Origin of the sequence: Limnohabitans sp. (assembly GCF_040401135.1) — a bacterium.
In the GTDB taxonomy this organism is placed as follows: domain Bacteria; phylum Pseudomonadota; class Gammaproteobacteria; order Burkholderiales; family Burkholderiaceae_C; genus Limnohabitans.
Genome location: NZ_JBBAOV010000002.1, coordinates 28,940 through 86,610 on the forward strand (window position 1 = coordinate 28,940; position 57,671 = coordinate 86,610).

At 53.7% G+C, this 57,671-nt stretch carries 49 protein-coding genes, 2 tRNA genes and 1 pseudogene (1 of these 52 cut by a window edge); 23 read left to right on the forward strand and 29 right to left on the reverse strand.

Annotation, left to right across the window (positions count from 1 at the left end; all coding sequences use genetic code 11):
• The first annotated feature begins 556 nt into the window (after positions 1–556).
• Complete coding sequence (gene aceA, locus ABWP81_RS01085) at positions 557–1,888, forward strand: isocitrate lyase (protein WP_353131841.1); 1,332 nt, start codon at positions 557–559, stop codon at positions 1,886–1,888.
• A gap of 89 nt (positions 1,889–1,977) precedes the next feature.
• Here the strand turns inward: aceA and ABWP81_RS01090 are convergent, their stop codons facing one another.
• Both ABWP81_RS01090 and ABWP81_RS01095 read right to left on the reverse strand, forming a co-directional pair.
• Complete coding sequence (locus ABWP81_RS01090) at positions 1,978–4,161, reverse strand: OsmC domain/YcaO domain-containing protein (RefSeq protein WP_353138394.1); 2,184 nt, start codon at positions 4,159–4,161, stop codon at positions 1,978–1,980.
• Positions 4,161–4,412, reverse strand: a complete 252-nt coding sequence (locus tag ABWP81_RS01095) for a DUF3297 family protein (RefSeq protein WP_353138397.1) — start codon at positions 4,410–4,412, stop codon at positions 4,161–4,163. Before ABWP81_RS01095 ends, ABWP81_RS01090 begins: the two co-directional genes overlap by 1 nt.
• Before the next feature lie 79 nt (positions 4,413–4,491).
• Between ABWP81_RS01095 and ABWP81_RS01100 the strand changes: the two genes are divergently transcribed.
• The 3 genes from ABWP81_RS01100 to ABWP81_RS01110 all read left to right on the forward strand — a co-directional run bounded on the left by ABWP81_RS01100 (position 4,492) and on the right by ABWP81_RS01110 (position 7,230).
• Complete coding sequence (locus ABWP81_RS01100; protein WP_353131835.1) at positions 4,492–4,917, forward strand: hypothetical protein; 426 nt, start codon at positions 4,492–4,494, stop codon at positions 4,915–4,917.
• A 231-nt stretch (positions 4,918–5,148) separates the two neighbouring features.
• A complete protein-coding gene (locus ABWP81_RS01105) occupies positions 5,149–7,077 on the forward strand; it encodes a B12-binding domain-containing radical SAM protein (RefSeq protein WP_353138400.1) in 1,929 nt (642 codons plus the stop codon).
• A gap of 77 nt (positions 7,078–7,154) precedes the next feature.
• Positions 7,155–7,230 (forward strand) — tRNA-Gly (locus ABWP81_RS01110).
• Between the two features lie 48 nt (positions 7,231–7,278).
• Here ABWP81_RS01110 and ABWP81_RS01115 read toward each other — a convergent pair.
• A complete protein-coding gene (locus ABWP81_RS01115; RefSeq protein WP_353131831.1) occupies positions 7,279–7,662 on the reverse strand; it encodes a hypothetical protein in 384 nt (127 codons plus the stop codon).
• Positions 7,663–7,815: 153 nt separating this feature from the next.
• On the opposite strand from ABWP81_RS01115, the gene ABWP81_RS01120 reads away from it, so the two are divergent.
• Together ABWP81_RS01120 and ABWP81_RS01125 are read left to right on the forward strand one after the other, a co-directional pair.
• Positions 7,816–7,905: transfer RNA gene (locus tag ABWP81_RS01120), tRNA-Leu, on the forward strand.
• 29 nt (positions 7,906–7,934) lie between these two features.
• A complete protein-coding gene (locus ABWP81_RS01125) occupies positions 7,935–8,564 on the forward strand; it encodes a DUF6806 family protein (protein ID WP_353138403.1) in 630 nt (209 codons plus the stop codon).
• A gap of 61 nt (positions 8,565–8,625) precedes the next feature.
• Here ABWP81_RS01125 and ABWP81_RS01130 read toward each other — a convergent pair whose 3' ends face one another.
• From ABWP81_RS01130 to ilvD, 3 genes are all read right to left on the reverse strand, one after another.
• Positions 8,626–10,176, reverse strand: a complete 1,551-nt coding sequence (locus tag ABWP81_RS01130) for a fumarate hydratase (RefSeq protein WP_353131827.1) — start codon at positions 10,174–10,176, stop codon at positions 8,626–8,628.
• Positions 10,177–10,266: 90 nt separating this feature from the next.
• A complete protein-coding gene (locus ABWP81_RS01135; protein WP_353131825.1) occupies positions 10,267–10,542 on the reverse strand; it encodes a c-type cytochrome in 276 nt (91 codons plus the stop codon).
• A 55-nt stretch (positions 10,543–10,597) separates the two neighbouring features.
• Positions 10,598–12,292 (reverse strand): dihydroxy-acid dehydratase, encoded by a 1,695-nt coding sequence (gene ilvD, locus ABWP81_RS01140; RefSeq protein WP_353131823.1) that lies wholly within the window; start codon positions 12,290–12,292, stop codon positions 10,598–10,600.
• Between the two features lie 83 nt (positions 12,293–12,375).
• On the opposite strand from ilvD, the gene lgt reads away from it, so the two are divergent.
• The 5 genes from lgt (at position 12,376) to ABWP81_RS01165 (ending at position 18,012) form a co-directional block, all read left to right on the forward strand.
• Positions 12,376–13,191 carry a prolipoprotein diacylglyceryl transferase gene (gene lgt / locus ABWP81_RS01145; RefSeq protein WP_353138406.1) on the forward strand — a complete coding sequence of 272 codons (816 nt, stop codon included), beginning with the start codon at positions 12,376–12,378 and terminating at the stop codon, positions 13,189–13,191.
• A gap of 108 nt (positions 13,192–13,299) precedes the next feature.
• Entirely contained in the window at positions 13,300–13,968 is a 669-nt protein-coding gene (locus ABWP81_RS01150; RefSeq protein ID WP_353131939.1) for a GntR family transcriptional regulator, read from the forward strand.
• Positions 13,969–13,998: 30 nt separating this feature from the next.
• Positions 13,999–15,432, forward strand: a complete 1,434-nt coding sequence (locus tag ABWP81_RS01155) for a malonyl-CoA decarboxylase (protein ID WP_353138409.1) — start codon at positions 13,999–14,001, stop codon at positions 15,430–15,432.
• Positions 15,433–15,467: 35 nt separating this feature from the next.
• A complete protein-coding gene (locus ABWP81_RS01160) occupies positions 15,468–16,463 on the forward strand; it encodes a Bug family tripartite tricarboxylate transporter substrate binding protein (protein ID WP_353138412.1) in 996 nt (331 codons plus the stop codon).
• Positions 16,464–16,476: 13 nt separating this feature from the next.
• On the forward strand, positions 16,477–18,012 hold the full coding sequence (locus ABWP81_RS01165; protein ID WP_353138415.1) for a malonate--CoA ligase: 1,536 nt from the start codon (positions 16,477–16,479) through the stop codon (positions 18,010–18,012).
• 9 nt (positions 18,013–18,021) lie between these two features.
• On the opposite strand, the gene cphA is transcribed toward ABWP81_RS01165, so the two are convergent.
• Positions 18,022–20,604, reverse strand: a complete 2,583-nt coding sequence (cphA, locus tag ABWP81_RS01170) for a cyanophycin synthetase (protein ID WP_353131648.1) — start codon at positions 20,602–20,604, stop codon at positions 18,022–18,024.
• Complete coding sequence (locus tag ABWP81_RS01175; protein ID WP_353131647.1) at positions 20,604–22,817, reverse strand: cyanophycin synthetase; 2,214 nt, start codon at positions 22,815–22,817, stop codon at positions 20,604–20,606. The genes cphA and ABWP81_RS01175 overlap by 1 nt, the downstream gene beginning before the upstream one ends.
• Before the next feature lie 198 nt (positions 22,818–23,015).
• Between ABWP81_RS01175 and ABWP81_RS01180 the strand changes: the two genes are divergently transcribed.
• Together ABWP81_RS01180 and ABWP81_RS01185 are read left to right on the forward strand one after the other, a co-directional pair.
• Positions 23,016–25,301, forward strand: a complete 2,286-nt coding sequence (locus tag ABWP81_RS01180) for a cyanophycin metabolism-associated ABC transporter (RefSeq protein WP_353138418.1) — start codon at positions 23,016–23,018, stop codon at positions 25,299–25,301.
• A complete protein-coding gene (locus ABWP81_RS01185) occupies positions 25,298–25,765 on the forward strand; it encodes a cyanophycin metabolism-associated DUF1854 family protein (RefSeq protein WP_353138421.1) in 468 nt (155 codons plus the stop codon). Before ABWP81_RS01180 ends, ABWP81_RS01185 begins: the two co-directional genes overlap by 4 nt.
• A gap of 21 nt (positions 25,766–25,786) precedes the next feature.
• Here the strand turns inward: ABWP81_RS01185 and dnaJ are convergent, their stop codons facing one another.
• From dnaJ to ABWP81_RS01205, 4 genes are all read right to left on the reverse strand, one after another.
• Positions 25,787–26,929: a molecular chaperone DnaJ gene (gene dnaJ, locus ABWP81_RS01190; protein WP_353131644.1), complete on the reverse strand. Its 1,143-nt coding sequence runs from the start codon at positions 26,927–26,929 to the stop codon at positions 25,787–25,789.
• A 105-nt stretch (positions 26,930–27,034) separates the two neighbouring features.
• The gene (dnaK, locus tag ABWP81_RS01195; protein ID WP_353131643.1) at positions 27,035–28,957 is read right to left on the reverse strand and encodes a molecular chaperone DnaK; all 1,923 of its coding nucleotides are present in this window, start codon (positions 28,955–28,957) and stop codon (positions 27,035–27,037) included.
• 71 nt (positions 28,958–29,028) lie between these two features.
• Positions 29,029–29,577, reverse strand: coding sequence for a nucleotide exchange factor GrpE (gene grpE / locus ABWP81_RS01200; RefSeq protein WP_502905497.1), 549 nt, complete (start codon positions 29,575–29,577; stop codon positions 29,029–29,031).
• A gap of 209 nt (positions 29,578–29,786) precedes the next feature.
• Positions 29,787–30,137 carry an FKBP-type peptidyl-prolyl cis-trans isomerase gene (locus tag ABWP81_RS01205; RefSeq protein ID WP_353131642.1) on the reverse strand — a complete coding sequence of 117 codons (351 nt, stop codon included), beginning with the start codon at positions 30,135–30,137 and terminating at the stop codon, positions 29,787–29,789.
• A gap of 135 nt (positions 30,138–30,272) precedes the next feature.
• On the opposite strand from ABWP81_RS01205, the gene ABWP81_RS01210 reads away from it, so the two are divergent.
• Genes ABWP81_RS01210 through arfB form a run of 3 tightly spaced genes read left to right on the forward strand, consistent with a single transcriptional unit; the run spans position 30,273 to position 32,862 of the window.
• Positions 30,273–31,460, forward strand: a complete 1,188-nt coding sequence (locus tag ABWP81_RS01210; protein ID WP_353138424.1) for an acyl-CoA dehydrogenase — start codon at positions 30,273–30,275, stop codon at positions 31,458–31,460.
• A 17-nt stretch (positions 31,461–31,477) separates the two neighbouring features.
• A complete protein-coding gene (locus ABWP81_RS01215) occupies positions 31,478–32,458 on the forward strand; it encodes a Bug family tripartite tricarboxylate transporter substrate binding protein (RefSeq protein WP_353138427.1) in 981 nt (326 codons plus the stop codon).
• A 14-nt stretch (positions 32,459–32,472) separates the two neighbouring features.
• Positions 32,473–32,862: an alternative ribosome rescue aminoacyl-tRNA hydrolase ArfB gene (gene arfB / locus ABWP81_RS01220; protein ID WP_353138430.1), complete on the forward strand. Its 390-nt coding sequence runs from the start codon at positions 32,473–32,475 to the stop codon at positions 32,860–32,862.
• Between the two features lie 13 nt (positions 32,863–32,875).
• Here the strand turns inward: arfB and ABWP81_RS01225 are convergent, their stop codons facing one another.
• The 17 genes and pseudogenes from ABWP81_RS01225 to ABWP81_RS01300 all read right to left on the reverse strand — a co-directional run bounded on the left by ABWP81_RS01225 (position 32,876) and on the right by ABWP81_RS01300 (position 50,730).
• Complete coding sequence (locus tag ABWP81_RS01225) at positions 32,876–33,217, reverse strand: zinc ribbon domain-containing protein YjdM (RefSeq protein WP_353138518.1); 342 nt, start codon at positions 33,215–33,217, stop codon at positions 32,876–32,878.
• 91 nt (positions 33,218–33,308) lie between these two features.
• Entirely contained in the window at positions 33,309–34,010 is a 702-nt protein-coding gene (locus ABWP81_RS01230; protein ID WP_353138521.1) for a class I SAM-dependent methyltransferase, read from the reverse strand.
• Positions 34,011–34,271: 261 nt separating this feature from the next.
• Complete coding sequence (locus tag ABWP81_RS01235; RefSeq protein ID WP_353138433.1) at positions 34,272–34,865, reverse strand: DedA family protein; 594 nt, start codon at positions 34,863–34,865, stop codon at positions 34,272–34,274.
• Positions 34,866–34,917: 52 nt separating this feature from the next.
• A complete protein-coding gene (locus ABWP81_RS01240; protein ID WP_353138436.1) occupies positions 34,918–35,976 on the reverse strand; it encodes an alpha/beta fold hydrolase in 1,059 nt (352 codons plus the stop codon).
• 1 nt (position 35,977) lies between these two features.
• On the reverse strand, positions 35,978–37,312 hold the full coding sequence (locus ABWP81_RS01245) for an aminotransferase (RefSeq protein WP_353131636.1): 1,335 nt from the start codon (positions 37,310–37,312) through the stop codon (positions 35,978–35,980).
• 15 nt (positions 37,313–37,327) lie between these two features.
• Complete coding sequence (locus ABWP81_RS11615; protein WP_502905498.1) at positions 37,328–37,786, reverse strand: NAD-binding protein; 459 nt, start codon at positions 37,784–37,786, stop codon at positions 37,328–37,330.
• Positions 37,769–38,227 (reverse strand): annotated as a pseudogene (locus ABWP81_RS11620) (NAD(P)-binding domain-containing protein); the annotation flags it as partial. The gene ABWP81_RS11615 and the pseudogene ABWP81_RS11620, both read right to left, overlap by 18 nt.
• A 50-nt stretch (positions 38,228–38,277) precedes the next feature.
• Positions 38,278–40,590: a hydantoinase B/oxoprolinase family protein gene (locus ABWP81_RS01255; RefSeq protein ID WP_353138442.1), complete on the reverse strand. Its 2,313-nt coding sequence runs from the start codon at positions 40,588–40,590 to the stop codon at positions 38,278–38,280.
• 3 nt (positions 40,591–40,593) lie between these two features.
• On the reverse strand, positions 40,594–42,828 hold the full coding sequence (locus ABWP81_RS01260) for a hydantoinase/oxoprolinase family protein (protein ID WP_353138445.1): 2,235 nt from the start codon (positions 42,826–42,828) through the stop codon (positions 40,594–40,596).
• A gap of 36 nt (positions 42,829–42,864) precedes the next feature.
• Positions 42,865–43,788, reverse strand: a complete 924-nt coding sequence (locus tag ABWP81_RS01265) for a LysR family transcriptional regulator (RefSeq protein WP_353138448.1) — start codon at positions 43,786–43,788, stop codon at positions 42,865–42,867.
• 115 nt (positions 43,789–43,903) lie between these two features.
• The gene (locus ABWP81_RS01270) at positions 43,904–44,638 is read right to left on the reverse strand and encodes an ABC transporter ATP-binding protein (protein WP_353131632.1); all 735 of its coding nucleotides are present in this window, start codon (positions 44,636–44,638) and stop codon (positions 43,904–43,906) included.
• Positions 44,628–45,344 (reverse strand): ABC transporter ATP-binding protein, encoded by a 717-nt coding sequence (locus tag ABWP81_RS01275; RefSeq protein ID WP_353138451.1) that lies wholly within the window; start codon positions 45,342–45,344, stop codon positions 44,628–44,630. Before ABWP81_RS01275 ends, ABWP81_RS01270 begins: the two co-directional genes overlap by 11 nt.
• Positions 45,323–46,255, reverse strand: a complete 933-nt coding sequence (locus tag ABWP81_RS01280; protein WP_353138454.1) for a branched-chain amino acid ABC transporter permease — start codon at positions 46,253–46,255, stop codon at positions 45,323–45,325. Before ABWP81_RS01280 ends, ABWP81_RS01275 begins: the two co-directional genes overlap by 22 nt.
• 5 nt (positions 46,256–46,260) lie before the next feature.
• Complete coding sequence (locus ABWP81_RS01285) at positions 46,261–47,133, reverse strand: branched-chain amino acid ABC transporter permease (protein ID WP_353131629.1); 873 nt, start codon at positions 47,131–47,133, stop codon at positions 46,261–46,263.
• Between the two features lie 75 nt (positions 47,134–47,208).
• Positions 47,209–48,465: an amino acid ABC transporter substrate-binding protein gene (locus ABWP81_RS01290; protein WP_353138457.1), complete on the reverse strand. Its 1,257-nt coding sequence runs from the start codon at positions 48,463–48,465 to the stop codon at positions 47,209–47,211.
• Positions 48,466–48,656: 191 nt separating this feature from the next.
• Positions 48,657–49,565: a DMT family transporter gene (locus tag ABWP81_RS01295; RefSeq protein ID WP_353138460.1), complete on the reverse strand. Its 909-nt coding sequence runs from the start codon at positions 49,563–49,565 to the stop codon at positions 48,657–48,659.
• A 145-nt stretch (positions 49,566–49,710) separates the two neighbouring features.
• On the reverse strand, positions 49,711–50,730 hold the full coding sequence (locus tag ABWP81_RS01300; RefSeq protein ID WP_353138463.1) for a LacI family DNA-binding transcriptional regulator: 1,020 nt from the start codon (positions 50,728–50,730) through the stop codon (positions 49,711–49,713).
• A 182-nt stretch (positions 50,731–50,912) separates the two neighbouring features.
• Here ABWP81_RS01300 and ABWP81_RS01305 point away from each other — a divergent pair, with 182 nt between their 5' ends.
• The 7 genes from ABWP81_RS01305 to serC form a co-directional block, all read left to right on the forward strand.
• Entirely contained in the window at positions 50,913–51,713 is an 801-nt protein-coding gene (locus tag ABWP81_RS01305) for an ABC transporter permease (RefSeq protein ID WP_353138465.1), read from the forward strand.
• Entirely contained in the window at positions 51,710–52,489 is a 780-nt protein-coding gene (locus ABWP81_RS01310) for an ABC transporter permease (protein WP_353138468.1), read from the forward strand. Before ABWP81_RS01305 ends, ABWP81_RS01310 begins: the two co-directional genes overlap by 4 nt.
• A 27-nt stretch (positions 52,490–52,516) precedes the next feature.
• Complete coding sequence (locus ABWP81_RS01315; RefSeq protein WP_353138471.1) at positions 52,517–53,314, forward strand: ABC transporter ATP-binding protein; 798 nt, start codon at positions 52,517–52,519, stop codon at positions 53,312–53,314.
• A gap of 26 nt (positions 53,315–53,340) precedes the next feature.
• Positions 53,341–54,399, forward strand: a complete 1,059-nt coding sequence (locus ABWP81_RS01320) for an ABC transporter substrate-binding protein (protein WP_353131622.1) — start codon at positions 53,341–53,343, stop codon at positions 54,397–54,399.
• 136 nt (positions 54,400–54,535) lie between these two features.
• Entirely contained in the window at positions 54,536–55,849 is a 1,314-nt protein-coding gene (hpsN, locus tag ABWP81_RS01325; protein ID WP_353138474.1) for a sulfopropanediol 3-dehydrogenase, read from the forward strand.
• Positions 55,846–56,610 carry an SDR family NAD(P)-dependent oxidoreductase gene (locus ABWP81_RS01330; RefSeq protein WP_353138477.1) on the forward strand — a complete coding sequence of 255 codons (765 nt, stop codon included), beginning with the start codon at positions 55,846–55,848 and terminating at the stop codon, positions 56,608–56,610. Before hpsN ends, ABWP81_RS01330 begins: the two co-directional genes overlap by 4 nt.
• A 107-nt stretch (positions 56,611–56,717) precedes the next feature.
• A protein-coding gene (serC, locus tag ABWP81_RS01335; protein WP_353138524.1) for a 3-phosphoserine/phosphohydroxythreonine transaminase crosses the window boundary here: on the forward strand, positions 56,718–57,671 show its 5' portion. It continues 195 nt past the right edge of the window; 954 of the gene's 1,149 nt are visible here — the first part of the coding sequence; it begins with the start codon at positions 56,718–56,720; its stop codon lies off the right edge, out of view.

Genomic DNA, 57,671 nt, shown 5'->3' on the forward strand with positions numbered 1-57,671 from the left:
CTGCTTTCTTTGCTGGGGCTGCTTTTTTTGCAACGGGTTTTTTAGCCGCTACTTTTTTAGCTGCTACTTTCTTTGCGGGCGCAGCTTTTTTTGCTGCTACTTTTTTAGCTGGAGCTTTTTTTGCAGTTGCCATGGTTGATTTCCTTCTAGAAGTGTTTGTTATCAAGCTCTTAGAGATATCGCTCTAGAGCCTTTTTGATGCTAATAGAGAAACCACTTCTTTCCAAGAAAAAAACAACTTTTTCATTGGAGGATGTTGTTTTTTAAATGTGTCTTTTGTTGTATTAAAAGCGCTATAGCAACCGGCGATTGCACCGTCTTTCAGCATGTTCAATGAATTGGAATTAAATTTCACATGGCAATAAATGAGGTTGCTGCGCCGCAATATTTTTTCTTAATATGAGAAATCGTATTTCTTAATATGGAATATATAAGTTAAGCCGTTGTTTTCATTGATGAAAAATAAATTCTTATATAAGACATAAGAGGCAATCAAGCTCTTATAGAAGACCTATAGTAGAGCCATCGATAACACCTTACCCAACTGGAGTGAACCATGCCTCAATCCCTGAACGAACAACTCAGCCGCGAACAACAAATTGCCGCACTTGAAAAAGACTGGGCAACCAACCCGCGCTGGAAGGGTGTGAAGCGCGGTTACTCAGCTGCTGATGTCGTGCGTTTGCGCGGCAGCATGCCCATTGAGCACACACTCGCCAAGCGCGGTGCAGAAAAGCTCTGGGAAAAAGTCAACGGCGGCGCCAAGAAAGGCTACGTCAACGCATTCGGCGCCATCAGCGCTGGTCAAGCCATGCAACAAGCCAAAGCTGGCTTGGAAGCGGTGTACTTGTCAGGCTGGCAAGTCGCTGCGGACGGCAACACTTCAGAAACCATGTACCCAGACCAATCGCTCTACGCGTATGACTCGGTGCCCACCATGGTTCGTCGCATCAACAACACCTTCAAGCGTGCTGACGAGATCCAATGGGGTCGTGGCATCAACCCAGGCGACAAAGAATTCATCGATTACTTCTTGCCCATCGTGGCTGACGCTGAAGCTGGTTTTGGCGGCGTGTTGAACGCGTTTGAATTGATGAAAAGCATGATTGCCTCTGGCGCTGCTGGCGTTCACTTCGAAGACCAATTGGCTGCGGTGAAGAAGTGCGGTCACATGGGCGGCAAAGTGTTGGTCCCAACACAAGAAGCTTGCGAGAAATTGATCTCTGCTCGTTTCGCTGCTGACGTCATGGGTACATCCACCATCGTCTTGGCCCGTACCGATGCTGAAGCGGCTAACCTGATCACTTCCGACCACGATGCCAACGACAAGCCATTCTTGACTGGCGAGCGCACACCTGAAGGCTTCTACCGCGTCAAAAACGGTTTGGAACAAGCCATCAGCCGCGGCGTTGCATACGCCCCTTACGCTGACTTGGTGTGGTGCGAAACAGGCGTGCCAGACATTGGCTTCGCACGCGAATTCGCACAAGCTGTGCACGCTGCTTGCCCAGGCAAGTTGTTGTCGTACAACTGCTCACCATCTTTCAACTGGAAGAAAAACCTCAACGACACACAGATCGCTTCGTTCCAAGAAGACCTGTCGGCTTTGGGCTACAAATACCAGTTCATCACCTTGGCTGGCATTCATATCAACTGGTACAACACATTCCAGTTTGCACACGCCTACGCCAACGGCGAAGGCATGAAGCACTACGTCAACATGGTGCAAGAGCCTGAATTTGCAGCTCGCGACAAGGGTTACACCTTCGTGTCACACCAACAAGAAGTGGGCGCAGGCTACTTTGATGACGTGACCACCGTGATCCAAGGCGGTTCGTCTTCTGTGAAAGCCCTCACAGGTTCTACTGAAGAAGAGCAGTTCCATTAAGCATTTCAATTGGGAGATGGCCTGAAAGGGCTGTTTCTTAGTTTGAATGGGTTTGAGGCCACTCAGCGTGAAAGCGTTGGGTGGTTTTTTTACGTGCGCGCCGCGTGTAATTTTTTATAGCTGTTGATCAGGCGATGGTGTCTGTCCAGGCCTTCGAGGTTCATGCTGGTTGGCGTGAGTCCGTAAAACCGCACGGTACCTTCGACTGAGCCCATGACCGCGTCCATCCGGTTATTGCCAAACATTCGACGGAAGTTGTGTGCGTAGTCTTCTAGTTCTAGCTCTGGATCAAGTCGTACCTCCAGCACCACGTTCAGAGCTTGGTAAAACAATTTGCGATCGACTGTGTTGTCGTTGTATTGCAAGAAGGCACCCACCAGCTCTTGCGCTTCTTCAAACTGTTGCAAGGCTAAGTGAACCAAGAGCTTCAGCTCAAGCACGGTGAGTTGACCCCAAGCCGTGTTCTCATCAAATTCGACACCGATTAAGGTGGCAATGTCTAAGTATTCATCCAGCTCATTGTTTTCTAATCGAGCAAGCAGTGCAGACAAACTGGCGTCGTCTAAGCGGTGCAAGTTAAGGATGTCTTTTCGAAACAACAGAGCTTTGTTGGTGTTGTCCCAAATCAAATCTTCGACGGGGTAGACCTCTGAATAGCCCGGCACCAAAATGCGACAGGCTACAGCGCCCAGTTGGTCATACACCGCGGTGTAAGCCTCTTTGCCGATGTCTTGAAGGATGTCAAACAAGGTGGCGGCTTCTTGAGCATTGGCGTTTTCTCCTTGGGCAGAAAAATCCCACTCTACAAACTCGAAGTCAGCTTTAGCGCTGAAAAAACGCCACGACACGATACCGCTGGAGTCGATAAAGTGCTCCACAAAGTTGTTGGGCTCTGTGACGGCGTTGCTCTCGAAGGTCGGGGGGGGTAAATCGTTCAGGCCTTCAAAACTTCGACCTTGCAGCAACTCGGTCAGGCTGCGCTCCAGCGCAACTTCTAAACTGGGGTGCGCACCGAATGATGCAAACACACCACCTGTGCGCGGGTTCATCAAGGTCACGCACATCACGGGGTAGGTGCCGCCCAGTGACGCATCTTTGACCAGCACCGGAAAGCCTTGTTCTTCTAGACTTTGAATGCCCGCCAAGATTCCTGGGTACTTGGTCAGGATGTTTGACGGTACATCGGGCAAACAGATCTCACCTTCTAAGATTTCTCGTTTGACGGCGCGCTCGAAAATTTCGGATAAGCATTGCACCTGCGCTTCGGCCAGTGTGTTGCCCGCGCTCATGCCATTGCTGACAAACAAGTTTTCAACCAAGTTCGAAGGGAAGTACACCAACTCGCCATCAGAATGGCGCACATAGGGCAGCGAGCAAATGCCGCGTTGCGTGTTGCCAGAGTTGGTGTCGATCAGGTGCGAACCTCGCAGCTCGCCTTCGGAGTTGTAGATGTTCAGGCAGTACGCATCCAAAATTTCGGAGGGCAGCGTATCTTTTTTTCCTGGCTTGAACCAACGTTCATTTGGGTAATGCACAAACGCCGCGTTGGCGATGTCTTCGCCCCAAAAAGCGCCCGCATAAAAGTGGTTGTTGCTCAGCCGTTCGATGTATTCGCCCAGCGCAGATGCCAAGGCGCTTTCTTTGGTTGAGCCCTTGCCATTGGTAAAGCACATGGGCGAGTGCGCATCGCGGATGTGTAGCGACCACACGTTGGGAATGATGTTTCGCCACGAGGCAATTTCAATCTTGATGCCCAAGCCCGCCAAGAGGCCAGACATATTGGCGATGGTTTGCTCTAGCGGCAGGTCCTTGCCCAAGATGAAGGTGCTTTTGTCGTTGTTTGGTTTCAGAGTAAGTAAGGCCTGAGCGTCTGCATCCAAGCTCTCAACCACTTCAATGACAAACTCTGGACCAGCTTGCACCACTTTTTTGACCGTGCAGCGCTCAATCGAATTCAAAATACCTCGTCGATCCACCTCTTGGATATCGGCTGGCAGCTCCACTTGAATTTTGAAAATCTGCTGATAGCGGTTCTCTGGATCAACAATGTTGTTTTGTGAAAGGCGGATGTTCTCAGTCGAAATATTGCGTGTGTCGCAATAGAGCTTTACGAAGTAGGCCGCACACAAGGCCGATGAGGCCAAAAAATAATCAAAGGGCCCCGGGGCCGAGCCATCGCCTTTGTAGCGGATGGGTTGGTCGGCAATCACCGTGAAATCATCGAACTTGGCTTCCAGACGAAGCTTGTCGAGAAAGTTGACCTTGATCTCCATTATTTGTAAAAGGCTTCGACCTTGCCTTTGATTTTGATCAGCAAAGGTTTGCCTTTGCGATCCAGTGTTTTCTTGGCGGGTACTTTGACCCAGCCTTCGGACAAGCAATACTCTTCGACATCAAAGCGTTCTTTGTCGTTGAAGTGAATGCCGATCTCAAATTCAAACACAGCAGGCGCGTAATGTGGGCTGCGTGGGTCGATCGACAAATGGTCGGGTAGGGCGGGGCGTTGGTTTGTGGCATCAGTCATGGAGTAGATTTTCCATGATTTAGGTTTGCAAATAAAATCAGAAGATCTTATGCATAAATATTTACTCATACTTCTCGCGATGGCTGTGCACTCAACTACGTGGGCTGGCTGGGTGTTCTTAACGAACAACAGCCACGGGGCGAGTGACTATTACTATTCGCCTGTGGAGAACAAAGGCAAGCTCAAAGGCTTGCGTACGTTCACGCAGATGCCTGTGGACGGTAAAGTGCCGTTTCATTCACCCAAGGCTGTGGTCAAGGTGACTTTGTACAACTACAGCTCTGAGCAATCCATGTATGAAATCAATTGCCAAGAGCAGTCCATTCAATTGATGGAGCGAATTTTTTACCGTGACATGGCGGGTAAGTCGCCGTTGATCACCCACAAGGTGAAAGACACCTTCATTCAGGAAAGTAACTCAGAGTTTGCAAGGCAGTTCATCAAGACACCGTTGCACTTTGACGACATCAGACATTTCCGGATGTACGAGGCGGCTTGTCGATAAAAAAGGGGACCGCTCTCGGCGGTGAATTGAAGCCCACACGCGCCCTCAAAATTCGGGCTGGTGGCGAGAGCGGTCGTAAACCTAAACAACCTTGAACCTCTTGTATCGGCGCAAGATACCAAGGCTTGAGCGGTTTTGTGCACCCAATTGAGCCTGACCTCCAAATACATCATGCGCGTTGGAAGGTCATGCGCGCTTGGCTTTGCTGGGCGTCGATAATGACGCCACATCATGCCTGCAAGCTCTTTACTCGCCCCATCTCTTCGTGTTTTAAGCCTCATCCCGCCGATGACTCAGCTCAACACGCCATACCCGTCAACCGCCTATCTGACGGGCTTCTTGCGCTCGCAGGGCATGGATGCCGTGCAAGAAGATTTGGCCTTGGCCCTCGTGTTGGCCTTGTTCACGCCTGAAGGCCTGAGCCAAGTCCAAGACTGCGCCTTGGTGCAGCCTGAGTCAGAGCGCACCGCCTGCGTGAACTATTTCCTTGACTACTTTGAACGCTATCAATCCACCATCGCGCCCACGATTGCGTTTTTGCAGGGCCGCGACTCGACTCTCAGTCACCGCATTGCAGGCCGCGGTTTTTTGCCCGAAGGCCCTCGCTTTGCCTCGCTAGAAGCTTATGACGACGACGGCAGCGGTGATCCTCTGGCCTGGGCCTTTGGTGCATTGGGCCAACAAGACCGAGCCCGCCATTTGGCCACCTTGTATTTGAACGACTTGGCTGATGTGCTGCGCGATGCCGTAGACAGCCGTTTTGAGTTTGTGCGCTACGCAGAGCAGCTGGCAGGTAGCCAAGCCACCTTTGAGCCCTTGGCCCAAGCGCTTGCTGCAGCGCCTACTTTGGTGGACGAGACTTTACAGACGCTAACGCTTGAAGTGATTGCTAAGCACCAACCACAACTCGTGTTGCTGTCTGTCCCATTTCCTGGCGCGGTGTACGCAGCGTTTCGCATGGCTCAGACCATCAAGGCGCATCACCCGCACATTCGCATTGGCTTGGGCGGCGGCTTTGTGAATACCGAGTTGCGAGAGCTGACCGAGCCTCGCGTATTTGACTACGTGGACTTCATCAGCCTAGATTCTGGCGAGCGGCCCTTGTTGGCTTTGCTCGAGCACTTGCAAGGCAAGCGTAGCGTTCAACGCTTGGTGCGCACCTTTGTGCGCAACGTCTCAGGGGGAGTCCAGTACATGAACTGGGCCGAGCCAGACGTGCCGTTTGAAGAGGTGGGCACGCCCACGTGGGATGGCCTGCCACTAGACCGTTATTTGTCGCTGCTTGACATGCTCAACCCTATGCACCGCTTGTGGAGCGATGGTCGCTGGAACAAGCTGACTGTGGCGCATGGCTGCTATTGGAAAAAATGCAGCTTTTGTGATGTGAGCCTTGACTACATCTCCCGCTACGAAACCGCATCGGCCACCACGCTGGTGGACCGCATTGAGCAAATCGTGGCCGAGACGGGGCAAACTGGCTTTCACTTTGTCGATGAGGCGGCACCACCCAAAGCTTTGAAAGCATTGGCACAAGAGTTGTTGCGCCGTAAGGTGCACATTTCTTGGTGGGGCAATATTCGCTTTGAGAAAACCTTTACGCCCGAGCTGGCCGAGTTATTGGCCGAGAGCGGCTGCATTGCAATGTCGGGCGGCTTAGAGGTGGCCTCAGACCGGCTGCTGAATTTGATGAAAAAAGGCGTGTCAGTGGAGCAGGTGGCGCAAGTCACCAAAGCCTTTTCAGAGTCTGGCATCTTGGTACATGCTTACCTGATGTACGGCTTTCCCACGCAGACCTTGCAAGACACGGTGGATGCACTGGAGTATGTGCGTCAACTGTTTGAGAACGGATGTATTCAGAGCGGTTTCTTCCATCGTTTTGCTTGCACCGTGCATTCGCCAGTGGGCAAGAATCCGGCCGATTACGGCGTGCAAGTGGTGCCGCTGCCCAGGGTGAGCTTTGCCAAAAACGACATCGCATTCATTGACCCCACGGGGACAGACCACGACGCGCTAGGGAACGGTTTGAAGAAGGCCATTTACAACTACATGCATGGCGTGGGCGTGGAGGAGGATGTGCGTCAGTGGTTTGAGCTGCCCAAGGGTAAGTGCCCCAAGACCACGGTGCCGCGTCACAAAATAGCCAAGGCACTCGGCGGTTAATGAAAAATTCTTGGTGCTTCGTTCGAAAACTTGCGAATTCACGATTAGAATAACGGCTTCGGAATTAAACACTCCATGCGGGAATAGCTCAGTTGGTAGAGCGCAACCTTGCCAAGGTTGAGGTCGCGAGTTCGAATCTCGTTTCCCGCTCCAAATCTAAAAGCCCTCAGATGTAAATCTGAGGGCTTTTGCATTATTTCTTTACTTCTTTGGCAAAGTGCCGCCGCTCTTTACGCATTCGTCCACTGTTTTAAATTCAGTGAACTTTTTGGTTTGCCCATAGCTGGTGCTGTTTTTGTCGTGACAGATGCCAGAGTCTGACTTCTTCACAATGGGTTCTGCCGCTGCTGCAGTTTGAACTACTGCGGGGCGGCCGCCACTTTTCACACATTCATCCATCGACCCAAAGCCGGTGAACTTTTTGGTGTTGCCAAAGGAGGGGCTAGATTTGTCGTGGCAAATGCCAGTGTCTGACTTTTTCACCACGGGTTCGGCGGCATCCTTTTTGTCTGTAGCGTAAGCCAAGCTTAGGCTTGAGGCCAGTAGGGCTGCCAACAATAAATGGTGGGTGGCACGTTGTGTCATGAGTTGTCTCCTATAGGTGGTGCAAGGGTTTTTGAATTTAAGCAGTACTCAAATAAATCCAATCCCAATATAGACTAAAAATATTGCAATTCCGTCATGACTTTTCTGAGTCTCAGAAGAGGCTGACGTAAAATATGTCTATTCAACGACACTGCCCGAGTGGTGAAATTGGTAGACACAAGAGACTTAAAATCTCTCGCTTCCGTAAGGGGCGTACCGGTTCGATTCCGGTCTCGGGCACCATCACACAAGCACAAGGAAGGAGTTTCGTCATGGCACGCTACAACGCCGCGTATGAAATTCATGTCCACGGACTGGTCCCACTCCACCCCGAAGTGGGCTTAGACCAATTGCAAGATGCCCTGCGCCCTTTGTGGCAATACGCAGGCGCAGCATCCCTTGAAGACGGTGCATCTAGCTCATACCCTGAGGAGCCTGGCATTCGCTTTAACCCCGAAGAACGTACCCTGCAAATGTGCTGGACTGTGTCTGGTGATGACGATTTTCGCCAAAGCTTGGACGAGATGTGCATGAGCTTGAACGAGCTCACAGCAGCTGGTGCCCCCATCGAAGTTACGTTTTATGACAACGACTTTGATGAGGAAGAAGACGCCCGCGGTCAAGATTCACGTGATGACTTTGTGATGTTGTTTGTGGGCCCCACGCCCGCCGACATCATGCAAGCGCAACGCGACATGTTGGTCAACGACGTGATTCAGTTGATGGAGCGTCATTTTGACGGTGCTGAATTGGGTGGTGTGGTCAATGAAATCGACAAACTGTTTTCAGAGCGTTTTGACAACCTCGTCAACTCACTTGATTTAGGTCGTCCTCCTCGCGGCCCTAACGGCGGTCACAGTGGTGGCGGTCATGGTGGCCGCAAGCCGCGGCACTTACACTGACATCACGATTAAAAAACCGGCCTCTGCAAAGAGAGCCGGTTTTTTGTTGGGTACTTAAAACTCAGTTTGAAGTAATGCCAATACCTTTGAACTCACCCGTTGCGATGCGCTTTTCCCACTCAGCAGGGCCGGTGATGTGGGCGCTGGTGCCGCCCGAATCCACCGCCACCGTGACCGGCATGTCGACCACGTCGAACTCGTAAATGGCTTCCATGCCGAGGTCAGCAAAGCCCACCACTTGGGCGTGCTTGATGGCCTTAGAGACGAGGTAAGCCGCACCGCCCACAGCCATGAGGTAAGCCGATTTGTGTTTCTTGATGGCTTCAATGGCTGTAGGGCCGCGTTCGGCTTTGCCCACCATTGAAATGAGGCCGGTTTGCGACAGCATCATTTCGGTGAATTTGTCCATGCGTGTTGCGGTCGTTGGGCCTGCTGGGCCTACCGCTTCATCTCCCACGGGGTCGACAGGGCCCACGTAGTAAATCACGCGGTTGGTGAAGTCGACGGGCAGCTTTTCGCCCTTGGCCAGCATGTCTTGAATGCGCTTATGCGCGGCATCGCGGCCGGTAAGCATCTTGCCGTTGAGCAACAACGTTTGGCCAGGTTTCCAGCTTGCCACTTCCTGACGGGTGAGGGTGTTGAGGTCCACGCGTTTGCTTTTCTCTGTGTCGGGTGTCCAGTTGACGTTGGGCCACAGGTCTAGCGAAGGCGCCTCCAAAAACACGGGGCCAGAGCCGTCCATCACAAAGTGGGCGTGTCGAGTGGCCGCGCAGTTTGGAATCATGGCCACGGGCTTGCTGGCCGCGTGCGTTGGGTACATCTTGATCTTTACGTCAAGCACGGTGGTCAAGCCGCCCAAGCCTTGCGCACCGATGCCGAGAGCATTGACCTTGTGATACAACTCCAAACGCAGTTCTTCGACTTGGGTGAGCTTGTCGCCCTTGCTAGATTTCTCAAGCAACTGGTACATGTCGAGATCGTCCATCAGGCTTTCTTTGGCCATGAGCACGGCTTTTTCAGCGGTGCCGCCAATGCCAATGCCCAGCATGCCTGGTGGGCACCAGCCGGCGCCCATGGTGGGCACGGTTTTAAGCACCCAGTCCACCACGCTGTCGCTGGGGTTGAGCATGACCATCTTGGACTTGTTCTCACTGCCGCCACCTTTGGCGGCCACGGTCACGTCCAATTTGTTGCCAGGCACAATTTGCGTGAAGATCACGGCGGGTGTGTTGTCTTTGGTGTTTTTGCGGGCGAACTGAGGATCGTCCACCACTGAGGCACGCAGCATGTTGTCGGCAAAGTTATAGCCACGGCGCACGCCTTCGTTGATGGCGTCTTCCAAGCCACCGGTAAAACCTTCCCAGCGCACGTCCATGCCGATTTTCAAGAACACGTTGATGATGCCGGTGTCTTGACACATGGGGCGGTGGCCCAAGGCGCTCATCTTGCTATTGGTCAAAATTTGCGCAATCGCATCTTTGGCCGCAGGGCTTTGTTCGCGATCGTAGGCGCTGGCCAAGTGGCTGATGAAATCGGCAGGGTGGTAGTAGCTGATGTATTGAAGAGCAGCGGCGACCGATTCAATCAAGTCGTTTTGGCGGATCGTGGTCATGGAAGAAGTCCTGAAAAAGGCCAGAGGTAAGAGCAGCGGCAGAGTTTAATCAAGGCCGCTGTCGCAATGCTTGCAGCGCGAGGCTGGGGTTTATTTGATGGTCAACACCCAAGTGGCCAGTTTTTTGGCGTCGGCGTCACTGACTTGCGTATTTGAAGGCATGGGTACGGGCCCCCAAACGCCTGAGCCACCTTTTTGAATTTTGGTGGCTAGTTTGTCGGCCGCTGTTTTGTCGTTCGCATATTTGCTTGCCACGTCTTTCAAGGCGGGGCCAACCAATTTTCTATCTACAGCATGGCAGGCCATGCAATTTTTGGCGTTGGCCAAGGCTAGGTCTGCCCAAGCGGGTGAAAGTGAGGCGGACATCACCAAAAGTGTCAAAAAGATGTGTTTCACAAAGCCTCCTAGCGGCGAGAGAGGGTCAATAGTCGTCTAGCACGGCACCTTTGCTGGCGCTCGATGCATTGAAGGCAAACTTGGCTTGAACACCGCGCATGTAACGTGGCAAAGGTGCTTTCCAGCCCACTTTGCGTTTGGCTAGCTCGGCGTCATCGACATTGAGCTGCAGCAACAACTCGCGGGCATCGATGGTGATGGAGTCACCTTCATGCACAAAGGCAATGTTGCCGCCCGCTGCGGCTTCGGGCGCCACGTGGCCAACCACCATGCCCCAAGTGCCACCAGAAAAACGGCCATCGGTGATCAGGCCTACGCTCTCACCCAAACCCGCACCAATCAAAGCACCTGTCGGGGCTAACATTTCAGGCATACCTGGGCCGCCCTTGGGGCCGAGATAGCGCAAAACCATCACGTCGCCTGCGACGATCTTGCCATCCAAGATGGCTTGCAGCGCTGATTGTTCGTCGTCAAATACGCGAGCTGGGCCGGTGATGACTGGATTTTTCAAGCCTGTAATTTTGGCCACTGCGCCTTCGGGTGACAGGTTGCCTTTGAGAATGGCCAAGTGGCCTTCGGCGTACATGGGTTTGTCGATGGGACGAATCACGTCTTGGTCAGCGCGTGGCGAGTCGGGAATGTCTTTCAAGTTTTCTGCCACGGTCTTGCCGGTGATGGTCAAGCAATCGCCGTGCAACAAACCAGCCTTGAGCAAGATCTTCATCACTTGTGGAATACCGCCTGCTTTGTGCAGGTCGACAGCCAAGTATTTACCGCTTGGCTTTAAGTCGCACAACACAGGCACTTTGCGGCGCACACGCTCAAAGTCGTCAATGGTCCATTCCACGCCCGCTGCATGGGCGATGGCCAAAAAGTGCAGCACCGCATTGGTCGAGCCGCCCGTAGCCATGATGACGGCCACGGCGTTTTCTAAGGCTTCTTTGGTCACAATGTCACGCGGTTTGATGTCTTTTTTGACCGCTTCAATCAACACGCGGGCTGACTCTTGTGCCGAGTTCAATTTTTCGTCATGCGGATTCGCCATGGTGGACGAGTAGGGCAATGACAAGCCCAAAGCTTCAAAGGCTGAAGACATGGTGTTGGCGGTGTACATGCCACCGCAAGAGCCTGTGCCAGGAATGGCGCGTTGCTCAATTTGCTTGAGGTCTTCGTCGCTCATATTGCCGGCAGCGTTTTGGCCCACGGCCTCAAACACGCTCACGATGTTGAGTTCTTGGCCTTTGTAATAGCCGGGCAGGATCGTGCCACCATAAACGTAAATGGCAGGCACATTGGCGCGAAGCATGCCCATCATGCCGCCCGGCATGTTTTTGTCGCAGCCACCCACCACCACCACGCCGTCCATCCACTGGCCTTGAACGCATGTTTCGATGCAGTCAGAGATGACTTCGCGGCTGATCAAAGAATATTTCATGCCTTCCGTGCCCATGGCCATGCCATCTGAAATGGTTGGCGTGCCAAAAATTTGCGCATTGCCGCCTGCCGCTTCGATGGCCGCCACGGCTGCGTCGGAGAGCTTTTGTAAACCGCTGTTGCATGGGGTGATGGTGCTATGGCCATTGGCAACACCAATCATCGGTTTTTCAAAGTCGCTTTCTTCGTAACCCATGCCGTAATACATGGAACGGTTGGGTGCGCGCGATTTGCCCTCGGTGATGTTGGCGGAACGGCGATTGATCTTGATGGTTTTGGTGTCCATGATGTCTCAGAATTTTGGTTGAGGCTTAAGTTTACCCGTGGTGTAGTCATGAAAATACCAAAGGGCCAAGGCACAATCAACCCATGATGATGCACCCCACAATCGATCCTGTTGCCCTTCAATTGGGCCCTTTGGCCATTCATTGGTACGGGCTGACTTACCTTGCGGCCTTTGCGCTTTTTGTTGGCTTGGCACGTTGGCGACTTCACCATGAGCCTTACGCTAGCCAAGTGGCACTGGGGTCGTGGTCAAAGCAAGACATTGAAGACATTTTGTTTTACGGCGTACTGGGCGTTGTCTTGGGCGGGCGCATTGGCTATTGTGTGTTTTACAGCCCTGGCTATTACTTGATGCATCCGCTCGAAGTGTTTGCCGTGTGGCAAGGCGGCATGAGTTTTCATGGCGGGATGTTGGGTGTGTTTGTGGCGACGGCTTGGTATGCCAAGAAGCGTGAACGTCCTTGGTTATGGGTGACCGACTTCATTGCACCTTGCGTGCCCACGGGCTTGGCTGCAGGACGCATCGGCAACTTCATCAACGGAGAGTTGTGGGGCAGGGCGGCAGACCCTTCGCTGCCTTGGGCCATGGTGTTTCCGCAAAGTGGAACCTTGATTGCCCGCCACCCTTCACAGATTTACCAGTTTTTAGGTGAAGGTATTTTGTTGTTCATCATCATGTGGGTTTACGCAAGAAAGCCTCGCCCCATCGGTGCCGTGTCAGGTGTTTTTATGATGGGTTATGGCAGCTTGCGCTTCATGGCCGAATACTTTCGCGAGCCTGATGCGCATCTGGGGCTGCTGGCGCTTGGCATGACCATGGGACAGTGGCTGTGCGTGCCGATGGTGGGCATCGGTGCATGGCTTTTTGTATACGCTAACCGCCACGAAAAAACCGTATAAATTTATATTGAATATCAGGGTAAGTCCCTGAGTGTTGAGGCTGTGCCATAAGCTCTGTGGCTTCATAATTACGCGTAATTACAGTGAAACTAAATGAGCCAACACCTGATGCGCGCGCTACCTAGCTCTTTGCACGATGACGTGGCTTCACAGCTGCGCAAGTACATCTTTGATGGGGAACTCAGGCCTGGCAGCTTCATCGATGAAGTGACTTTGTGCGAGCTGTGGTCCATCTCACGCACACCCTTGCGTGAAGCTCTTAAGGTGTTGACTGCCGAAGGCTTGGTGCGCCACGAGCCACGTCGCGGTTGCTTTGTGAACGAGGTGACCCAGCAAGACTTGGACGATATATTTCCCGTTATTGCACTGCTAGAAGGCCGCTGTGCTTTTGATGCTACCCAACGCGCCACCCCTGCCGATGTTCAGGCACTGGAAGTATGGCACCAGCGTTTGCAGCAGCATGCAGAGGCCGGCCGTATCAACGATTACTACGAAGTCAATTTTGCTATTCACGAAGCCATCATTCAACTGGCCAATAACAAGTGGCTAGCCCAAACCATTGACGGCTTACGCAAAATTTTGAAGCTTGCACGCTTGCAACAGTTACATGCGCCTGGGCGTTTGAAGCAAAGTTTGGCAGAACATCTGGCTATCTTTGCTGCACTTAAAGCGGGCGATGCTGCAGGTGCAGACACTGCCATGCGAAACCATTTATTGCAGCAGCGTGAGGCCTTGCTTGATTTGGCCTTGGCCAAGCGCCGTGTTTTAGCTGCTTAAATACAGCATCAGGCCAGAAAGAGACATCGGATGAACGCGACAAATTGGCTTAGCAGCAAACTCAACCTGCTTCTTAATTCGGCTTCCGCTGCACACTCTCCTCAGCTAGAAGACCGGTCCTCGCGCGAGCGCCTAGGCGCTACTTTGCGCCAACAAAAAGAGGCCTTATCACCACGATCGTTGCGACGTACGCTTACCCTGTTGCAAGCTGTGGTGGACCCGCGTGTGAGCGAAGTTGAGGGCGGTCGTCGCGCCAAAGCCTTGGCCGATTGGTATGACAAAGCCGAGGCTGCAGAGCGTCAAGACTTGTGGTTACTCATCAGCGAGCAGTTTGGCCCAGACGCAGCGAAGGTGCGCGCCGCGCGTGATGACTACGATGCCGCCTTAGGTAGCGTGGACGAGGGCCCCGCCGAGATTCGCTTGCGCCGTGCTTTGGTGTCGCCCCGCACACGGTTGTTGCAACGCTTTGCGGCTTCCGCTGGCGGTATGCGTTTCTTGTTGGATTTGCGTGCCGAGCTGTTGCCTCATCTCAAAGGCAACAAACGACTGCAAGCCTTGGATGCCGAGTTAGAAAACTTATTTTCTACGTGGTTTGATGTGGCTTTTTTAGAGCTACGTAGCATCAGCTGGGATTCGCCTGCCTCGTTGATTGAAAAGCTTATTAAGTACGAAGCCGTGCACGACATTCGCAGCTGGGCCGATTTGAAAAACCGATTGGACAGCGACCGCCGGTGCTATGGTTTCTTCCACCCTAGCTTGCCCAATGAGCCTTTGATTTTTGTGGAGGTGGCGTTGCTGCACGAGATGTCTGACAGCATCATGCCCTTGTTGGATGAGTCAGCCGCGCCTGCCGATTTACAAAAGTCTACCGTCGCAATTTTTTACTCCATCAGCAGCACGCAAGGTGGCTTGAAAGGTGTGAGCTTTGGCGACTCGCTTATTAAGCGCGTGGTGGAAACTTTGCGCGGCGAATTTCCTAAACTTAAAACCTTTGCCACCTTGTCGCCGATCCCAAGTTTTCGCCCTTGGTTGGTCAAGCATGCGCAAGATTTGTTGGCTCAACTCAATGAAAAAGAGCTATTGGCGTTGGGCCGAGAAATCAGTTTTGAGCCACCCGCGGCCAGTCATGTATTGGCGGCCATTGATCAGCCTCAGTTGTTAGAGGTGTTGCCAACCAAGTCAGCGTTACGCCAATTTCTCACTCGAGCAGGTGCCCATTACTTGGGACAAGCCAAGTCGGGTGACCAAGTGTTGGACCCTGTGGCACGCTTCCATTTGGGCAACGGTGCGCGCATTGAGCGCATCAATTGGTTTGCGGATCCATCGGCCAAAGGCATCAAGCAATCACACGGCCTGATGGTCAATTACCTTTATGACCTCAAGCGCTTAGACAAACACCGCCAAATGCTAGAAAAGGGCGTGGCCCCAGCCTCTGGCGATGTAGAAGACATGTATTTCAAGTGAATCGCGTTCGTTTTTAAACCAAGAAGGAGACAGACATGAAGCAACTTAACCTTAAAACAAGCCGCCGACAGTGGATGGTTCTTAGTGCAGCCGCCTGCGCTGCTTTTAGCTTTGGCGCACACGCGCAAAGCTCATGGCCCACAAAGCCTGTCACGCTCATCGTGCCGTTTCCAGCGGGTGGTGGTACCGACACCTTTGCACGTCCTCTTTCTGCACAGTTTTCTAAGCAAACTGGCAAGTCCATGGTCATTGATAACCGCGGTGGTGCCGGGGGCAACTTGGGCGCAGGTGTGGCTGCCAAAGCCCCGGCAGATGGTTACACCTTGTTTATGGGTGCTGTGCATCACTCGATTGCACCGTCGATGTACCCCAAACTCGACTACGACTTAGAGCGTGACTTTGTGCCACTGGCCATCGTCGCCAGCGTGCCGCACGTGTTGGTGGTGAACCCTAAAAACATGGCGGTTGCCGACTTTAAAGCGTTTATGGACATGGTCAAGAGCAGTCCAGGTAAGTTCAACTACGGTTCAGCAGGTGGCGGCACTTCGCACCATTTGGCCGGTGAGTTGTTCAAGATGCAAAGCAAAACTTTCATCACGCATATTCCTTACCGTGGTGCAGGCCCCGCGTTGCAAGACTTGATCGCGGGCAATGTGGACATGATGTTTGATGGGCTGGGCTCTTCGGCGCAACACATCAAAGGTGGTCGTATTAAGGCCTTGATGGTCTCGGGTAACAAACGCAACCCTGCATTTCCAGATGTTCCTTGCGCTGCTGAACTTGGAATGTCCGACTACAACGTGAACACCTGGTATGGCCTGTGGGGCCCCAAAGGAATGCCTGCCGATGTTCAAGCTCGCGCCATCGACGAGGTACGGAAAGCTGCGGCATCCGATGAGATTAAAACCAGTTGGGGCAACAGCGGCGCTGAGTTCCCCAACCTGACGGGCGTTCAGTTTGGCAGCTTTGTGTCGGGTGAAATCAAAAAATGGGCAGTTGTGGCGAAAGCCTCGGGTGCCAAACTCGACTAACTCAGCACAGACAATGAATCACAACCTGTATGCGGCCTTGCGGTCAGCGTTTCCCAAAGACTTGAACGCAACGGCCATCGAGACAGACGACGGCTTGTATTACAGCTGGTCTGACCTCGAGCGTGCCAGCGCGATGATGGCCAACCTGCTGGACTCGTTGCACATTCCCAAAGGCTCACGCGTGGCGGTGCAGGTGGAGAAGTCGGTGGAAGCCGCCATGCTCTACCTTGCCACCTTGCGTGCAGGTTATGTTTTCTTGCCGCTCAATACGGCTTACCAAAGTGCTGAGATTGAGTATTTCATTGGCAACGCCGAACCTGCCGTGGTGGTGTGTAGCAGCAAAAATTTTGGTTGGGTAAGCAAAATTGCTTTCCAGGCTGGCACCCAAAACGTGTTTACTTTGGATGACAACCGCACGGGCAGCTTGCTAGCGCGAGCCGCCCATTGCTCAGATCAGCACCACGTGCTGCAAAACAAAGCCGACGATTTGGCTGCCATTTTGTACACCAGCGGTACTACGGGTCGCAGCAAAGGGGCTATGCTCTCGCACGGCAACATGCTTAGCAACGCACAAACCTTGAAAGACTATTGGGGCTGGAAAAGTGGCGATGTGTTGATTCACGCGCTGCCCATTTTCCATGTGCACGGCCTGTTTGTGGCCATCCATGGTGCTTTGCTCAACGGCAGCAAGATGATTTGGATGTCCAAGTTTGACCCCAAACTCGTCATCGCCAAAATGCCAGAAGCCACCGTGTTCATGGGTGTCCCCACGCTTTACGTGCGGATGCTAGCTGAGCCTAGTTTGACGCAAGCACAAGCCGCCAACATGCGCTTGTTCGTCGCTGGCTCTGCGCCCTTGCTGTTGGAAACCTTTAACGAGTGGCAAGACCGCGTAGGCCAGCCCATTCTCGAACGCTACGGCATGAGCGAAACCGTCATGCTCACCTCCAACCCCTATGCAGCCGATGCCCGTTATCCCGGCCAAACCGAACGTCGTGGTGGCACTGTGGGTTTCCCCTTGCCTGGTGTGTCATTGCGGGTACAAGACGACGAAGGACAAGCTTTGCCTGTGGGTGAGATCGGTGGCATCCAAGTCAAAGGCCCCAACGTGTTTGGCGGCTACTGGCGCATGCCCGAGAAAACCAAAGAAGAGTTCACCACCGACGGCTTTTTCAAAACCGGAGACGTGGGCAAGATCGACGAGCGCGGCTACGTGGTCATCGTGGGTCGCAGCAAAGACCTCATCATCAGCGGTGGTTACAACGTGTACCCCGCAGAGATTGAGGGCTACATCAACGACATGGCGGGTGTTGCGGAAAGCGCCTTGATCGGCGTGCCGCACCCTGACTTTGGTGAAGTTGGCGTAGCGGTTGTCATCGCTAAGTCTGGTGCCAAGGTCGACGCAGATTCAGTCATTGCTGCACTTAAGTCTCAACTCGCGAATTTCAAAATTCCGAAGAAGTGTTTTGTGGTTGCAGAACTACCACGCAACACCATGGGCAAAGTGCAAAAGAATTTGCTGCGCGATCAGTACAAAGGTTTGTTCTAAAAAGAAAACTTAGCCTGCCAAAGCCGACGAGTTCACCCGTTGCGTGATGTGTGCCAAAGCCTCATCCACTTGGTCAATCAAGATCAAGCATAAATCGCCTTTTTGCAAACGCTCCATCGCACGGTCAATTGCCAAAAATTCGCCATGAATCTCGTCGATGTGCGTTGTGCGTTTGGCACCTTCTAAGCCCTGACGCAAAAGCTTCAACACCTCGCCGTCGACACGGCCACGTTGGCAAGCGTCTTGGTATAACACCACCTCGTCAAAGGCTTCGCCGATGATGCGCGTTTGTTCGCGGATATCTTCGTCACGGCGGTCACCTGCGCCGCTGATCACCACACTGCGGCGTTGTGCGGGCAGGTTGGTCACGGCTTGCACCAGTGCCTTGATGGCGTCAGGGTTGTGCCCGTAGTCGGCAATCACCGTTGCTCCTTTGTAGTCAAACACGTTAAAGCGTCCCGGTACAGCATTGCTGTCGCTGACGAAAGTAGCCAATCCTTTGCAAATGGTTTGCCAAGGCACACCTACGGCCCAAGCGGCACCAATCGATGCCATAGCATTTTCAATTTGAAAGCCAATTGCGCCGCTGCGTGTCACCGGAATTTCAGACAAAGGAATACTCACTGAGTGATTGCCCTGCATCGCCACAATCTGGTCATCGTCTACAAACAGCACGCGTTTACCTTGAGCACGGTGGGTGGCAATGATGGGGTGGTGGGAGTCCAAACCAAAGAAAGTCACTTGTCCCGGGCATTTGTTAGCCATGGCTGCCACGATGGGGTCGGTGGCGTTGAGCACCGCCGTGCCGGACTCGGCCACGTTTTGCACAATGACGCGCTTCAAGACCGCAAGGTCCTCTACCGTGGAGATGTAATTCAGACCCAGGTGGTCTCCCATGCCGATGTTGGTGACCACAGCCACTTGGCAGCGGTCAAAAGCCAAGCCTTCGCGCAGCATGCCGCCGCGTGCAGTTTCTAGCACGGCTGCATCGACATCTGGGTGTGCCAGCACATTACGCCCGCTTCGCGGTCCGCTGCAATCGCCGCTGTCGGTTTGGCGGCCATTCACATATACGCCATCGGTGTTGGTCATGCCCACGCGCCAGCCGTTGGCGCGCAACAGGTGCGAGGTCAACCGCACGGTGGTGGTTTTGCCATTGGTGCCAGTTACAGCAATCACAGGAATACGGCCGTCGCCACCGTCTGGAAACATGGTGGCCATGACAGCCTCGCCTACGTCACGGCCTTTGCCAAACGATGGGCTGAGGTGCATACGTAAGCCAGGTGCCGCGTTGACTTCCACCACGCCGCCGCTTTGTTCTTCGAGGGGACGCAGCACCGACTCGCACACCACGTCGACGCCACAAATATCAAGGCCTACCATTTGCGCTGCGGCAATGGCACGCAGGGCAACTTCGGGGTGAACATCGTCGGTCACGTCGGTGGCGGTTCCGCCAGTGGATAAATTGGCGTTGTTGCGCAGAATCACGCGCGCGCCATTGGTTGGAATGGAGGTGGCTGAGTAGCCCTGTTCTTGGAGGCGCGCAATGGCTATGTCATCAAAGTGAATTTTGGTCAGTGAGGTGGCGTGGCCCTCGCCGCGGCGTGGGTCAGCATTCACTATATCCACGAGTTCACGCACCGTGTTTTTGCCGTTGCCAATTACCAGCGGTGGTTCGCGTCGCGCTGCGGCAACCAGCTTATTACCCACCACCAGTAAGCGGTAATCGCTTCCAGGCAGGAAGCGTTCAACCAGTACTTCTTCGCGGCAAGCGCGTGCCAACACATAGGCCGCTTTCACACCTTGTTCCGTCGTGATGTTGACGGAAATGCCTTTGCCTTGGTTGCCATCGCGGGGTTTGATGACCACCGGTAGGCCGATCTCTTGCGCTGCTGCCCATGCGTCATCTGGGCTGCTGACGGGGCGACCCATTGGCACAGGCACTCCAGCAGCGTGCAGCAATCGTTTGGTAAGTTCTTTGTCTTGCGCGATGGACTCAGCGATGGCGCTGGTCGAGTCAATCTCAGCAGCTTGGATGCGCCGTTGCTTGCTGCCCCATCCCAACTGGACCAAACTGCCTTCGGTCAAACGACGGTAAGGAATGCCACGTGCAATCGCAGCATTGACGATGGAGCCAGTGGATGGGCCTAAGCGAATGTCTTCATCAAGTTCACGCAGTTGGTGAATGGCCGCTTCTAAATCAAAACTGGTGTTGTTGAATGCTGCAAGGCAAAGCTCGCTGGCCAGATGGATAGCCATGATGCCCACTTGCTCTTCCGTGTACTCCACGGCGACTTGAAACAAGCCTAGGTCTGTGGTAGCTGTGCTACGGCTAAAGGTGACAGGGCACCCTGCCTCGATTTGCAAATGCAAGGTGGCGGCTTCAAGAGCATGAGCCATGCTGAGTTTGACTTTGTGATCTGTGGGCTGCAGGTTGCCGACGCCAGGAAATAAATTACGCAAGCGGTTTTCAAATTCAGGTTGTTGGCTGAGGTCTATTTCATCTGAAGCACAGGTCACCATGGCTTCTACGGCGGTGTGACGGGTCCAGAGGTTTGGGCCGCGCAGGGCGCGGATACGAGAGACTTCCATTAGCCATTCATCCTTGCAACGTTTTTGGCAACGTGTTGGTTTTGTTGTCCGAAATTCTTCAAGCCAGCGCGAATCAGCAGTGGCGCAATGTCCAGTGACCATGCAGCGGCAACAGCCGCCAGTAGGGTGGAAATGTGCAAGCCGTCTTTGAGCAAGAGGGCAATCAACTCAAGATCGAGGTGGAACAGCTGAGTTTCTTGGTCGCCACGCGCCAAGGTGACGTGGCCGTCTTTGCAGAACACTCCGCGACCACCGGTTTGCAAATGCGCCATCATGGCGGCGTTGTCTTGGCTCTTGGCGTAATACACCACTTCACCGTCGCTTAGCTCGGCCAATGAGGTCACGGCTTGTTCGTCCGCGTTCAAAACCGATGCACCTTCTGGCAACACCAAGTCAATTTGTGTGCGAACTACGGTGCGCATTTGCTCGGGTGTTTGAATGTCGTGCTTGTCAATCAAGGCGGCGGTGGTGTCGGGCATGTTGGTCACGATGCCGACCAAACAACGGTCGTAAGCCAAGCCCTCGTCCAAGATCAGTGCGGGCGTAGTCTCAAACACCGCTGCATCAAGCGCGCGGTTGATGAGCAAGCGTTCCGAGGCTTCAAAGCCTCGCGAGTCGGTTTTGCCCAAGTGTTGTTGGTCCATGTACAGGCCATCTTTGCAGGCCAAACCAGTGCGCTTGCCAGACAGGTGAAGCAACCAAGCCACGAGCTGTGACAACTCTGTTGTTTGGTGGCTGCCCACAATGCCCACCACGGGGATGCGGCCCGATTCGTTGGAACCAAACAGGTGTTCGACGATGGCTTTGCCAACCGGACGGGGCTGACCCACGGCAGGTTTGACGTGCATCAGCAAGCCGGGGCCTGCGTTGACTTCGATGATGGCGCCCTTGGTCTCCTCCAAGGGGCGAGAGATGTCTTGGGTGACGATGTCTATGCCGGCAATGTCCAAACCAATCACGCGTGCGGCAAGGGTGGCCACAGCGGCGACTTCGGGGTGAACCAAATCAGTCACATCATTGTTGAGGTTGCCGTTGCGCTGCACTACCACGATGCGGCCTTTGGCTGGCACGCTGTCGGGTTTCAAACCTTGACGCTGGATTTCGAGCAGCGACATTTCGCCGCGTGGGGTGTGCAACCGAATCAAGTCAAGCGGAAAACCTTCGGCAATGCCGCGACGTGGGTCGGTGTTAATTTGGCTGTCAATCAACTGTTCAACCGTAGAGGTGCCGTCCCCTGTGATGCAGGCGGTTTCTCCACGGGTCGCAGCTACCACGCGGTCACCCACCACCAAGACGCGGTGTTCGTCACCGCGCACGTAGCGTTCAATCAGCACTTCGCTGCCTTCTTTTTCAGCGGCGGTCCAAGCGGTACGCACGCCTTCTTCGGTGTTCACATCCAGCGAAACGCCCCAGCCACGGTTGCCGTCGAGGGGCTTGACTACTACGGGCAAGCCGATGTCTTGGGCCGCCTCCCAGGCTTCGTCAGCGGTTTTGACAATCTGGCCTTCTGGCACGGGTATGCCGCATTGCGTGAGCAAGCGCTTGGTCAAATCTTTGTCGCTAGAGATGCTTTCAGCAATGGCGCTGGTGCGGTCGGTCTCGGCTGTCCAAATGCGGCGCTGTTTAGATCCGTAGCCCAGTTGCACCAAGTTGCCTTCAGTCAGTCGAATGAACGGTGTTTTACGCTCGACAGCTGCATCGACGATGCAAGCGGTGCTGGGGCCTAAGCAGCGGAGATCGGCAATCTTTTTTAAGCGGTCCACCGTGCCGTCGATGTCAAAGGCTTTGTTGTTGGCTGCGGCCATCACAAGTTCACGGGCTGCCAAAAAGCTTTCGCGGCCTAGTTCTTCGTGCTCGGTGCGGAACACCACTTTGTAAATGCCGCGTTTGCTGATTTCACGCGCTTTGCCAAATTCAGCGCGGGCACCGGCCAAGAGCTGCAACTCGATAGACACGTGTTCCATGATGTGACCCATCCAAGTGCCGCCCACCAGTCGGGTGAGGAACCCGCCGCGATGGCCCACGCCGCAGTGGTGCTCAACCAGGCCGGGCAACCAGCCGTTGACGCGGTCATTGAACCCATCGATTTTGTTGGAGGGGTGGTCTTCCATTTCGCCCAAGTCGATGAGCGCTTCGATGATGGGTCGGTAAGTCCAGATATTGGGCCCGCGTAAATAGTTCATACGCAGGATTTGGATGTCTTTGAAGGCCATAAATTAACGAAGGTTTTGAGCCAAAGTTTGGGTGGTTGAGGCAGGGGAGAGAGCCGAGGTCACCACAGCGACCGTCGAGGCTGCGGCGATACAATCAATTGCATACGTGCTGGGGTTCAACAAAGACCTTGCTCCTGCTTTTTTATTTTTATCGCCGTCCGTCGATTTGCATCGATTGAAAGCAGCAACATTCCAATAATGAACTCTTCTTTATCGGCTTCTGCCAAGGTTGTTTTGCCTGAGGGCTGGCAATCTTTGGCTTTTGCACAACTGTCACCTCAAGAAAACGTTCTAGCTTGTCTAGAGGTTGACTTGAATGCCCAATTGCATTTTTCGCTAGGGCTGCTCATTGTGACAGACCAAAGGGTGCTTTTTGCCTCACAGGACGGGGGTTCAAACCCTGCTTGGAGCCGCTGGACGCTGGTGGCGGGCATGAAGCTGACGCATACCGATCACGCGGGCGTGGGCACCTTGAGTTTGGTTGACGAGACGCACCGTTTGGCCAGTTGGCGATTCACGTTGTCGCACAACGTTACCGCCATGCGTTTGCAAGAAACCTTCGCAGACCGCATGGAAGTGCTGACCCATGGCAAATCGATGGGGGCCTTGGTGCAGGCCCGATGTCCGCAATGCAAGTTGCAGCTTGAGGCTGTGGGTGACGAGTGCCCCATGTGCAGCCGTGAGCAGCACACCCCTCTGTCGACTTGGGGCCTGTTCCGTTTGTGGCGCTTTGCGCATCCCTACCGTTGGCGCTTGTTAGGGGGCTTCTTGTTGACGTTAGCCTCTACGGCGGCCACCTTGGTGCCACCGTACTTGACCATGCCGCTGATGGACGATGTGCTGATTCCGTTTCAAAACGGCAAAGACATCGACCACGACTTGGTCTACATGTATTTGGGGGGCTTGCTGAGTGCGGCCTTGTTGGCTTGGGGTTTGGGTTGGCTCAAAACTTATATTTTGGCCTTGGTATCTGAGCGTATTGGCGCTGATTTGCGCACCACGGCTTACGAGCACTTGATGCGTTTGTCCCTCGAATACTTTGGCGGTCGCCGAACAGGCGACTTGATGAACCGCATTGGTGCTGAGACCGACCGCATTTGCGTGTTTTTGTCACTGCACTTGCTGGACTTCGCCACCGACGTGCTGATGATTGTTATGACCGCTTCGATTTTGATCAGCATTGACCCCAAACTGGCTGCAGCCACTTTGCTGCCACTGCCCTTCATCGTGTGGTTGATTCACACCGTTCGCGACAAGCTACGCACGGGTTTTGAGAAGATTGACCGCGTGTGGTCAGAACTTACCAACGTGCTGGCCGACACCATTCCAGGCATCCGCGTAGTCAAAGCGTTTGCACAAGAGACGCGCGAAGCCAACCGCTTTCGCGATGCCAACAAACACAATTTGGCAGTAAATGACCGCATCAACTTTGTGTGGTCTTTGTTCTCGCCCACAGTCACCTTGATGACCGAGGTGGGCTTGCTGGTGGTGTGGGGTTTTGGTATTTACTTGGTCTCGCACAACCAAATTACGGTGGGTGTGCTGGCCGCATTCTTGGCCTACATTGGCCGCTTCTACACGCGCCTTGATTCGATGAGTCGCATCGTGTCGCACACGCAAAAAGCGGCGGCAGGCGCCAAGCGAATTTTTGAAATTTTGGACCATGTCTCCAGCGTGCCTGAAGCCACGAATCCACAAAAACTGCCCATGCCTTTGCAAGGCAACATCGAAATTCAAGATGCCGGTTTTCGCTACGGCAACCGCGCCGTCATTCGTGGCATGAACCTGACCATTCGCCCCGGCGAGATGATTGGTTTGGTGGGTCAAAGTGGTTCGGGCAAGAGTACCTTGGTCAACTTGATTTGTCGTTTTTACGACTTGAGCGAAGGCTCGATCAAGCTGGACGGCATTGACATACGCAACATCGCTTTGTCAGACTTTCGCAGCCACATTGGCATGGTGCTGCAAGAGCCGTTCTTGTTCTTCGGCACGATTGCCGACAACATTGCCTACGGTAAGCCCGATGCCACACGCGAAGAAATTGTGGCTGCAGCCCGTGCAGCGCATGCCCATGAATTCATCTTGCGTTTGCCTCAGGGTTACGACTCTTTGGTGGGTGAACGCGGCCAAGGCTTGTCGGGTGGCGAGCGTCAGCGCATCTCGATTGCGCGTGCTTTGCTGATCAACCCGCGCATCTTGATCTTGGACGAAGCTACCGCATCGGTGGACACCGAGACCGAGCAAGAAATTCAAAAAGCCTTGGACAATTTGGTTCAAGGCCGCACCACCATTGCCATTGCGCACCGCTTGTCTACGCTCAACAAAGCCGACCGATTGGTGGTGATGGAGCAGGGCGTGGTGGTGGAAGAGGGCGACCACAACACGCTCATGTCTCAACAAGGCGCTTACTACCGCCTGTATGAAGCCCAAGCTAAAAACGCAGAAGTCGCCGTTGTGCGCGCTTCGACCCAGGAGTCTGTATGAGTGCAGCGTTCAGCTTAGCCTTTGATGCCTTCGGCAAATTGGTCGTCACCTTGGTCGACGGCACGCAGCACGTGGGCGCTGTGGTGGCGCGTGCGTTTCCGATTGCTGCACCTGATCAAGTCATCTCCATCTTGAGTGCCGAAGGCAAAGAACTGGCTTGGGTGGAACACCTCAACGACCTACCAACACATGAGCGCGATATCGTGGCCCAAGCGCTGCAAGGTCGCGAATTTATGCCCGAAATTTTGCGTTTGGACGGTGTGAACAGCTTCTCCACGCCCAGCGTGTGGCGTGTGCAAACCAGTCGGGGCCCCGCTCAGTTGGTGCTCAAGGGCGAGGAAGACATTCGGCGACTCAGTGCCACGCGCCTTATCGTTGCCGATGCGCACGGCGTGCAGTTTTTGATTCGCGACTTACCGTCGCTTGACCGTCACACCCGCAAGCTGCTCGACCGCTTTTTGTAAATGCGCTAAGGGTGGCCCTGCTTAGTTAAAAAAGCGTTTGAGCTTATCGGCCCATCCACCTTCAGCAGGTGAGTGCTTGGCGCCACCTTTTTTCAAGGACTCGTCCAGTTCCTTGAGTAACTTGCGCTGGTGCTCGCTGAGTTTGACGGGTATCTCCACCGAGATGTGGCAATACAAATCCCCAGGAAAGCTGGAGCGAATACCCTTCAAGCCTTTGCCGCGTAAGCGGAATTGCTTGTCACTTTGTGTGCCTTCGGGAATGTCAATTGCCGCTTCGCCCGCCAGAGTGGGCACGCGTATTTCGCCACCCAAAGCTGCAGTGGTGATGCTGATGGGCACTGAGCAATGCAGGTCGTCGCCATCACGCTCAAAGATGTCGTGCTTCTTGACGCGAATCTCAATGAATAAATCGCCGGGTGGGCCGCCATTGGTGCCGGGCTCACCGTTACCGGTGCTGCGAATGCGCATGCCGTCGTCGATGCCGGCTGGAATTTTGACTTCCAGTGTTTTTTGCTTTTTGAGCTTGCCTTGGCCGTGACACATGTTGCACGGGTCGGGAATGATCTTGCCCGAGCCTCGGCAATGCGGGCAGGTTTGCTGCACACTGAAAAAGCCTTGGCGCATTTGCACTTGGCCGCTGCCGTGGCAGGTGGTACAGGTTTTGACAGAGGTGCCAGGTTTGGCGCCTGAGCCATCACAGGTTTCGCACTCGTCCCAGCCCGGAATTTTGAGCTGTGCATCCTTGCCATTGGCCGCTTCTTCAAGCGTGATTTCCATGGCGTAGCTGAGGTCGCTGCCGCGGTAGACCTGACGGCCACCAGGACCACGGCGCTGTTGGCCAAAGATATCGCCAAAGATGTCGCCAAACGCTTCACCAAAACCCGCGCCACCAGCCCCAGCGCCAAAGCCACCGGGACCGCCGCGCATATTGGGGTCGACGCCCGCATGGCCATACTGGTCAAAGGCAGCACGCTTTTCGGGGTCCGACAACATTTCGTAAGCCTCTTTGACCTCTTTGAACTGCGCTTCAGCTTCCTTGGCTTTGTCGCCCTGGTTGCGGTCGGGGTGGTGCTTCATCGCGAGTTTGCGATAAGCCTTTTTGATCTCGTCATCGCTCGCGCCTTTGGCGACGCCGAGGACTTCATAAAAATCGCGTTTGGACATGGTGTGGGTAGTGCGGTGTTTTGTGGGGCTTGGTTACGACTTCGCCGCGTGTTCACCTTTTTAGGTGAAACGCGGCGAGACCGGTTCAGAAGTTGAGAAAAAAGCTTAGCCTTTTTTGACTTCTTTCACTTCAGCGTCGACCACATTGTCGTCGGCTGGTTTGGCTTCAGGGCCAGCAGCGGCAGCACCTGCGGCTTGCGCTGCCTGCATGTCAGCGTAGACTTTTTCACCCAGCTTTTGAGAGGCGGTCATCAAGGTTTCAGTCTTGGCATCGATGTCGGCTTTGTCTTCGCCCTTCAACGCTTCTTCGACTTCTTTGATGGCGGCTTCGATGGTTTCTTTTTCGCCAGCGTCGAGCTTGTCGCCGTGTTCAACCAAGCTTTTCTTCACGCTGTGAACAGCGGCGTCAGCTTGGTTGCGAGACTGCACGATCTCCAACTTCTTTTTGTCTTCAACAGCGTTCAACTCGGCATCTTTCACCATTTGTTGAATTTCGTCTTCGCTCAAACCAGAGTTGGCCTTGATTGTGATTTTGTTTTCTTTGCCAGTGGCTTTGTCCTTGGCGCCCACGTGCAGAATGCCGTTGGCGTCAATGTCAAACGACACTTCAATTTGTGGTGTACCGCGTGCTGCTGGGGCAATACCTTCGAGGTTGAACTCGCCCAAGCCTTTGTTGTACGAAGCCATCTCGCGCTCACCTTGAAACACCTTGATGGTCACGGCAGGCTGGTTGTCGTCGGCGGTGGAGAAGGTTTGTGCAAACTTGGTAGGAATGGTGGTGTTCTTGACAATCATCTTGGTCATCACGCCGCCCATGGTTTCGATACCCAAAGACAGGGGTGTCACATCAAGCAGCAACACGTCGGTGCGATCACCCGACAGCACTTGGCCTTGAATCGCAGCGCCCACAGCCACGGCTTCGTCGGGGTTGACGTCACGGCGTGGCTCTTGACCAAAGAACTCTTTAACCTTCTCTTGTACCTTGGGCATGCGGCTCATACCGCCGACCAAGATCACGTCGTCAATGTCGCTTACCGACACGCCGGCGTCTTTGATGGCGATGCGGCAAGGGGCGATAGTGCGCTCGACCAGTTCTTCCACCAGCTGCTCTAACTTGGCGCGGTTGAACTTGATGTTCAAGTGCTTAGGACCTGTTGCATCAGCCGTGATGTAGGGCAAATTGATGTCGGTGGAGGTGGCCGATGACAACTCGATCTTGGCTTTTTCAGCGGCTTCTTTCAGGCGTTGCAAGGCCAACACGTCCTTGGATAAATCAACGCCAGACTCTTTCTTGAACTCGGTGATGATGAAGTCGATGATGCGCTGGTCAAAGTCTTCACCGCCCAAGAAGGTGTCGCCGTTGGTGGACAGCACTTCAAATTGCTTCTCGCCATCGACGTCTGCGATTTCGATGATGGACACGTCAAATGTGCCGCCACCCAAGTCATACACGGCAATTTTGCGATCGCCTTTTTCGGTTTTGTCTAAACCAAAAGCCAAAGCCGCAGCTGTTGGTTCGTTGATGATGCGCTTGACATCCAAGCCCGCGATGCGGCCTGCATCTTTGGTGGCTTGACGTTGTGCGTCATTGAAGTAAGCGGGCACCGTGATGACGGCTTCGGTCACTTCTTCACCGAGGTAGTCTTCGGCGGTCTTTTTCATCTTGCGCAGAATTTCAGCGCTGATTTGAGGCGGGGCTAGCTTGTTGCCGCGCACTTCCACCCAGGCATCGCCGTTGTCGGCTTTGGCAATGGTGTAGGGCATCATGTCGATGTCTTTTTGAACTTCTTTTTCTGCAAATTTGCGACCGATCAAACGCTTGACCGCGTACAGCGTATTGCGTGGGTTGGTCACCGCTTGTCGCTTGGCAGAGGCGCCCACCAAAATTTCGCCGTCCTCTTGGTACGCGATGATCGACGGAGTGGTGCGAGCGCCTTCAGCGTTCTCGATCACTTTGGTTGTGTTGCCTTCCATGATGGCCACGCACGAGTTGGTGGTGCCCAAGTCAATACCGATAATTCTTCCCATGTCTAGCTCCAGTAATTTTCAAAAATTCAGATAGACAGTAGTTATGGCTAACTCTGCCGATTTCAAGTGTTTTATTTAGGTGCGGCCACTGTGACCAATGCAGGGCGTAGCACGCGCTCGGAAATTAAGTAGCCTTTTTGCAGCACCGCAACCACGGTGTTGGCTTCTTGCGTGGATTCGGGCGGCACGGGCACCACGCTGATCGCTTGGTGCTGTGCGGGGTCAAATTTGGCGCCGGCAGCGGGGTCGATTGCGATGATCTTGTTGCGTTCCATGGCGCTTTTAAGTTGACGCAACGTGGCCTCAGCACCTTCCCGAATTTGTTCTGGTGTTGCGCTGTTGACGGCTAAGCCAGCCTCCAGGCTGTCAAGCACAGGGAGCAAGCTGTCGGCAAAGCTCTCGAGCGCAAATTTGCGGGCTTTGGATACTTCGTCGTCCGCACGGCGGCGGGCGTTTTGCACATCGGCTTGGCCTCGCACGTATTGGTCTTGCAACTCAATGGTCTTGGCTTGCAAGACAGCAATTTCAGCATGAGCGGCAGCCAAAGGGTCAAGTGCGGCGGCGGCAGCTGAGGCGGCTTCGGCAGATGTTGCTTCTGGGGCGGGGGCCATACTTGCCATGTGGGAGGCTAAATGAGCAGCGGCTGTATCTAGGTTTTCTGTAGGTTCTGACATGCTTTGTAGGGCTTGTGTGGATGAGATGCAGCAGAGCTGAGGCCATTCAACCCTATTTCAAGAGGGGTTTTGTAAAAAATTTTTGAGTGGGTCAAAACAAAGCGGGGCTAAGCCCCGCTTGTTATCGGTAGTTTAAAAACTACCGTGCTACCTGATTATTCGACGCTAAGCAATTCGACGTCAAACTTTAGTGTGGCGTTGGGAGGAATCGCGCCACCCGCGCCGCGCGCGCCGTAGCCCAGCTCTGGCGGGATGATGAGGGTGCGTTGGCCGCCGATCTTCATGCCTTGCACGCCTTCGTCCCAGCCTTTGATGACCATGCCTGCGCCCAGCGCAAAGTCAAATGCATCATTGCGGTCGCGGCTAGAGTCAAACTTTGCACCTTGCTCGCCGTCTTGGTAAAGCCAGCCGGTGTAGTGCACGCTCACGTGCTGGCCAGCGGCGGCTTGGGCGCCGTCGCCCACTACGTTGTCGATGTATTGCAGGCCGGAAGGGGTGGTGTTCATGGCAAATCCTAAAGGGTCAAATGAATTAACCCCAGAGTGTAGCCACCCCTGTCGCTCAGGTGAGTGGGCGCAGTCATTTGGGTTGCTAGGATCAGTGTTGTAGATTTGTTTATTTGAAGATTTTCGGGAGCCAGCATGTCCACCTCATCCGCCAAATTTCAATGGGACGACCCGTTCTTGCTGTCGCAGCAACTCACGGATGACGAGCGTCAAGTCCAGGCTGCTGCTGCTGCCTATTGCCAAGAACGCTTGGCCCCGCGCGTGGTGGAGGCCTTTCGCCACGAGAAAACAGACGCCGCCATCTTTCGTGAAATGGGTGCATTGGGTTTGTTGGGCCCCACCATTCCTCAAACCTATGGTGGCGCTGGTTTGAATTACGTGAGCTACGGGCTGGTGGCCCGCGAGGTGGAGCGTGTGGACTCGGGCTACCGCTCCATGATGAGCGTGCAGTCCTCTCTAGTGATGTTGCCGATTTTTGAGTTTGGCAGCGAAGCGCAAAGGCAAAAATATTTGGCTAAGCTAGCCACAGGCGAGTGGATTGGTTGCTTTGGTTTGACTGAGCCGAACTACGGCTCAGACCCCGGCAGCATGATCACGCGTGCCAAAAAAGTTGCTGGCGGCTTTTTGCTGTCAGGCGCCAAGATGTGGATCAGCAACAGCCCCATTGCCGATGTGTTTGTGGTGTGGGCCAAGGACGATGCGGGCGCGATTCGAGGCTTTGTTTTGGAAAAAGGATGGAAGGGTTTGAGTGCCCCTGCTATTCACGGCAAAGTGGGTTTGCGCGCGTCCATCACGGGCGAGATCGTGATGGACGAGGTGTTTGTGCCAGAAGAAAACGCGTTCCCCGATGTGCGAGGCCTCAAAGGCCCCTTTACCTGTTTAAACAGCGCACGCTATGGCATTGCTTGGGGTGCTTTGGGCGCGGCTGAAGACTGCTTTCACCGCGCACGCCAGTACGTGATGGACCGCCAACAGTTTGGCCGTCCTTTGGCGGCCAACCAATTGATTCAAAAGAAACTGGCCGACATGATGACCGAGATCTCTTTGGGCCTGCAAGGCTGCTTGCGCTTGGGTCGCATGAAGGACGAAGGTTTTGCGTCTGTCGACATCACTTCTATCCTCAAGCGCAACAGTTGCGGCAAAGCGTTAGATATAGCGCGCATGGCTCGCGACATGATGGGCGGCAACGGCATTTCGGATGAGTTTGGTGTGGCACGTCACTTGGTGAACTTGGAGGTGGTCAACACCTACGAAGGCACACACGATGTGCATGCGCTGATTTTGGGTCGTGCTATCACGGGCATCTCGGCATTTAGCAATTGATTTTTAAGGAGACTTTTATGACATCACGTCGTTTCTTTGTGTCGCATTTGGCCGCTTGTGTGGCATTGAGCCTTTGTACTTTTTCTGCGGCCCAAGCTCAAAGCTACCCCACAAAACCTCTGCGCATCGTTGTGCCTTTTGGCGCAGGGGGTGTGGCTGACTTAACGGTACGCACGGTTGCTCAAAAAATGTCTGAGGGCTTGGGTCAATCTGTGGTCATCGACAACCGCCCCGGTGCAGGCGGCATTGTGGCTGCCGAGATGGTGGCCAAGTCTGAGCCCGATGGCTACACCTTGCTACTGATGTCCAACGCCAACGCGGTCAGCGCGGGCTTGTTCAAAGCGCTGCCGTTTGACCCCGTGAAAGATTTCACACCCGTGTCCTTGATGGGTACGTTTGATTTGGCCATCGTCACCAGTGCCGAGTCGCGTTTTCAAACCTTGCCCGAGTTGCTGACATGGGCCAAAGCCAACCCTGGCAAGCTCAACATTGGCAGCATCAACATCGGTAGTACCCAGCATTTGACGGCCGAGTTGTTCAAGTCGGTGGCAGGCTTGGATGCGCAGGTGGTGCCTTTCAACGGCACACCTGCGGTGATGACAGCCCTGCGTGGCGGCCAAATTGATGTGGCGGTGGAGGTGCTCAGCCCTGTGTTGCCGCAAATCAAAGGCGGTGTTATGCGTGCCTTGGCAGTGACGGGCCCAAACCGTAACACCGCGTTGCCACAAGTGCCCACGGCCAAAGAGGGTGGCGTCCCCAACTTAGTGGCCACCTCTTGGAATGGTTTGGGCGTACCCGCCAAAACACCGCAAGCGGTGGTGGACCGTTTGAACAAAGAGGTTAATGCTGCTTTGCAAAACCCGGCTGTGCGCCAAAAATTATTGGAGCTAAATGTGGAGCCCCAACCCACCACCGTGCCTCAGTCGCTTGAGTGGTTGCAAGCCGAAATCAAGCGCTGGGGTGATGTGATTCAACGCGCGGGTATTCAAAAACAATAAGCTGTATTGACGCGATGCACATCAATGAATCCGAAGTTGAGGTTACAGCCATCCGTGCCCAAGGCGCGGGTGGGCAAAACGTCAACAAGGTGTCTAGCGCCATTCATCTGCGCTTTGACATTTGGGCATCTTCGCTGCCCGAGGATGTGAAAGAACGCTTGCTGTGTATGTCAGACCACCGCATCACCAGCGAGGGTGTGGTGGTCATCAAATCGCAAGAGCACCGTAGCCAAGACATGAACCGCATCGAGGCGTTTGCGCGCTTGCATGATCTGGTGCAAAGCGTGGCTAAGCCGCCTAAAAAGCGCAAACCTACCAAGCCCACTTATGCGTCAAAGCTGCGCCGTTTAGACAGCAAAAAAAAGACCTCGGCGATCAAGTCAAACCGAGGTCGGGTGCTTTAGGCGCAGCGCGTGCTTAGGCTTTGCGCAAGAAGCAAGCCTTGAGCATGTAGTTGCCCACGTCCATCTTGCAGTCCACCTCGTGGTCGCCGCCGACCAAGCGAATACTTTTCACCTTGGTTCCCATCTTCAGCGTGGTGGATGAGCCTTTGACCTTCAGGTCTTTGATCAGCACCACGGCGTCGCCATCTTTGAGCACTGTGCCGTTGGCGTCTTTCACCACTGACTCGTCTTCGTCCTCTGTGGGGGTGTTAGCCACCATGGGCCATTCGTGTGCGCAATCAGCGCACACGTAGTTGTCGCCGTCTGGATAGGTGTTTTCTTGGGCGCATTGGGGGCAAGCTGAGATGGTGGGCATGTTGTTGGTTTTCTTTAAAGGTGCCCAGTGTAATTTCATAGGGTTTGCGCACGCCTTTTGGCATACACGCCGGCCATGGCAGGGTTGTGTTTTAAAGATGAACCGGCGCTAATTCTTTCAACCAATTGACTGCGGGTAAAGACCAGCGTGTTTGAATCGTTTGCGCCTGGGTAAGCAAGGCACCCTTGTCCCACGCACGAGGTGTGCGAAACGCCAACACTATGGTGTTACCCGCCGAGGTGGGTTTGAAGGCCCACAAGGCCTCTTTGCCAAATGCTTTGGCCATGCGTTGCATGCTGGTTTCTAAGCTCGAATGGCGGCCATACAAATTGACGGTCATGCAGCCTTGGGCTGTGAGTAATTTTTGGCAGTTTGCATAAAAAGCCTCGCTGTCCAGCGCAGGGCAGGCGGCCTCTTGGTCATACAGGTCAACTTGCAGTGCATCGACTTTTCCGTGCCATGTGTCGCGGCTGGCAATGTCGGCGGCGTCTGCCAGCAGCACGTGCAAGTTGGCGCTGTCTTGCGGCAAACTGAACCAGCGTCTGCATGTGTCAATCACTTGCGGGTTGAGCTCAACCGCGGTGGTGGCCATGCCCAATTGCAGATGACAAAACTTGGTCAGCGATGCAGCACCCAAGCCCAGTTGCATTGCTTGCAAGCGATGGACTTGATCCAAATCTGTCACCAGCAACCAGGCCATCATGCGCTGCACGTATTCGAGGTGAATTTCATTGGGCTGGCTGATCTTCATCGAGCCTTGTACCCAAGGGGTGCCCAAGTGTAAAAACCGCATGTCGCCATAGTCTGCAAAAGTAACAGCGGGCAAGCTGCCTTCTTGCTGCTTTAGGCCACTGAATTGAAGGGCTTGTTTTTTTGCTAACTGCACGCCTACAAGAACTGCTACAGAGCATCCGATCACAGCAAAAATAAGGTCGGCTAGCTCTAATGAAGCGGCCCAATCTGGCGAAATGATGTTTGCTAAATCCATGTTCAAAATTTTAGGGTGCTTAGGCAGCTTTTCATGAGCTGTTGATTTGGCAGCCCAGCCCAATGGCTATGCTTTCTCCTCGGCCACCCGCTCGAGTTTCCTGCTGAGAATCCAGGACAGGACGAGGAAAACAACCAGCATCACTATGCCAAGTCCAGAGAACGCATCGCTCATGAGCTTTTCCGAGAGTTGGCCAAACGCATGGCCTGCCGAGAGAACGGCACCAGCCCAAAGCCCTGCTGCAACAAAATTGAATGCCATGAATGTGGGCCAGGGGAGTCGCGACATGCCATAGGCAAAACCAGCAACGCCGCGAATGCCGTGTGGATAGCGATGAAACAAAATCAACCACACGTAGTAGTGATCCACCAACCTCACCACGATTTGGCTGGTGCGGTGCAGCCTCGGAAAAGGTGAAAGCCATTGGTTGCCGAAACTCCGTCCGATCCAAAAGCGGATCGCATCCCCCAGAAAACTGCCAGCCCAGACGACCGAAATGAGGGTGACCAAATCAAGCGCCCCTGAACTGGAGGCGTATCCAGCAAACAGAGTGAGCAGCAGGCTGTGCGAGGCAGCGAACGCAAAGATTAGGCCATAGGCCTCATCACCATACAGTCGCAACAGCTCGAGGAACGAGGCAAGATCGGTTGGGTAGATCATTTATGAATACCTAAATTTAATCATGGCGGTCATGGCGCACTAGCGTTGATGTTTATTGTGCTTTGCAAACAACTTGTTGTGCTTGGAGTGGTGTTTGCAGGTGGGTCTGAGGCGTTTTTTGAATCCAGAGGGCTATGTCTTCTAGGGTTTCTCTGGCGCTAAGTTGGCGCGTCAGCATATGCCAACCCTCATTGTAAATAATGACATCGGTTTTATGCGAGACAGATGCAGCGCTATTCAGGTTCGTCAACCAATCGCACACCGGTTGTGGCGGAATAATTTTGTCGCGTAAGCCGTACAACAACAAGGTGCGCTGTGGAGGTAACTTGGTTTGGGTTTGGGCTCGCCCCATGAGATCGGTTAGCCCAGACAAGCTGCTAACGCGGGTGGCTTTGATCACAAGTGGGTCGCGGCTGAGATCGCGCGAGACTTCGGGGTCGTCAGTGGGTCGAATACCTAGCGAAGGTAGACCTCTGCCCGTGAAGCTCATCTCGGGTGCGATTAGATTCATGGTGTACAGGCTTAGGCGCTGGAACAATGGCATGCTTTGCGCACCCCAAACAGCAGGGGCTTGAAGGATGAGCTGGTCTGCAGCAAGGCCGGGCGTTTCGCTTGCAGCTACCAGCAACACAGCGCCCCCCATGCTTTCGCCGATCACTGTCAAAGGTAGGTCTGGATGGCGCTCGCGCAGTTGTGCTGCGATGTGGCGCAAATTGTCTACCAATGCTTCCGATCCAGGCCACACGCCAGGCTGTGGGTTAGCACCAAAGCCTCGTTGGTCATAGGCATACACCGTGGCTTGAGTTTCAGCGACAAGGTGCTGGGCCAATCGCTCAAAAGATTTGCTGTAGTCGTTAAAGCCATGCACCCCAAGCACGATGTGTTGAGGCTTTGCAATGTTCCAAACGCGGGCTGTTAGTTTGGATCCATCCCGTAAATTAAAGTCCGTGAGGCTAGGTGGTAGCGGGTTGGCCGGTGTGGTTTTGTCAGCAGCAAAGACTTGCGGTGAGGCTCCAGAATAAAGTGCCAGCACCGTGACCAGAGCGATGGCTAGGCTGCGACTGAATACAGATTTAAAGATATTTACGGCGGAAAACCAGCATTTATGCATCTTAACTATCGAATTTATAAGACTTGAGACGTTCTAGAGTTTTATGAAATCGCAACAAAAGCTCTTGGACTTCAGCCTCAGAAATGATCAGCGGCGGGCAAAAGGCAATAGTGTCGCCGATAGCACGCACGATCAGTCCTTCTGACTCTGCAATACGTGCGCACTCTCGACCATACTTTGGAAGAAGCTCGACCCCCGCTAGCAGTCCAATACCTCGAATCTCTTTGACCAAAGGGTGACCCTGCAGTTGCTTTAGCCCATTGATGAGACCTGGGCCCACCTGGCGCACATGTTCGACGATATTAAGTTCTTCATAGATCTTCAGAGTTTCCAAGGCCACTGCCGAAGCCACCGGATGACCTGAATAAGTCATCGTCAATCCAAACATTCCTAGCTCACCGCTTTGACGCTCAATAGCTTCATAAACACGAGGGCCGATCATGAGTGCCGAAATCGGAATGTAGGCACTGGATAAGGCCTTGGCACAAATCAAAAGATCCGGCTGCAGTTTCATGGTGGTTGAGCCAAACATTTCCCCGGTTCGCCCAAATGCTGTGACCACTTCGTCACAAACTAACAAGATGTTGTGCTTCTTTAAAAGTAGTTGCAGTTGCTCGTAATACCGAGCAGGCGGCACAACAATGCCTCCCGCGGCCATCACAGGCTCAACAAAAAAAGCCGCGATGGTGTGCGCACCCTCAGTGTGGATGAGCCGTTCAATATCGGCAACCAGCCGATCGCTAAAGGCTTCTTCTGTTTCATCTGGTTTGGCGTTGCGCGTGAAGTGCGGCGTTGTGACGTGCAAAAACCCCGGCAGCGGCAGATTGAATTTGTCGTGCGCATAGCTTGCACCCGTCAAGCTTGCAGCCACAATCGTGTTGCCGTGATAGGCCAGTTGATGGGAGATAAATTTCTTTTTTTCAGGCTGTCCCACTGCATTCCAAAAATACCAACTCAGACGCGCTGCGCAATCAATCGCCTCAGACCCCGTGCTCGCAAACCAAATTCTGGACATTGGCGCAGGCGCCATGGACAAAAGCTTTTCGGCCAACGCGATGACTGGCGGATGACTCTTGTGGTTTGTCAAGGGGTAGTAGGCAAGCTCCAACATTTGTTTGTGGGCCACATTGGCAAGCCGCTCATTGCCGTACCCCAGAGCAATACACCACAAGCCCGACATGGCCTCGATATATTCGCGTCCATGAATATCCCGAACCCACACGCCCTTGCCAGACTCAATCACGCTGGCTCCGCGCTTGGCATGCAAAGACAAATCGGTTAGACCATGAATAACGGCCTTGGCATCTCTGGCTTCAAGAGAATTTACGTCCGACATAGGTGTCCTTCAAATCTAGCCTTTAGAGCGGTTGATTCCGTTGCGGTGCTCCATGACCGCACACACCGAAGCGGTGTCTTGCATTTCAAACCCTAGCTCAATGGCCTCGTCGTGAATCTTGGCAGCAAGATTAAACAAGGGCGTATCTGCTGCAAGCGCGTCGATGTAACCACTGATGATGGAAATGTCTTTGTGCATCAGGCGATGGGTGGCCGAGAGCCCGGTTTGGTAATCGCCCGCCACCATCATCGGCCCTCTAACTTCTAGGATGCGTGAGCTTCCCGCACCGCCAAAGAGCGCCTTGTAGGCTGACTCTGGCGCGATGCCAGCCTTTTGCGCAAAGGCAAACGCTTCAGCGGTAGATACATTGTGGATAGTCACCAGCAGGTTGGCGACGTACTTCATCTTTGAGCCGTTTCCAAAAGCTCCTAGATCATGGGTGAGACGACCAATGCCTGCAAAGACCGGCATCATTCTCTTAACGCCCTCTGCGTTGCCGCTGGCAAACACAATCAGGTCACCCTTGGCCGCTTGCGCACCCGTTCCACTGACGGGTGAGTCCAGCAGTGTGCCGCCTGCCGCGTGGAGGTTTTGCATGGCCAGTACTTTGTCGGCCATAGCCAGCGTACAAGTATCTGCAACAACAATTTCCCGCAGTCGCGGACCCAGTTCAGCAAGCTCGGCAACTACCTTGTGCAAAGCCTGCGGGCTGGGCAAAGACGTGATGATTTCTGTGCACTGTGATGCAACGTCTACCGCTGATTTTCCGGGCTGCATGCCCTCAGCCTGAAGCTCTTGAACTCGTGCGGTGTCTAGGTCATAGCCGACCACCTGAAAACCATTTTTTAATAAATTACGGACATAGGATGAGCCCATGATTCCCAGACCAATGACGCCGACTGTATTCAATTGAAGCTCCTTAACGGGTGAGAGTTTTCTAAGTGGCGTCTAACGGACCGTCCAGGTCAGACCTTGATTTGGATGTCGCAGAGCAGTTCGTCTCCAGCAAGCGCAATTTCATTTTCAATGAGTCGTCCACAGCCCGGGCAGAAGAACTGCCTGAACACGGGTTCGTCATTGATATATCGCCGGTAGTCGCCAATCAAGGGGTTCGATGCGGTAATCGGCAACGTCTCCATGGCGCAACCCAATTTGTAGTTTTGCTGGAGTGGACCAAGGTCGGTGGCGCAGGCCATACAACACCAACGCTTCCGCTCTTTGATCGGGGCTTTTGGGTCTAGTCGAACGCACAGATTAGCGGTTGCTTCGCGCAGCAATTTGCCGTCCAGTTGTCGCAGTGCCGGGGCTTGCGCGCTTCGCGGATGTTGCTGCCGCTCCAGCCGCCGCTGGCTGCGCAGTTGTTCAGTCGCGGGCGCATCTAGGCTGCCATCAGCGGCCATCACCACGCCGTAGATCTGGTGAGCAGCCTCGGCGGAGACGGCCATGTTTTCCGTCACATCAAACGCCACTTTGGTCGGGTCTCTTTCGAGCGGATCACCAAAGCCGCCGCCACCCGTCCAGGTGACCGAATAAACATCGCGGGGGTTTTGGGTGAAGTTTTGCTGCCGCAGTCCCAGCGTTTCTTCGCGTCCTCCCACTTCGTCGATATCACTAGGCAAGGTGCTGTTCTTGAACATCTGATCAATGTCGCTGTCGCGTTGGAACTTGTAAATATTGACCGATGCTGGGTAGCCGCCCATCATGCCGGTGGACGTGGGGATCGCATTGCCCGACGACAGCGTGTCATGCGTAACGGCCGTGGTGCCGTGCGGAATAAAACACGATTCAGCGGACATGCCGCCGCGAAACTTTCCGGCGCCTCCGGAATCAATCACTTCCTTGCGGTAAAGAAAGAGCAGCGGGAAGGTTTGTTCGGTGTGCTCGATATTTGGCAGTTTGCAAATCGGTGTGCGTGATTGGCCGCCCGTAGAAATCCCGTCTGCGCCGGCAAAAGCACCAATGGCGCCACCAATCGGGTCAACCAGCAGATAGCCGTAGGGATCGCCCCATTGGTCAGTGCCACGAAAAATCGTCGCGGGCCACTGACTGGTGCCACCAATACACATGATGTCTTGGCGCATTTTTTCATCGCCAAAGATCATCTTGCTCAGCACGTTATAGGTCGGGTAGAGCGAGATCTCCATGGCTTGCACCGGTGCGGTCGACACCGATGCTGGAAAGTTCGCACAGTTCATGGTGCCGGGCGTCGCATCGTATGTGACATGTCGCAAGGCCCCGCCGATGGCAAAGTACTGATCCCAGCACAACAGCTGATTGAGGGCCACCATGATCGAGCCTCGCCAACCTGAAAAGGTAGCGTTCATAGCGCCATCTTGCTCGGCGGTTCCCTCGTTGCGAAAGATCAGCTGGTCACCCTTTTTCTCAAGGCTCAGCATGACTCGGTGAGAGCGGCGGTCGCCAGGCCGGCAGCACTCTACATAAGTACGGTCGCGCCAAACGCCATCGGGCAGACGTTTCATTTTTTCTAGAAAGGCGTGCTCGCCATCATTGAGAATCTTGCGCATAACCCCCTTGACGACTTCAGCGCCATAGCGTTTGAGCAGTGCCTCCACGCGAGCTTTTGCGGTGTTGTTGCCAGCCAACTGCGCACGGAAGTCCAGTGCCACGGCTTCAGGCTTGCGCGAGGCGCGCAGATAAAGTTCTTCAATATCGCGGCGAATTTCTCCACCCTCGATGATCTTGACGGGGGGCAGCAAGATGCCTTCTTCGTAAGCATTTTCTGCCGCCAAACAAAAGCTAGAGGGCGTGATGCCGCCGATGTCGTACTGGTGCAGACAATTCGTGACCCAGCAAAAAAGCTCACCTTCGTGGAAGACCGGGCAAATCAGCATCACATCTTGCTGGTGGGCTGCACCCACCCAAGGATCGTTGGCTAGGAACATGTCGCCGTCGCGGATGCCAGGGTTGTCAGAACGGTTCTCCAAGATCCACTTGACCTGCGTGTCAGTCACGCCTGACATGTACTGCATGTAGGGTCCGAAAAACACAAACTCACCGTCTTCCGTCAGGATGGACGGGTTGAGGTCGAGCGCATACATGGCCACCGGTGAGCCCGACAGACGCTGGATGGTGGCGCCGTGCTCCTCGTTGATGTTCCATAGACTGTGGCGCACCACCTCGTAAGTGATGGGGTCGACCTTGCTACTGGCCTTGCGGTGCAGCTTGAGCTTGGGCGAGATGGTGAGCTTTTCGGGCGGAATGTAGCCGCCCTTGATGGCGTCAAAGCCTCGACGTTGGGTGCTGGTGCTCTGGGCCATGGTTCATTTCCCGAAGTGAAGTTCAAAATTACCCAGTGCATCAACCTGCAGCACCTGCTGCGGTTGCACCACGATATTGGTGTCGGTGGTTTCCACCACCGCTGGCCCGCTGACTGTTTGGCCAAAGCTGATTTGCGCACCGTCATAAATGGGTGTCTTGACAGACTTGCCTAGGTCACTCCAATACACCGATCGGTGACCGGTGCGTGCCGCCGATGCATCGGCCGGCTTGCGCTTGACTTTTCGGCGCAACTTGAGCGATTGGGTCGCGCTGCGAGCCCGCACCCGGAAGGTCACCATTTCCAAGCGGGCATCACCATAAGACGAACCCTTGCCGTAAATGCTTTCATAGCGTGCATAGAACGCTTGCTCTAGTTGCCCGAGCAAGGCCAGGGTGAGCCGGGGCGAGCTGCGGTCAACAGCAGTGGGCAATTCGACCTCCACCTCGTTCATCTGGCCGCGGTGGCGCATGTCAATCGAAAAACGCAGCTGCACCGCTGCAGGCTTGATGCCGTCGCCGCGCATCTGGTCCATGGCCCGCTTACACAAACCGGTCAGCACGCGGTTAACACGGGCCAGCTCGAACGTTGAGCTCTGGATTTCCACCTGTTCGTGAACGTGCAGGATGTCTGCTGTGGCCGCGCCAAAGGCACACCATGTCGACGCGATGCGGTTCAAGGGGATCAGCACTTTTTGCACCCCCAATTCGCGCGCGAACACACCCGCATGTACGGGCCCAGCGCCGCCAAAAGCAAACACCGTGAAGTCACGTGGGTCTAGACCTTTTTCCACCGTGGTTTTGCGGATGATGTCGGCCATTTTGAACTCGGCGATCTTGGCGATGCCTGCAGCTGTTTCCATCAGGCTCAGTCCGATTTCGCGGGCTACTTTTTCGACAGCCTGCACCGACTTTTCGCGGTCAAGTTTGATGCGCCCACCCAAGAAATTATCTGGATCGATATACCCCAGCACCACATCGGCATCGGTCACTGTGGGAACGGTGTTGCCTTTGCCATAACAGGCGGGTCCTGGGTCGGCGCCAGCCGATTCTGGGCCCACCCGCAAGGTTCGCGTGACTGGGTCGACCCGCGCCAACGATCCTCCGCCGGAGCCGATGGCCTGGATGTCGACCTTCGGGATGAAGTATTCATACTGGGCCACATTGGCCACCGAGTTGTAAGCGGGTCGCCCTCCGGCGATGACGCCCACGTCAAAGCTGGTGCCCCCCATGTCCGTGGTAATGATGTCGGCACAACCGATCAGTTGTCCTAAATACTGCGAAGCGGTGACCCCTGAAACCGGGCCCGAGTCCAGCGTGAGCAGGGGAGCTTCAATGGCACGGTCCACCGAAATAGAGCCGCCGCCGCAGGAGGTGATTTGTAAGGGATGACGGTAGCCAGCCTTTTTGAGTTGTTCGACCAACTGACGCAGGTAATTGGAAGTGACCGGGCCGATGTAGGCATTCAAGGCGGCGGCGGTCAGTCGCTCGTACTCTCCCCACTTGGGTGCCAGCTCCACCGAGCAGCTGATGAAGACATTGGGTGCGCGCTTTTGAATAATCTGCTTGATGCGCAGCTCGTGTTGCGGATGTTTGAACGACCACAACAAACAGACGGCGAAGGACTCCACGCCTAAGGCGAGCAGCTCGTCCACACAGCGTTCAACCTCTTGTTCGTTCAGCTCCACCACCACATCGCCCATGCAGTCAACCCGCTCAGAAACGCCTCTTATGTAGCGCTTGGGCACGATGGGAATTGGTTTTTGACTTTCTGGAAAATGCACCAGTTGGTTTAGGTGGCGCGAGTCAATGCCCCGTGAACCCCGCATGATGTGAATGATGTCCTCATGGCCCTTGGTGGTGATCAGACCGACTCGGGCCCCACGGCGCTGAATCAAGGCGTTGGTGCCCACCGTAGTGCCGTGCGTCAGCAACCGAATACGGCTGCAAAAATCGGCAAAAGGTAGACCAAGGCGCTCGGCGACAGCCGCCATGGAATTCAGCATGCCTTGGGCGAAATGGGGGGGTGTTGAGGGTGATTTTGCTGCCACCAGTTCACCTGCGTCGGTGATCACGACGCAATCGGTGAAGGTGCCGCCGATGTCTACCCCGACTTGGAAACTCTCCATCCTTGCTACTCCTGGTATTTTTCGAGCCGCCATGCCCGGCGGACGTTTGGCTTGGCTCGAGTCAATTGATTTAAGCGCATGTTTGAGCGACAGAGCATGTTTAAGAGGCATAGATCCCATGCCTTCGAGTCATGCCCAATTTCTCCCTCAGGGTAGGCAGCGGGCACCGGGCCATTGGCCAGATTGGACTTGGTTGCGACAGATTTCGGCGAGGTTGTCGCGCAGCTTGTGCCCAGCCAGCGATAGGCTTTGTTCCCGAGACGTCACCAGCGTCCAAGTAATCGATAAGTCTTGAATCGGTGCGATGGTTACCCTGCCTTGCCGATAGGCCATAGCCACTGCACTGTAGGGCAGCACAGTGAAATACGGGCCTTGCACGACCAACTCCAGCAGCATGCGTGCCGAGTTAGTCTCTATGGACGGCAGCAACTTACGCGGTATCTGCGCAAGTGATTGATCGATGATTCGGCGCATCGCATTGGGCCGGCTGGTCATGATCATGCGACGCTCCAGAAGCGACTCGGCGCTGATCGGGCAGTCCGCCCGCAAGGGGCCTTTGGCCGGACCCACCAACAACAACGGCTCTTGCAAAACAGGCCGGCTGATGAGCATGTCCATCGGCTCCGCATCAGAAACCAAGGCGGTGTCGAGTCGGCCGGTGAGCACGGCTTCGTGCAGCCAAGCGCTCAGGCCTTCTTGCACATGCACTCTAACCTCAGGGTAGGTGCGGCAAAAGCCGTCTACCAAAGGCACACTGACCAGATCAAAAAGTGACGGCGGCAGCCCCAGTCGTAGCTCGCCTTGCGGTCGGTGCGCATACATGCCAATGTCGTCCTGCAACTGGCGCATCTGCTGCAGCACCGTGCGCGAGCGCTCCAGCAGCGCCAACCCAGCAGGGGTTAATTGCACACCCTTGTCGGAACGCAGGAAAAGCATCACGCCAAGCTCTTTTTCTAGCGCCTGCATCTGCCGCGTCAACAAGGGTTGCGAGACATGCAGCACACTGGCTGCACGAGTCATGCTGCCTAACTCCGCAATGTGCTGAAACAGCGTCAGTTGCTTGAGATTCAACGTCTACCACCTCGAGTGAAAAGTTAAATCAGCATGGCATACACGCCGCTCCGAAAAGTTAGTGCATTCCCCAGTCTATGAGGGGTATGACTTGGTCACCACAAGCCCATTCTCTTTAATGGCTACCGCCTAAGTAGAAGCTCTTGACTAGATCGTTTTCTTTCAAAGCAGCGACATCGCTGTGAAACACGATCTCTCCATGAACAATGATGTATCCGTAATCAGCCACACGCATCGCTTGGTTGAAGTTTTGTTCAGCCATCAGCACCGTCAACTGATAGCGGTCTTTAAGTTCTTTAAGTTTGGTGATGGTTTGAGACACCAACAAAGGCGACAAACCGACCGAGGGTTCATCCACCAACAATAAACGTGGTGAGGACATCAGGGCGCGCGCGATGGCCAGCATTTGTTGTTGTCCACCAGACATCGAACCCGCCAACTGCTTGCGGCGCTCAGCCAAAACTGGAAACGCTTCGAAACTGAATGCCAAGTTATCGGCAATCTGTGGGCGTGCCTGTTCTCGATAAGCGCCCAATAGCAGGTTCTCCTCCACCGTCAGTTTAGGGAACAAGCGGCGCCCCTCCGGCACCATGGCAACGCCTAAATTAACAATTTCTTGTGTAGAGAGTTGTGTCAGGTCGTGTGTTTGGCCATCGATCTCCAAGTGGATGGAGCCACGCGAAGGTCGAACCATACCCATCACACACTTCATCAGTGTGCTTTTGCCATTGCCATTGGTGCCGAGCAAGGCCACGGTTTGGCCTTGGCTGAGATTCAAGCTCACGCTGTGAAGCGCGCGTACTGCACCGTAGCTGGCTGCAATATCTTTGATGTCTAATTTAATCGCCAAGATAAGCCCTTTGAACTTGTGGATTAGCTACAACTGACTTGGGGTCACCATCACAGATGATTTGCCCAGCGTCCAAACACACGAGACGTTCAGAGAAACGCATCACGGCCTGCATGATGTGCTCAATCATGATGATGGTGATGCCTTGCTTGTTGAGTTTGATCAAGATGTCCAACACGTCATCACATTCGCTGCCAGACAGGCCTGCCATGGCTTCGTCAGAAATCAACAGTTGAGGTTTGGCGGCCATGGCACGGGCCAACTCCATCTTTCGCAACTCGACTTGCGAGAGCGAAGAGGAACCGGCATGCGCTTTGTCGGCCAAACCCATTTCATTCAAAATTTCAAGCGCCTGATCGTGGGCTTTAGCGCCGCTGACACCCCCAACATAGGCCAAGGGCACCATGAGATTTTCTAAAACAGTCATGCTATGAAATGGGCGCGGAATCTGAAAACTACGCGCTATCCCAAGCCGAGTACGCGCATAGGCAGGCAATGTTTGTATGGGTTTGCCATTGAAGACGATTTCACCCAGGTCATTTTGCAGTGCACCTGAAATGCAACTGATCAAGGTGGTTTTTCCAGAACCATTGGGGCCAATCAGGCCCAAGCGTTCGCCTTTACGAATGGATAAATTCACTCCGCTGAGCGCGGTGAACCCCCCAAAGTTTTTGCCAACGCCCTTTACTTCGAGGATGTTTTCCATTTTTTTATCAATCCAATCACGCCATCAGGGGCGGCAACTACGAACACAACAAGCAACACACCCACCACCAAAACGTTGAGCTCGCTCGATATGGTGACCGTCACGATTTGTTGCAAGGTTCCCAAAATCAAAGCGCCAATCAATGGACCCAACCAATGTGAGGTACCTCCAATGATCGGCATGGCCAGCGCAATCACTGCGTAGTGCAAATTGAATGTAGATGCTGGTTCGATATAGCTCAAGTACATGGGCATCGGGGCACCTGCTACACCCAGCAGCGCGCCAGAAATGGCACACGCAATCAGCTTGAGTTTCAAAGTCGGCACACCCGAGCAATCGGCGGCCTCTTCAGAGTCACGCACGGCGCGCAAACCTTGACCGATGTATGAGTTTTGTACATAACGCGCAATGGAAACGGCCACGACTGCCATCAAGGCCATCACAACAAACAGCATGCGCGTGTAAGAGTCAAACAGCCACACCTCATTGGGTCGAGTGAGTTGCAAACCTGTGGCTCCTCCCAAGAAGCGCGTGTTCATCACAACCGCTTCAAGGATGAAGACCACCGCCACAGTAGCGATGGAGAAGAAAATACCTCGCAGACGCAGGGTCAACATACCCACCGCTAATCCGAGCAATCCTGCCAGGACCGCCCCTGCAAAGATCTGCACCAAGATCGGCGCGTTGAACAGGAGGTGAACAGCCAGTGCGCTATAGGCACCCACCCCTACAAAGCCAGGAACGCCGAAATTCACATAGCCGGCGTAACCCCCCAAGATATTCCATGCGGTGGCCAAAACAATGGCTTGAAGAACAACAAATCCAGCAAAAAAAACATACTCATTGGCGCCTGAGAGTGCCAATGCAGCGGCGGCCACTAATGCCAAAGCCGATACAAACCAGTATTTCATGTCACTTACCTGCCAAAAAGGCCTTGTGGCCGAATACCGAGCATCAACAACAACAAACCAAATGCGACGGCCGTTGCCCAAGATGCACCAAACATGGTGAGCACAATTGACTCTGCCACACCCAAAACTAAACCTGCGACCAATGTGCCGCTCATGCTGCCCATACCCGCCAGCACCACCACACAAAACGTACGACCGATATAAATGCGGTCCATCGTGGGATCGACGGGACTAACAATAATCAGCATCGCACCGGCAAGAGCATTCACCGAAGTGGCAATGCCAAATGCAAGTTGTTTGATCTTGACGGGGTCAGCGCCCATCAAGCGCAATGCGCCTTCGTCTTGACCGACGGCTTTGATGGCACGGCCCACAAAGGTGCGGGAGAAAAAAGTTGTTAACACCACGGTCAACAACAAAGCCACCGCAGCTGCCACCACCAAACGGTAGGGAATACGCAGCTCACCTATTTTTAGACTTGCGCCGATGTAGTCGGCCTCCGCAGAACGCTGGTCAACACCGAAAGCGAGCACCAGCAAAACTTCCACAATGAAAGCAATGCCAAAGAAAAAGGCCAACCCGTTGACGCCTGCCGCGCTGCCACGACGCTCAAAGGTTTCGTAATAAAAGCGGTACAACAACATGCCAACGACAAAAAATACCGGCATGAGCAGCAACCCTGAAAGCAGGGGATCAATACCCCAGCCGCCCAATAAGTAAGCGCCATATGAGCCAACTATTAACAGCGCTGGATGCGCCACATGCGGCACATCTAGCAAGCCGAAGGCCACGGATAAGCCTAGGCTGACAGCGGCGTAAAAACATCCCAGCAGCAGACCAAATAAGACTGCTTCATAAAGAAGCTCGAATGAGAACATAATTTTTTATCAACCAAAACGTGTCGAGGACCGTTGCGGACAGTCCTCGACATGGGCCAAACCAAGCTGAGCAAATTACTTTGCTTCGGCTGCTTTTAGGTAAGGCGAAACGAAATCGCCTGTTTTGTCTGCAGCGGGTGAAAGAATGACCTGTCTGGCTGGACTGCGAAATTGTTCTTGGTCTTTGTCTTTCAGACCACGGAACTGCGCTGTGATCAAACGCACGTTGGCACGTTCGCCGTTCTCGTCAAACCTGATGGGTCCGACGATGGTTTTCATTTCGTTTTTACGCAAGTAATCAGCCAACTTGCGGTCGTCAATGCTCTTGGTGGCATTGATGGCCTGCTCTAGCATTTCACCAATCGCATAGTTGAAAGGCGACAGGTAAAAGCCCAACTCGTCTGTGTTTTCAGCCTTTGCGCGGACCGTGTAGCGCTTCAAGAAAGCGTCGACATCTGGCAATGGCATACCAGGTACATAGGAGTGGAAGTTGGTGATGCCGTTGAGCTTGCTACCCAAGTTCACAGCGATGGGTGTGAACTGCAAGCCCACCATGGCGCCGCCCACAATCTTCACCTGTGAACCCAAACCGATCTCGCTGATCGAGTTGACGATGGCCGCAGATGCACCTGGGTAAGAGGCCACGAAAACGATCTCAGCGTTCGAGGCACGAATGGCGCGAATCAAAGACGAGAAATCTTTGGTGGTAGGGGGGTAGTTTTGATCGTAAACAATGTTCAAGCCCAATGACTTGAAGTAAGGACGCGCACCATCAGCCAAGTTTTGTGCAAATTCACCGTCTTCTGCCAAGATCGCAACCGTCTTGGCACCTGTGGAGCGTCCTGCCTCCATAAAACCTTTGGCCCAACCTTCGGCCGTATTCCAGGGCGCATTGTTGAACCACATGTCGTGTTTAGTTTTCGCGTTAACTTGGAACGAGAAGTTGCCCATCAACAGTTTTTGTCTTTGCTTGACCAACGGCATGATCGGTGCCGTGGGTCCAGTCGCGTAGGGGGCAATCAACAAGTCAACTTTGTCGACGTCCAGCAGCTTGGTGTAAATGCCCGGAGTGTTAGCAGGGTTACTTTGGTCGTCGTAGTAGATGAATTCAACTTTGCGACCAAGTAATCCGCCCTTGGCGTTGACATCTTCAACCCACATGCGAATGGCCAACAGTGCAGCTTTGCCGCCACCACCCAAACCACCCGTTTGTGGCATGCTCATACCGATTTTGATGGGCTCAGAGGCAAAGGCATTTCCACCTGCGGCCAGACCTCCGGTCAACGCAACTGCTGATGCAGTGCCCAACAGTTTGCGACGAATTGAATCCATGGTTGTCTCCTTAAGATTTTTTTGATCGGTCATTTTCATGACACAGGTCAGTATTCCGTAGATTATTTTTTAGCTTGTAACGTGTGTGACATCCCAGAAAATGTTTAGGTCTAATTTCATTTTTCACACCGTCTATGCACGGGGAAACCCCTAAAAAAATTAGAGCTTGGGAGCGAATGGAGACTTTATTTTTAAGTAACTTTACGACCGGGGATCAACACAATGGCCATTGCCAGGAGGATCAACAACAAGGCCGTGATGTCAGCCACTGCCACCACTTCGTTGAGCATCCAATAGCCCCCTATGAGTCCTATCATGGGAACCAGCATGATGGACAACCCGCTCGCTACGGGCGTCAACTTTCGAGCCACACGAAACCAGGCCACATAGCTGATGGCGAACGTAACACCACCTGCATAAAGAATGGCTGCAAATTGAATCCAAGTTGGCCAAGCCCAGCGGTCTTGCTCAAAGACAAGTGCTAAAAAGATAAAACAAATCGCGGCCAACATCAGCATCCAGAAGGTCAACGTGATGCTGGAGATGCTGATCTTGCAGTTTTTCATCATGGCGTTGCCCACGCCCCAAGCCATGGCCGCGGCGAGGGTGCAGACCAAACCCAGCGGCTGTCCTGCAAAATTTGACATCTCGTCTCTTGCCAATAAAAACGTGGCCAGCAACGAACAAAAAACACCCATCATGCCGCGCAGGGTTAATGTGTTCTTGAACATCAGAACACTCGCCAAAAGAGCCCAAACAGGCATGGTGTAACCCACAATGGCTGCGCGCCCTGAGTTGAGCAAGGTCATGCCGTAAATCAACCCAAGATGCCACAGCACCATATTGGGCATGCCCAACTTAAAGGCAAGCCACCTCTCGGACATTGGGACGTGCAGTGACTCGCCACTTCGCAACGCATAAGCGCCCAGCAAAACACAACCTATGGTGAAGGTGAAGGCTCGGAATGTGAGTGGTGGATAAGACGTAACAACAAATTTCATGATCGGGTAATTCAACCCCCATGAAACCGTGACTAACAAAATCAACAATAAGTCTAGGGAGTTGATATCACTCGAGGCAGATGCTGCGTTTGTAGACATTATTTTGCAACTTAGGCTTTTAAATTTTTTGCATGGTACTTTGACTTTTCAGGACAAGACAGAAAAAAAGTCTCGAATTAAGTCACGTTAAATACCTCGTGCTAACAGCGCCCAAATGGCATTTAGGGCCAAATTTCATCGAGTGTTATTTTCGCGGAGATGCTGTGCTACCACGGATCACCAACTCAAATGGCAAAAGTGATTGCGCAGCAATCACTTCACCCGAAATGGCAGACAGCATGGATTTAGCAGCCAGCCGACCAAGATCTTGTGTCGGCAGACTGACGGTCGTCAGTCCCGGGTTGATCGCTTCAGCGATCTCAAGGTTATCGATGCCGCAAATTGAAAGATCACTCGGGACGTGCAGGCCCATACGCTGAGCTTCTAGCAGCGCGCCCACTGCCAACAGGTCGTTTCCACAAAAAATTGCTGTAGGTTTTTTTCGATTAGCCATCAGCTTCCTTAAACCTAAACGCCCGCCCTCGAGATTAAAAGCTTGCTCGGTGACCAACGTGGGAAGTAATGACAGACCTGCCTGAGTGAGTGATTTGCGCACGCCATCAATGCGACTGCGTGCGCGATCGTTGTTAGCTGTCAAACCAGAGATCACCCCAATACAGCGATGTCCCAATTCCAGCAAATGAGTTGCAGCTAATCGAGCGGCGCCCTCGTTATCAAACCCAAGCGACGGTAAGCGTGGATCACATGACCAAGTTAGCAAAGTTGGCTTACGCCAGTCGCTCAAAGCTTTCCAAAGGCGGGGTGCGTGGTCAGTTCCAACCAAGACCAAAGAATCCACTCCGCGCTGTTGTAGTGCGCGAACCAATTCAAACTCGGTGACAGGATCGTATTCATGGCTGGCGACCAACAATTGGTATCCCGCCTGAGCCAGCGTCGTTTGCATAGCCTGCGTGCTACGCGCAAAGATAGCGTGATCCAGTGTGGGTATGACGCATCCAACAGTATGGGTTCGTCCAGAAGCCAAAGCGCGTGCAGCAGCATCAGGTTGGTAATCAAGCTGCGTGATCGCCGTCATGACTTGTTCTCGTGTTTGGTCACTAACCACCTCGGGCCTGCTGAGAACGCGAGAAACAGTTGCAGTAGAGACGCCAGCCAATCGCGCGACTTCTTCAATGGTGATGCGTTGATTCATGGTTTTCAGCATGCCACAAGAAAACGTCGAGGCCGACAAATATGTAAGCGCTCTCAAGATAAATAGTCAGTGTTTTCCCTGTCTTTTTGGTGTATTCGGGTTTCCATGATTGACAACGGAGATCAACAAAATGAAAGTACATGCAAGCGCTTACATTTTAGAAATTGTTTTTTCGAAGACTGTTGAAAGGAAGCATGGTGGGATTAACCCAAAGAAAAAAATACCGTCGCGGAATTGTGGGGTTCGCAACGATCCTGCTATTGCTGGTCTTTTGGTACTTTGCCACCACGTTAACCGGATGGATCAATCCATCACGCTTTCCTCGTCCAGACGAAGTTCTGAGTGCATTCACATTCATTCAGACCGAGGGCTACGGAAATGGCAAGTTACACCAGCATGTGCTGCACAGTTTAAAACTCGTGGCAATGGGTTTTGCCGTCGCAGTTAGCGTCGGTGTTCCCCTTGGTTTGCTGATGGGCTATTCACGCCGTGCTGAAGCGCTCATCAACCCTACATTTTTGCTGCTACGTCCTATCCCACCTTTGGCTTGGATTCCTTTGGCCATTGTTTGGTTAGGCCTAGACGATGGCTCAAAGATTCTGGTTATTTTTGTTGCTGCTTTTGTCCCGTCGGTCATCAACAGTTACACCGGGGTTCGCAACATAGACGCCCCAGTCATGGAGGCAGCCAGCATGCTCGGCATCAAAGGGTGGCGCATGGTTGCCGAAGTGCTGGTGCCAGGGGCAATGCCAATGATCTTCACGGGTCTTCGGCTTTCATTGCAGGCGAGTTGGACAACGCTTGTCGCGGCTGAACTGATTGGTGCACTTTATGGTCTTGGAAGTATCTTGAACCAAGCCGCTCAAGACATTTTCCCAGCCATGATTCTTCTGGCCATGGTGTTAGTTGGCATATGCGGTGCCTCAACTACTTGGGTGCTGGGGGCTCTAGAAAACCACGCTATGCCTTGGCGCAAAGGAAGAGTGGCCACATGAAAAAAGACCTTAATCCACAACACTTTTGGATTTTGACGATCACAGGAACAGTTGGTTTTTTTGCCTTTTGGTATCTGGCGCGGGTACTCCAATTTGCACCACCTCAATTTTTACCAATGCCACATGAGGTCTTGTTCAAACTTTTCGAACTCATGGACAAACCATTTGCAGGTGCCACCTTGCCGGAACACATGGCCGCCAGCTTGAAGCGATTTGGCATGGGCTTTGGATTGGCTGCACTGGTGGGCATTCCTTTAGGTTTGTCGATGGGCTGGTACCGGCTGCTGGACGATGTCATCACTCCAATTTTTGATGGCGTGAGATTCATAGCGCCTGTTGCTTGGGTGCCATTTGCAGCGCTTTGGTTTGGCACGGGCATCGGTGGCCCGACATTGATCATCTTTGCTGGGGCTTTCCCTCCTTGCTTGATCAACGCTTATCGCGGAGCACGGAACGTCGAGGTTCGATACCTGGAAGCTGCCAGCATGCTGGGCGTAGGTAGTTTTAAAACAATTACAGAAGTGCTATTTCCTGCGGCCGTGCCTTCAATCATCGCAGGCTTGCGCATTGGCGCGGGGCTGGGGTGGCTGTCGCTCGTTGGCGCTGAACTCATCGTCGCGAGTAGCGGAATGGGTAATTTGATTCTGCGCGCACAAAGCGCCTTGGCTACAGACACAGTGATGGTGGGAATGATTGCCATCGGTGCAATTGGCGTGGTGATCGACATACTGATTCGACGTTTGGAAAAAGTCCTGCTGAGACACAGGAATGTTTAAGAAGTCTTTTTTACAGAAATAATTCACATGGCCACTATTGAGTTCAGCGATGTCAGCCGCGTTTTTGAGCGCGACGGCAAAGACTTTCTTATCCTTGACAACATCAATCTGACAGTGCAAGACGAAGAATTCGTAGCTATCGTCGGACCATCGGGGTGTGGAAAAACAACCTGTATGCGTATGGCCGCGGGCCTTGAATTTCCAAGCACTGGCAGCGTGAAGGTCAACGATATTCTGGTGTCTGGGCCGGGTCCAGATCGAGCGGTTGTATTTCAGCAATTCGCACTGTTTCCATGGAAAACAGTTCATGACAACATAGATTTTGGACTGCGTGGCCAAGGGATTGACAAAGAAGAAAGAGAAAGTCTGATAACCCATTACATCGCTTTGATGAACCTGAAAGGGTACGAAAGCGCTTACCCGCATCAACTGTCAGGAGGCATGCAACAACGCGTTGCCATTGCAAGGGCCTACGCGCTGAACCCTCAAGTGCTACTTATGGATGAGCCCTTTGGTGCGCTTGATGCACAGACCCGAGTGGTGATGCAAGAGGAGCTTGTCAAGCTAGCTCGTAAAAACCCACGCACCGTCCTTTTTATTACCCACGCTGTAGAAGAAGCTGTTTATCTGGCAGATCGCGTTGTCGTCATGACAAGCCGGCCGGGAAAAATTAAAGAAATTCTTGATGTGAAGTCCGTCCGTGAAGCCGAAAAGTGGGACCAGCACAGCAAGATTGAAGACGTGATGGATCAGGAAAGCTTTGTCCATTTACGCACCCGAATCTGGAAGTCTTTGCGTGAAGAGCACGCGGGCTCAGATCATTGAACTACAACCCAAAAGGAGACATCGACATGAAGCAATTCACTGCAGCCGCTGCACTCGGCATTAGCCTTGTTTTTGGTATTTCAAGTAACGCTCAGGCACAGGCATTGACGCCTATCAAAATCAGCTACCAACCATCTCTTTACTGGGCCTTGCCCTTTCATATTGCGACTGAAAAAGGCTGGTGGAAAGAAGCAGGTTTGGCACCAGAATTTTCAACTTTCCCTGCTGGTGTTCCTCAAATCGCAGCTTCTGCAGCAGGGTCGTGGGATGTGGGAGGTACTGGCTCGGTGCCTGCGGTGCTGGGGCATGTTCGTTTTGGCATAAAAACTATCGGTATCACCAATGATGAATCTGCAGCCAATGGTCTAGTGGGCAGCAGTAAATCAGCGGCTGAATTTGCAAAAGATCCGGCTGGAACTTTGCGTGGTAAGACGATCACTTTGACTCAAAATTCAACAGCTGACTTCGCTGTGCAGGCTTGCTTGAAAAAGTACGGTCTCAAAAAATCTGATGTGGTCATGAAAAACATGGGGCAAGCCGAAATCATTTCGGCACTGTCTTCCAACAACACCGACTTGGCAGGCATGTGGGCACCCAACACCTACACGGTGGAAGAAAAAGCTGGCGCAAAAATGCTGTGCAGTGGCAAGGACAGCGGAGCCATCGTGCCTGGTGCTTTGATCGCACGGGGTGACTATGCCAAGCAAAACCCACAGAACGTTGCCAAATTCCTGGCGGTCTATCTGCGCGCCTGGAGTTGGATGAGCGCGAACCGTCCAGAAGCTATTCGCATGATGAAAGACTTTTACGCCAAAGGTGGCGTCAGCATCAGTGATGCGGCTATGAATAAAGAGTTTGAAAGCCGCCCAACTTTCACGCTAGCTCAACAACTCAAAACCATGGAACGAACAGGTGGCGCTGCGAACTCCAAAATGGACGGATGGTTTACAGAGCTGTCTGGGTTCATGCGTGAAACAGGTGCTGTTCAACAAGTTCCTGCTGTGGCTGATTTTGTGACAGACGAATACATGCAAATGGTGCAGGCTGACGTCAAGTTGCGCGAGATGGCCAACTCAACACGGTAATCGGTTCACCTGGGGCGCCATGTTTCTTGCGTGGGCCCCAGTTGATTATTGACTTTTATTGTCTTGGGCTATTGATGAGGCGCTTAGCAAATCTTTTGCCTTGATTTAAACAAACCACCTAAACCAGGAGAACAACGTGGCCATCACGTATTTGAAAAAAGCGGACAAGACGCCTGAAACCGAGACAGCAACGGCTCAAAAAGTTGTCAACACCATGCTCGCAGAGATTCAGAAAAACGGAGAAGCAGCCGTGCGCAAGTACGCCAACGATTTGGATCAATGGACGGGTGAAGTGATAGTTACCCAAGAGCAAATTGAAGCCAATGCGCGCGAAGTACCAGAGCAGGTCAAGGCCGACATTGATTTCGCAATCAAACAGGTGTATGACTTCGCACAAGCACAGCGGCGCTCACTTTCCGAGTTTGAGGTCGAACTGCACCCTGGCGTTACGGCAGGTCAACGCGTAATGCCAGTCAACGTGGCGGGCTGTTACGCGCCAGCAGGTCGTTACGCTCACATTGCCAGCGCCTACATGGGTGTGGCAACTGCCAAGGCAGCGGGCGTTAAGACCATCATTGCCTGCTCGGGTCCCTTCCGCGGTGGCCCGATGCACCCGTATCTTCTCTACGCCTTCAACAAGGCTGGCGCCGACATCATCATGACGCTGGGTGGGGTGCAAGCCATTGCCACGATGGCCGATGGTTTGTTCACTGGTAAGCCTGCAGATGTGATCGTGGGACCAGGTAATAAATTTGTAGCTGAAGCGAAAAGAGCCTTGTTCGGCAAAGTGGGCATCGATGTTTTTGCGGGCCCCACCGAGATCGGCATCATTGCGGACGAAACCGCTGACCCTGCCATTGTGGCCAGCGACCTTGTAGGACAAGCTGAGCACGGCCATGAATCGCCAGCATGGCTTTTTACAACCAGCCGAAGTTTGGCTGAAGAAGTTATGCGGCAGGTGCCCAAGCTGATTGACTTGCTGCCCCCCACGGCACGTGATGCAGCTGGATCTGCATGGCGCGACTATGGCGAAGTGATGCTGTGTGACACACGAGACGAGGTGGTGGAAATCTCCGACCGATATGCCAGTGAACACTTGGAAGTGCACGCCAAAGACTTAGATTGGTGGCTCAAGACACTGACCTGTTATGGCTCCTTGTTTTTAGGCGAAGAAACCACTGTGGCCTATGGCGACAAGGCCAGTGGCCCAAACCATGTGTTGCCCACTAAAGGAGCAGCCCGTTATTCAGGGGGTTTATCGGTTCATAAGTTTATGAAAACCTTTACCTGGCAACGAATGACTCGCGCTGCTGCGCGCGATATTGGTCTGGCCACAGCGCGTATTTCAAGGTTGGAGGGGATGGAGGCCCATGCCCGAACTGCCGATGACCGATTGGCCAAATATTTTCCAGGTCAGCAGTTTGAACTGGGCGAGCAGGTCAAGTTATGAAACTGGAGTCTCTCTTTAGTCTGCAGGGAAGAACCGCATTGGTCACGGGCGGTAACTCCGGCATCGGGCAAGCCATGGCAACGGCGCTTGGTTTGGCCGGAGCCAAGGTGGTGCTGATGGCGCGTCGTCTCGAAGAGCTGGAGCAAGCAGCCGATAAATTGCGCGAGCAGGGTGTCGTGGTCAACTGCTTGACGTGTGACCTGTCCGACGTGCTCGCCGCGGGGACAGGTGCTGCTAATGCGCTGGCGCTTGGTCCGGTGGATATTCTCGTTAACGCTGCAGGCGTCAACTTGCGAGAACCCTTCGCCCAGGTGACGCCCGAGAGCTGGCAAACCCAGATCAACCTTCACCTGAGTGCGCCGTTTTTTTTGACTCAGGCCCTGGCACCTTCCATGGCCAAACGTGGGTGGGGCCGAATAATCAACATCGCCAGCTTGCAAAGCTACCGCGCCTTCGGCAACAGCGCTCCTTATGGCGCAGGCAAGGGCGGCGTGGTGCAGTTAACCCGGGCTATGGCGCAGGAATGGTCAACTAAAGGCATCAACTGCAATGCGGTGGGGCCAGGTTTTTTTCCAACCGCCTTAACTGCGACGGTGTTTGGCAATGCGCAGGCTGCACAAAAGAATGCCGACCAAACCTGTATCGGCCGCAATGGTGACTTAACCGACTTGTATGGCTTGACTGTTTTCCTGGCCAGCGATGCGTCCAGCTACATAACTGGACAAACCATCATGATTGACGGTGGCTTTTCCGCAAAGTAGCACCCCTAAGCACAAGGAAGAATCATGTCGTTACTAGATACTTATTGGATGGGTTTTAACCCAAGCGCGAGGTCAAGGCTTTGAAACCAGCCGACACTCATCCGGCCATGATTGGGTCGTTGCTTCCCCCCAGCGGTGTGACGCCGCTGAATTTCAGCCCTGGACCGACATGTCTTGCGGTTGAGGTTCAGACAAGCATCAAGGCCTTGTTCGACGCGGAACGCATGTGCTCGATGTATTTGTCGCATCGGTCACCTGAGTTTTTAGACATCCTTGCCAACGTGGTGCAACGCTGCCGCATGGCAATGAACATTCCTGAACAGTATGAAATTCTTTTTATGCATGGTGGTGGGCACGGACAGTTTGCGGCGGTCCCGCTCAACCTTTGCCCCAAGGGCGATGAAAAAGCGACCTACTTGGTCAATGGCACTTGGTCCAAACGCGCCTTGTCCGACGCCTCAAAATATTGCCGCCCCATTGTTGTTTCCTCCGAGAACACAGATGGCACGTTTACCCATAACCCATCCTTTGAACATTTAGATCCTGAATCCAAGTATGTGTACCTTTGCTCGAATGAAACGGTGAACGGGATTGAGTTGCATCAGCTTCCCAAGCTGAGCATCAAAGCCCCCTTGGTGATTGACGCATCGTCAGACTTTTCCACCAAGCCTATTGACTGGTTAGGCAGCAACGTGGGCGTTCTGTATGCCTGCGCATCCAAAAACATCGGTCACCCCGGGTTGACACTGTGCGTGATTCGAAAAGACTTGCTGGGCACGCCTAGCCAACTTTGCCCAGGCGTGCTTTGCTACACCACCAATGCGCGTGAGGGCAATTTGTGGAACACCATCGCCACCTTCAATGTCGAGGTGGTCAACATTTATATGCAATGGATGATCGCGCAGGGTGGTGTGCATGAAATGGAGCGCCGCGCTATTGCAAAGTCGTCCATGCTGTACGACTTGATCGATAAGTCGGAGGGGTTTTATTCCACCCCAATCGCAGATCCCTCCATCCGCAGCCGCATGAACATCCCCTTTGATGTCGCCGGTGGCGATGAG

Excerpts from the sequence above, each read along its gene's own strand:
- ABWP81_RS01245 (WP_353131636.1), bottom strand. The coding sequence starts at position 37,312 with ATGTCGGACGTAAATTCTCTTGAAGCCAGAGATGCCAAGGCCGTTATT.
- ABWP81_RS01090 (WP_353138394.1), bottom strand. The coding sequence starts at position 4,161 with ATGGAGATCAAGGTCAACTTTCTCGACAAGCTTCGTCTGGAAGCCAAG.
- cphA (WP_353131648.1), bottom strand. The coding sequence starts at position 20,604 with ATGGAAGTCTCTCGTATCCGCGCCCTGCGCGGCCCAAACCTCTGGACC.
- ABWP81_RS01295 (WP_353138460.1), bottom strand. The coding sequence starts at position 49,565 with ATGTCTACAAACGCAGCATCTGCCTCGAGTGATATCAACTCCCTAGAC.
- ABWP81_RS01235 (WP_353138433.1), bottom strand. The coding sequence starts at position 34,865 with ATGATCTACCCAACCGATCTTGCCTCGTTCCTCGAGCTGTTGCGACTG.
- ABWP81_RS01115 (WP_353131831.1), bottom strand. The coding sequence starts at position 7,662 with ATGACACAACGTGCCACCCACCATTTATTGTTGGCAGCCCTACTGGCC.
- ABWP81_RS01130 (WP_353131827.1), bottom strand. The coding sequence starts at position 10,176 with ATGACCACGATCCGCCAAAACGACTTGATTGAATCGGTCGCCGCTGCT.
- ABWP81_RS01100 (WP_353131835.1), top strand. The coding sequence starts at position 4,492 with ATGGCTGTGCACTCAACTACGTGGGCTGGCTGGGTGTTCTTAACGAAC.
- dnaK (WP_353131643.1), bottom strand. The coding sequence starts at position 28,957 with ATGGGAAGAATTATCGGTATTGACTTGGGCACCACCAACTCGTGCGTG.
- ABWP81_RS11615 (WP_502905498.1), bottom strand. The coding sequence starts at position 37,786 with ATGATGCCGGTCTTTGCAGGCATTGGTCGTCTCACCCATGATCTAGGA.
- lgt (WP_353138406.1), top strand. The coding sequence starts at position 12,376 with ATGATGATGCACCCCACAATCGATCCTGTTGCCCTTCAATTGGGCCCT.
- ABWP81_RS01095 (WP_353138397.1), bottom strand. The coding sequence starts at position 4,412 with ATGACTGATGCCACAAACCAACGCCCCGCCCTACCCGACCATTTGTCG.
- ABWP81_RS01275 (WP_353138451.1), bottom strand. The coding sequence starts at position 45,344 with ATGGAAAACATCCTCGAAGTAAAGGGCGTTGGCAAAAACTTTGGGGGG.
- ilvD (WP_353131823.1), bottom strand. The coding sequence starts at position 12,292 with ATGGACACCAAAACCATCAAGATCAATCGCCGTTCCGCCAACATCACC.
- ABWP81_RS01280 (WP_353138454.1), bottom strand. The coding sequence starts at position 46,255 with ATGAAATACTGGTTTGTATCGGCTTTGGCATTAGTGGCCGCCGCTGCA.
- ABWP81_RS01315 (WP_353138471.1), top strand. The coding sequence starts at position 52,517 with ATGGCCACTATTGAGTTCAGCGATGTCAGCCGCGTTTTTGAGCGCGAC.
- grpE (WP_502905497.1), bottom strand. The coding sequence starts at position 29,577 with ATGGCAAGTATGGCCCCCGCCCCAGAAGCAACATCTGCCGAAGCCGCC.
- ABWP81_RS01175 (WP_353131647.1), bottom strand. The coding sequence starts at position 22,817 with ATGGCCTTCAAAGACATCCAAATCCTGCGTATGAACTATTTACGCGGG.
- ABWP81_RS01205 (WP_353131642.1), bottom strand. The coding sequence starts at position 30,137 with ATGAACACCACCCCTTCCGGCCTGCAATACATCGACAACGTAGTGGGC.
- ABWP81_RS01255 (WP_353138442.1), bottom strand. The coding sequence starts at position 40,590 with ATGGCCCAGAGCACCAGCACCCAACGTCGAGGCTTTGACGCCATCAAG.
- ABWP81_RS01105 (WP_353138400.1), top strand. The coding sequence starts at position 5,149 with ATGCCTGCAAGCTCTTTACTCGCCCCATCTCTTCGTGTTTTAAGCCTC.
- ABWP81_RS01150 (WP_353131939.1), top strand. The coding sequence starts at position 13,300 with ATGCGCGCGCTACCTAGCTCTTTGCACGATGACGTGGCTTCACAGCTG.
- ABWP81_RS01215 (WP_353138427.1), top strand. The coding sequence starts at position 31,478 with ATGACATCACGTCGTTTCTTTGTGTCGCATTTGGCCGCTTGTGTGGCA.
- arfB (WP_353138430.1), top strand. The coding sequence starts at position 32,473 with ATGCACATCAATGAATCCGAAGTTGAGGTTACAGCCATCCGTGCCCAA.
- ABWP81_RS01290 (WP_353138457.1), bottom strand. The coding sequence starts at position 48,465 with ATGGATTCAATTCGTCGCAAACTGTTGGGCACTGCATCAGCAGTTGCG.
- ABWP81_RS01330 (WP_353138477.1), top strand. The coding sequence starts at position 55,846 with ATGAAACTGGAGTCTCTCTTTAGTCTGCAGGGAAGAACCGCATTGGTC.
- ABWP81_RS01240 (WP_353138436.1), bottom strand. The coding sequence starts at position 35,976 with ATGCATAAATGCTGGTTTTCCGCCGTAAATATCTTTAAATCTGTATTC.
- ABWP81_RS01305 (WP_353138465.1), top strand. The coding sequence starts at position 50,913 with ATGGTGGGATTAACCCAAAGAAAAAAATACCGTCGCGGAATTGTGGGG.
- ABWP81_RS01160 (WP_353138412.1), top strand. The coding sequence starts at position 15,468 with ATGAAGCAACTTAACCTTAAAACAAGCCGCCGACAGTGGATGGTTCTT.
- ABWP81_RS01185 (WP_353138421.1), top strand. The coding sequence starts at position 25,298 with ATGAGTGCAGCGTTCAGCTTAGCCTTTGATGCCTTCGGCAAATTGGTC.
- ABWP81_RS01125 (WP_353138403.1), top strand. The coding sequence starts at position 7,935 with ATGGCACGCTACAACGCCGCGTATGAAATTCATGTCCACGGACTGGTC.
- dnaJ (WP_353131644.1), bottom strand. The coding sequence starts at position 26,929 with ATGTCCAAACGCGATTTTTATGAAGTCCTCGGCGTCGCCAAAGGCGCG.
- ABWP81_RS01285 (WP_353131629.1), bottom strand. The coding sequence starts at position 47,133 with ATGTTCTCATTCGAGCTTCTTTATGAAGCAGTCTTATTTGGTCTGCTG.
- ABWP81_RS01260 (WP_353138445.1), bottom strand. The coding sequence starts at position 42,828 with ATGCCTCTTAAACATGCTCTGTCGCTCAAACATGCGCTTAAATCAATT.
- ABWP81_RS01225 (WP_353138518.1), bottom strand. The coding sequence starts at position 33,217 with ATGCCCACCATCTCAGCTTGCCCCCAATGCGCCCAAGAAAACACCTAT.
- ABWP81_RS01310 (WP_353138468.1), top strand. The coding sequence starts at position 51,710 with ATGAAAAAAGACCTTAATCCACAACACTTTTGGATTTTGACGATCACA.
- ABWP81_RS01210 (WP_353138424.1), top strand. The coding sequence starts at position 30,273 with ATGTCCACCTCATCCGCCAAATTTCAATGGGACGACCCGTTCTTGCTG.
- aceA (WP_353131841.1), top strand. The coding sequence starts at position 557 with ATGCCTCAATCCCTGAACGAACAACTCAGCCGCGAACAACAAATTGCC.
- ABWP81_RS01300 (WP_353138463.1), bottom strand. The coding sequence starts at position 50,730 with ATGCTGAAAACCATGAATCAACGCATCACCATTGAAGAAGTCGCGCGA.
- ABWP81_RS01165 (WP_353138415.1), top strand. The coding sequence starts at position 16,477 with ATGAATCACAACCTGTATGCGGCCTTGCGGTCAGCGTTTCCCAAAGAC.
- ABWP81_RS01155 (WP_353138409.1), top strand. The coding sequence starts at position 13,999 with ATGAACGCGACAAATTGGCTTAGCAGCAAACTCAACCTGCTTCTTAAT.
- ABWP81_RS01135 (WP_353131825.1), bottom strand. The coding sequence starts at position 10,542 with ATGTCCGCCTCACTTTCACCCGCTTGGGCAGACCTAGCCTTGGCCAAC.
- ABWP81_RS01180 (WP_353138418.1), top strand. The coding sequence starts at position 23,016 with ATGAACTCTTCTTTATCGGCTTCTGCCAAGGTTGTTTTGCCTGAGGGC.
- ABWP81_RS01230 (WP_353138521.1), bottom strand. The coding sequence starts at position 34,010 with ATGCGGTTTTTACACTTGGGCACCCCTTGGGTACAAGGCTCGATGAAG.
- ABWP81_RS01320 (WP_353131622.1), top strand. The coding sequence starts at position 53,341 with ATGAAGCAATTCACTGCAGCCGCTGCACTCGGCATTAGCCTTGTTTTT.